57 protein-coding genes and 1 pseudogene (1 of these 58 running past the window's edge) are annotated in these 57,671 nt (G+C 47.1%); 27 read left to right on the top strand and 31 right to left on the bottom strand.

What is annotated here, in order from left to right; all coding sequences use genetic code 11:
• Positions 1-265: 265 nt before the first annotated feature.
• The 6 genes from JNN12_01330 to JNN12_01355 form a co-directional block, all read right to left on the bottom strand.
• Positions 266-871, bottom strand: a complete 606-nt coding sequence (locus JNN12_01330; protein ID MBL7976952.1) for a hypothetical protein — start codon at positions 869-871, stop codon at positions 266-268.
• Between the two features lie 3 nt (positions 872-874).
• Positions 875-1,252: a hypothetical protein gene (locus JNN12_01335; protein ID MBL7976953.1), complete on the bottom strand. Its 378-nt coding sequence runs from the start codon at positions 1,250-1,252 to the stop codon at positions 875-877.
• A 150-nt stretch (positions 1,253-1,402) separates the two neighbouring features.
• Positions 1,403-2,269: a hypothetical protein gene (locus JNN12_01340; GenBank protein ID MBL7976954.1), complete on the bottom strand. Its 867-nt coding sequence runs from the start codon at positions 2,267-2,269 to the stop codon at positions 1,403-1,405.
• Entirely contained in the window at positions 2,253-2,468 is a 216-nt protein-coding gene (locus JNN12_01345) for a hypothetical protein (protein MBL7976955.1), read from the bottom strand. Before JNN12_01345 ends, JNN12_01340 begins: the two co-directional genes overlap by 17 nt.
• Before the next feature lie 131 nt (positions 2,469-2,599).
• Positions 2,600-4,036 (bottom strand): insulinase family protein, encoded by a 1,437-nt coding sequence (locus tag JNN12_01350; protein ID MBL7976956.1) that lies wholly within the window; start codon positions 4,034-4,036, stop codon positions 2,600-2,602.
• Positions 4,037-4,103: 67 nt separating this feature from the next.
• Positions 4,104-5,453: an insulinase family protein gene (locus JNN12_01355; GenBank protein MBL7976957.1), complete on the bottom strand. Its 1,350-nt coding sequence runs from the start codon at positions 5,451-5,453 to the stop codon at positions 4,104-4,106.
• A 233-nt stretch (positions 5,454-5,686) separates the two neighbouring features.
• On the opposite strand from JNN12_01355, the gene JNN12_01360 reads away from it, so the two are divergent.
• Positions 5,687-7,522, top strand: coding sequence for a thioredoxin family protein (locus JNN12_01360; GenBank protein ID MBL7976958.1), 1,836 nt, complete (start codon positions 5,687-5,689; stop codon positions 7,520-7,522).
• Between the two features lie 135 nt (positions 7,523-7,657).
• Here JNN12_01360 and JNN12_01365 read toward each other — a convergent pair whose 3' ends face one another.
• Positions 7,658-8,482: an alpha/beta fold hydrolase gene (locus JNN12_01365; GenBank protein MBL7976959.1), complete on the bottom strand. Its 825-nt coding sequence runs from the start codon at positions 8,480-8,482 to the stop codon at positions 7,658-7,660.
• 416 nt (positions 8,483-8,898) lie between these two features.
• Between JNN12_01365 and JNN12_01370 the strand changes: the two genes are divergently transcribed.
• The 5 genes from JNN12_01370 to JNN12_01390 all read left to right on the top strand — a co-directional run bounded on the left by JNN12_01370 (position 8,899) and on the right by JNN12_01390 (position 12,184).
• Entirely contained in the window at positions 8,899-9,999 is a 1,101-nt protein-coding gene (locus tag JNN12_01370) for an SPFH domain-containing protein (GenBank protein ID MBL7976960.1), read from the top strand.
• A 288-nt stretch (positions 10,000-10,287) separates the two neighbouring features.
• Positions 10,288-10,626: a hypothetical protein gene (locus tag JNN12_01375; GenBank protein ID MBL7976961.1), complete on the top strand. Its 339-nt coding sequence runs from the start codon at positions 10,288-10,290 to the stop codon at positions 10,624-10,626.
• Between the two features lie 18 nt (positions 10,627-10,644).
• Positions 10,645-10,965 carry a hypothetical protein gene (locus JNN12_01380; GenBank protein MBL7976962.1) on the top strand — a complete coding sequence of 107 codons (321 nt, stop codon included), beginning with the start codon at positions 10,645-10,647 and terminating at the stop codon, positions 10,963-10,965.
• A 4-nt stretch (positions 10,966-10,969) separates the two neighbouring features.
• Positions 10,970-11,287 (top strand): hypothetical protein, encoded by a 318-nt coding sequence (locus JNN12_01385; GenBank protein MBL7976963.1) that lies wholly within the window; start codon positions 10,970-10,972, stop codon positions 11,285-11,287.
• 12 nt (positions 11,288-11,299) lie between these two features.
• Positions 11,300-12,184, top strand: a complete 885-nt coding sequence (locus JNN12_01390; protein MBL7976964.1) for a LytTR family transcriptional regulator — start codon at positions 11,300-11,302, stop codon at positions 12,182-12,184.
• On the opposite strand, the gene JNN12_01395 is transcribed toward JNN12_01390, so the two are convergent.
• The 6 genes from JNN12_01395 to JNN12_01420 all read right to left on the bottom strand — a co-directional run bounded on the left by JNN12_01395 (position 12,147) and on the right by JNN12_01420 (position 17,873).
• Positions 12,147-12,923, bottom strand: coding sequence for a (Fe-S)-binding protein (locus JNN12_01395; protein ID MBL7976965.1), 777 nt, complete (start codon positions 12,921-12,923; stop codon positions 12,147-12,149). The two genes, JNN12_01390 and JNN12_01395, sit on opposite strands and share 38 nt — an antisense overlap.
• 29 nt (positions 12,924-12,952) lie before the next feature.
• On the bottom strand, positions 12,953-14,308 hold the full coding sequence (locus tag JNN12_01400) for a (Fe-S)-binding protein (GenBank protein MBL7976966.1): 1,356 nt from the start codon (positions 14,306-14,308) through the stop codon (positions 12,953-12,955).
• Positions 14,309-14,319: 11 nt separating this feature from the next.
• Positions 14,320-15,279 carry an electron transfer flavoprotein subunit alpha/FixB family protein gene (locus tag JNN12_01405; protein ID MBL7976967.1) on the bottom strand — a complete coding sequence of 320 codons (960 nt, stop codon included), beginning with the start codon at positions 15,277-15,279 and terminating at the stop codon, positions 14,320-14,322.
• A gap of 27 nt (positions 15,280-15,306) precedes the next feature.
• Complete coding sequence (locus JNN12_01410; protein MBL7976968.1) at positions 15,307-16,047, bottom strand: electron transfer flavoprotein subunit beta/FixA family protein; 741 nt, start codon at positions 16,045-16,047, stop codon at positions 15,307-15,309.
• 39 nt (positions 16,048-16,086) lie between these two features.
• On the bottom strand, positions 16,087-16,563 hold the full coding sequence (locus JNN12_01415; protein MBL7976969.1) for an acyl-CoA thioesterase: 477 nt from the start codon (positions 16,561-16,563) through the stop codon (positions 16,087-16,089).
• Positions 16,564-16,715: 152 nt separating this feature from the next.
• Entirely contained in the window at positions 16,716-17,873 is a 1,158-nt protein-coding gene (locus JNN12_01420) for an acyl-CoA dehydrogenase family protein (protein MBL7976970.1), read from the bottom strand.
• 191 nt (positions 17,874-18,064) lie between these two features.
• Between JNN12_01420 and JNN12_01425 the strand changes: the two genes are divergently transcribed.
• From JNN12_01425 to JNN12_01445, 5 genes are all read left to right on the top strand, one after another.
• Positions 18,065-18,670 carry a TetR/AcrR family transcriptional regulator gene (locus tag JNN12_01425; protein MBL7976971.1) on the top strand — a complete coding sequence of 202 codons (606 nt, stop codon included), beginning with the start codon at positions 18,065-18,067 and terminating at the stop codon, positions 18,668-18,670.
• A gap of 83 nt (positions 18,671-18,753) precedes the next feature.
• Positions 18,754-21,573 (top strand): hypothetical protein, encoded by a 2,820-nt coding sequence (locus tag JNN12_01430; protein MBL7976972.1) that lies wholly within the window; start codon positions 18,754-18,756, stop codon positions 21,571-21,573.
• Positions 21,574-21,667: 94 nt separating this feature from the next.
• Positions 21,668-22,870 (top strand): aminotransferase class I/II-fold pyridoxal phosphate-dependent enzyme, encoded by a 1,203-nt coding sequence (locus JNN12_01435; protein MBL7976973.1) that lies wholly within the window; start codon positions 21,668-21,670, stop codon positions 22,868-22,870.
• An 11-nt stretch (positions 22,871-22,881) separates the two neighbouring features.
• Positions 22,882-23,229 (top strand): hypothetical protein, encoded by a 348-nt coding sequence (locus JNN12_01440; protein ID MBL7976974.1) that lies wholly within the window; start codon positions 22,882-22,884, stop codon positions 23,227-23,229.
• A gap of 28 nt (positions 23,230-23,257) precedes the next feature.
• On the top strand, positions 23,258-24,307 hold the full coding sequence (locus tag JNN12_01445) for a hypothetical protein (protein MBL7976975.1): 1,050 nt from the start codon (positions 23,258-23,260) through the stop codon (positions 24,305-24,307).
• Between the two features lie 54 nt (positions 24,308-24,361).
• Here JNN12_01445 and JNN12_01450 read toward each other — a convergent pair whose 3' ends face one another.
• From JNN12_01450 to JNN12_01460, 3 genes are read right to left on the bottom strand one after another with little or no spacing between them, the layout of a single operon-like run.
• Positions 24,362-24,847 carry a MarR family transcriptional regulator gene (locus JNN12_01450; GenBank protein MBL7976976.1) on the bottom strand — a complete coding sequence of 162 codons (486 nt, stop codon included), beginning with the start codon at positions 24,845-24,847 and terminating at the stop codon, positions 24,362-24,364.
• The gene (locus JNN12_01455) at positions 24,844-25,401 is read right to left on the bottom strand and encodes an NAD(P)H-dependent oxidoreductase (protein MBL7976977.1); all 558 of its coding nucleotides are present in this window, start codon (positions 25,399-25,401) and stop codon (positions 24,844-24,846) included. The genes JNN12_01450 and JNN12_01455 overlap by 4 nt, the downstream gene beginning before the upstream one ends.
• Positions 25,402-25,441: 40 nt before the next feature.
• On the bottom strand, positions 25,442-25,966 hold the full coding sequence (locus JNN12_01460; GenBank protein MBL7976978.1) for a MarR family transcriptional regulator: 525 nt from the start codon (positions 25,964-25,966) through the stop codon (positions 25,442-25,444).
• A 143-nt stretch (positions 25,967-26,109) separates the two neighbouring features.
• On the opposite strand from JNN12_01460, the gene JNN12_01465 reads away from it, so the two are divergent.
• Positions 26,110-26,877: an aspartate/glutamate racemase family protein gene (locus JNN12_01465; GenBank protein ID MBL7976979.1), complete on the top strand. Its 768-nt coding sequence runs from the start codon at positions 26,110-26,112 to the stop codon at positions 26,875-26,877.
• A gap of 22 nt (positions 26,878-26,899) precedes the next feature.
• Complete coding sequence (locus tag JNN12_01470; GenBank protein MBL7976980.1) at positions 26,900-27,451, top strand: HDIG domain-containing protein; 552 nt, start codon at positions 26,900-26,902, stop codon at positions 27,449-27,451.
• 85 nt (positions 27,452-27,536) lie between these two features.
• On the opposite strand, the gene JNN12_01475 is transcribed toward JNN12_01470, so the two are convergent.
• Positions 27,537-27,842 (bottom strand): PLDc N-terminal domain-containing protein, encoded by a 306-nt coding sequence (locus tag JNN12_01475; GenBank protein MBL7976981.1) that lies wholly within the window; start codon positions 27,840-27,842, stop codon positions 27,537-27,539.
• A gap of 46 nt (positions 27,843-27,888) precedes the next feature.
• Positions 27,889-28,128, bottom strand: coding sequence for a hypothetical protein (locus tag JNN12_01480; protein MBL7976982.1), 240 nt, complete (start codon positions 28,126-28,128; stop codon positions 27,889-27,891).
• A 136-nt stretch (positions 28,129-28,264) separates the two neighbouring features.
• Here JNN12_01480 and dusB point away from each other — a divergent pair, with 136 nt between their 5' ends.
• A complete protein-coding gene (gene dusB / locus JNN12_01485; GenBank protein ID MBL7976983.1) occupies positions 28,265-29,317 on the top strand; it encodes a tRNA dihydrouridine synthase DusB in 1,053 nt (350 codons plus the stop codon).
• 8 nt (positions 29,318-29,325) lie between these two features.
• On the opposite strand, the gene JNN12_01490 is transcribed toward dusB, so the two are convergent.
• The 4 genes from JNN12_01490 to JNN12_01505 all read right to left on the bottom strand — a co-directional run bounded on the left by JNN12_01490 (position 29,326) and on the right by JNN12_01505 (position 34,163).
• Entirely contained in the window at positions 29,326-30,612 is a 1,287-nt protein-coding gene (locus tag JNN12_01490) for a hypothetical protein (protein ID MBL7976984.1), read from the bottom strand.
• Positions 30,613-30,824: 212 nt separating this feature from the next.
• Positions 30,825-31,028, bottom strand: a complete 204-nt coding sequence (locus JNN12_01495; GenBank protein ID MBL7976985.1) for a hypothetical protein — start codon at positions 31,026-31,028, stop codon at positions 30,825-30,827.
• Positions 31,029-31,661: 633 nt separating this feature from the next.
• Positions 31,662-32,939, bottom strand: coding sequence for an adenosylhomocysteinase (locus JNN12_01500; GenBank protein ID MBL7976986.1), 1,278 nt, complete (start codon positions 32,937-32,939; stop codon positions 31,662-31,664).
• 54 nt (positions 32,940-32,993) lie between these two features.
• Complete coding sequence (locus JNN12_01505; GenBank protein MBL7976987.1) at positions 32,994-34,163, bottom strand: methionine adenosyltransferase; 1,170 nt, start codon at positions 34,161-34,163, stop codon at positions 32,994-32,996.
• Between the two features lie 300 nt (positions 34,164-34,463).
• On the opposite strand from JNN12_01505, the gene JNN12_01510 reads away from it, so the two are divergent.
• Positions 34,464-34,700: an acyl carrier protein gene (locus JNN12_01510; GenBank protein MBL7976988.1), complete on the top strand. Its 237-nt coding sequence runs from the start codon at positions 34,464-34,466 to the stop codon at positions 34,698-34,700.
• 100 nt (positions 34,701-34,800) lie between these two features.
• On the opposite strand, the gene JNN12_01515 is transcribed toward JNN12_01510, so the two are convergent.
• The 4 genes from JNN12_01515 to JNN12_01530 form a co-directional block, all read right to left on the bottom strand.
• Complete coding sequence (locus JNN12_01515; protein ID MBL7976989.1) at positions 34,801-36,735, bottom strand: hypothetical protein; 1,935 nt, start codon at positions 36,733-36,735, stop codon at positions 34,801-34,803.
• 12 nt (positions 36,736-36,747) lie between these two features.
• Positions 36,748-37,401 (bottom strand): deoxynucleoside kinase, encoded by a 654-nt coding sequence (locus tag JNN12_01520; protein ID MBL7976990.1) that lies wholly within the window; start codon positions 37,399-37,401, stop codon positions 36,748-36,750.
• A 149-nt stretch (positions 37,402-37,550) separates the two neighbouring features.
• Entirely contained in the window at positions 37,551-38,066 is a 516-nt protein-coding gene (locus tag JNN12_01525; GenBank protein MBL7976991.1) for a hypothetical protein, read from the bottom strand.
• On the bottom strand, positions 38,063-40,123 hold the full coding sequence (locus JNN12_01530; protein ID MBL7976992.1) for a tetratricopeptide repeat protein: 2,061 nt from the start codon (positions 40,121-40,123) through the stop codon (positions 38,063-38,065). The genes JNN12_01525 and JNN12_01530 overlap by 4 nt, the downstream gene beginning before the upstream one ends.
• Positions 40,124-40,528: 405 nt before the next feature.
• Between JNN12_01530 and JNN12_01535 the strand changes: the two genes are divergently transcribed.
• The 4 genes from JNN12_01535 (at position 40,529) to JNN12_01550 (ending at position 43,535) form a co-directional block, all read left to right on the top strand.
• Positions 40,529-41,677: a hypothetical protein gene (locus JNN12_01535; GenBank protein MBL7976993.1), complete on the top strand. Its 1,149-nt coding sequence runs from the start codon at positions 40,529-40,531 to the stop codon at positions 41,675-41,677.
• A gap of 12 nt (positions 41,678-41,689) precedes the next feature.
• On the top strand, positions 41,690-42,142 hold the full coding sequence (locus JNN12_01540; GenBank protein ID MBL7976994.1) for a hypothetical protein: 453 nt from the start codon (positions 41,690-41,692) through the stop codon (positions 42,140-42,142).
• Between the two features lie 236 nt (positions 42,143-42,378).
• Positions 42,379-42,846 carry a hypothetical protein gene (locus JNN12_01545; GenBank protein MBL7976995.1) on the top strand — a complete coding sequence of 156 codons (468 nt, stop codon included), beginning with the start codon at positions 42,379-42,381 and terminating at the stop codon, positions 42,844-42,846.
• A gap of 230 nt (positions 42,847-43,076) precedes the next feature.
• A complete protein-coding gene (locus tag JNN12_01550; protein MBL7976996.1) occupies positions 43,077-43,535 on the top strand; it encodes a hypothetical protein in 459 nt (152 codons plus the stop codon).
• A gap of 89 nt (positions 43,536-43,624) precedes the next feature.
• Here the strand turns inward: JNN12_01550 and JNN12_01555 are convergent, their stop codons facing one another.
• Complete coding sequence (locus JNN12_01555; protein ID MBL7976997.1) at positions 43,625-43,894, bottom strand: DUF5615 family PIN-like protein; 270 nt, start codon at positions 43,892-43,894, stop codon at positions 43,625-43,627.
• Between JNN12_01555 and JNN12_01560 the strand changes: the two genes are divergently transcribed.
• From JNN12_01560 to ggt, 5 genes are all read left to right on the top strand, one after another.
• Positions 43,817-44,038, top strand: a complete 222-nt coding sequence (locus tag JNN12_01560) for a hypothetical protein (GenBank protein ID MBL7976998.1) — start codon at positions 43,817-43,819, stop codon at positions 44,036-44,038. The two genes, JNN12_01555 and JNN12_01560, sit on opposite strands and share 78 nt — an antisense overlap.
• 328 nt (positions 44,039-44,366) lie before the next feature.
• Entirely contained in the window at positions 44,367-45,608 is a 1,242-nt protein-coding gene (locus tag JNN12_01565; protein ID MBL7976999.1) for an aminotransferase class V-fold PLP-dependent enzyme, read from the top strand.
• Positions 45,609-45,818: 210 nt separating this feature from the next.
• The gene (locus tag JNN12_01570; protein MBL7977000.1) at positions 45,819-47,876 is read left to right on the top strand and encodes a peptidyl-prolyl cis-trans isomerase; all 2,058 of its coding nucleotides are present in this window, start codon (positions 45,819-45,821) and stop codon (positions 47,874-47,876) included.
• Between the two features lie 165 nt (positions 47,877-48,041).
• Positions 48,042-50,960: a TonB-dependent receptor gene (locus tag JNN12_01575; GenBank protein MBL7977001.1), complete on the top strand. Its 2,919-nt coding sequence runs from the start codon at positions 48,042-48,044 to the stop codon at positions 50,958-50,960.
• 116 nt (positions 50,961-51,076) lie between these two features.
• Positions 51,077-52,873, top strand: coding sequence for a gamma-glutamyltransferase (gene ggt / locus JNN12_01580; GenBank protein ID MBL7977002.1), 1,797 nt, complete (start codon positions 51,077-51,079; stop codon positions 52,871-52,873).
• 250 nt (positions 52,874-53,123) lie between these two features.
• Here the strand turns inward: ggt and JNN12_01585 are convergent, their stop codons facing one another.
• From JNN12_01585 to JNN12_01595, 3 genes and pseudogenes are all read right to left on the bottom strand, one after another.
• The gene (locus JNN12_01585) at positions 53,124-53,582 is read right to left on the bottom strand and encodes a peptidylprolyl isomerase (protein ID MBL7977003.1); all 459 of its coding nucleotides are present in this window, start codon (positions 53,580-53,582) and stop codon (positions 53,124-53,126) included.
• 124 nt (positions 53,583-53,706) lie between these two features.
• Positions 53,707-54,102 carry a hypothetical protein gene (locus JNN12_01590; protein ID MBL7977004.1) on the bottom strand — a complete coding sequence of 132 codons (396 nt, stop codon included), beginning with the start codon at positions 54,100-54,102 and terminating at the stop codon, positions 53,707-53,709.
• 70 nt (positions 54,103-54,172) lie between these two features.
• Positions 54,173-54,394, bottom strand: a pseudogene (locus JNN12_01595) (transposase).
• Positions 54,395-55,265: 871 nt separating this feature from the next.
• Between JNN12_01595 and JNN12_01600 the strand changes: the two are divergent.
• Together JNN12_01600 and JNN12_01605 are read left to right on the top strand one after the other, a co-directional pair.
• Positions 55,266-56,192 carry a GNAT family N-acetyltransferase gene (locus JNN12_01600; protein ID MBL7977005.1) on the top strand — a complete coding sequence of 309 codons (927 nt, stop codon included), beginning with the start codon at positions 55,266-55,268 and terminating at the stop codon, positions 56,190-56,192.
• 12 nt (positions 56,193-56,204) lie between these two features.
• Positions 56,205-56,504: a Dabb family protein gene (locus JNN12_01605; protein MBL7977006.1), complete on the top strand. Its 300-nt coding sequence runs from the start codon at positions 56,205-56,207 to the stop codon at positions 56,502-56,504.
• 67 nt (positions 56,505-56,571) lie between these two features.
• Here the strand turns inward: JNN12_01605 and fabG are convergent, their stop codons facing one another.
• Complete coding sequence (gene fabG, locus JNN12_01610) at positions 56,572-57,318, bottom strand: 3-oxoacyl-ACP reductase FabG (protein ID MBL7977007.1); 747 nt, start codon at positions 57,316-57,318, stop codon at positions 56,572-56,574.
• Positions 57,319-57,443: 125 nt separating this feature from the next.
• Here fabG and JNN12_01615 point away from each other — a divergent pair, with 125 nt between their 5' ends.
• A protein-coding gene (locus JNN12_01615) for a hypothetical protein (GenBank protein MBL7977008.1) crosses the window boundary here: on the top strand, positions 57,444-57,671 show its 5' portion. The gene runs 54 nt beyond the window's last position; 228 of the gene's 282 nt are visible here — the first part of the coding sequence; its start codon is at positions 57,444-57,446; its stop codon lies beyond the right edge, outside the window.

Consider the following 57,671-nt stretch of genomic DNA (forward strand, 5'->3'; position numbering starts at 1 on the left):
ACGGAAATCTTCAATTACATAGCGTGCTACTACAACCCGAAAAGGAGGCATTCGGCACTGGGCTATCTTTGCCCCGACAACTTTGAGGAACGCTACTTTTCTAACTTAACGCTGTGTCCGTGAAAATGGGACCATGTCACCACCATCCCCAGCGGGTTATTGAGCACATAATTATACGGACTCCATGCTGGGTATTTCTCCGCCAGCGGGTCCACCCTCAAAACATTCTTCCCATTATCGCAGGTGTATTTTTATTTCATGTTTTTTAATTCTTTCGCAAAATCAAGTTATTGTTATTAATTAACTTATTTTTTCGAACTTTCCATATTTCATTATTGAAAAATATAGACTCGTTACTTTGAAGTCTTATCGTAATAGTTAATTTATTATTCTTGGGATTGGATAAAATATATTCATATTTATTTCCCAAATAACTTATCGTCAATATCTTCAAGTCATTAAATTTAATACTACCATAACCATTTTCGTCCACTGCAAATCCATTAGTACCATCTTCATTCAAGAGAACTCCTGCATAACCAAGAGGTAATCCACCCTCATCAATTAGTTTGACGCTTAATAATTCAATTGGTGAGCTATACTCTTCGACACAATCTATCACTCCCGTTTTAAGGGACTCATCACTATTTAATATTAATTTCTTATCATAAGAAATTTTCCAAGTTCCAAAACTTGAAGCATCAATCAAATCACCCTGTGCATAATAATTAAAAGATCCGTCTTGATTAATTTTTAAAACACGATTAATTATTGATTTATTATCAGAGTAATAATTTCCAACAATATGTTGAGTTGGGTTACAACCAAGCATACCCAATAAAATCATGATATTAGCAACGTACTTAATCATACACTATTTATAATTTAATCTCCAATCACGATAATACTCGGGTGTTGGCTTGTTTCCTTTAAGTGACAGGGATGTTTTTAGCCGAAGTTGATCACCCCTTGTAGGCGCTCCACTAAAAGTACCTGTTGGAGTATTAAGAGTCAACTGAGATGTTTTTGAACTAATCTCACTGTAAAGGTTTTTTAAGTCTGATAGTGAAGGATTTAATGGATAGCCAAGCATAGCCATCAACTCTAATTCCCATACGCCACCCGGTAACTGTTCGTAGGCTATATAATCTACGGTACCGGGGTTTGCTGATTGGTGGAATGTGGTGGCAAGAACCTGTTCAAATTCACCATTCCAATCAACCATTCCATCTAAATTCAAATCTTGCGACACATAGAGATTGTTTTGCCATAAAAGAGCCATATATGCTGTAATGTCGCTACCATCAATACCGGCATCAAATACTACTTTTTTGTCACTATTGGCATCTCCAGGCCAAAGTCCATAGCAAGGTTGATTTGTTTCACCGGGTATTTGGGATACTCATTTACACTTCATCCATGATTTTTGAGCGTCAACACCGTAAGCATTTTCTACCCAAGGAAGACGCGTGAAATCAATATGTATGGGTGTGTTACTAATTGAGCGGCTCGAACCAGTCATTACGCCCAGGTGATTACGATGTCGTATAGCAACATAATAATTACCCGCAGCAATATTAAACTTGACCGGAGATACTTTATCTAAGTCCACAATATCAGCATCTCGTTGTACCAAAGCCGGACGGGAATACACAACCTGTTCAGGGAAGGCCGAATTCCGCAACTCTACAATCACCCAATCAACAATGGCATCATACTGGTTGGCTGGTACAGCAAGAATATTAGGTGCCGTTGCACCATTACCACATGTTCCTACATATGGATAGTTATAATTACTCCCCGAATATGGTTCACTTGTTGGTAATAGGCCAAGTGAACGCAGATTATCTCTCATGTACCCAGTACCATTGTACCCAGAACCAACTTGCACACCTTGATCGTGTGCTCCTGTAAGCAATACTTTGGCCGTTAGTTGAATACCTGTCCCACATCCAGATGTGTTGGTTGTGGTCGTCATTGCTGCCACAGCCGATTTACTTGTGGCACTCGTTTGATGAAAACCTGCAATCAACTTCTCTAACCGTCGAATTTCTGATTGGGTTTTTTTAGGTAGTTGGTCGAAATTTTTTTGTATCTCCGTATGGATACAAGATGAAAACGCCTCTGTATTTCCTTTTTGTTTTTCGCAGTTCTTAATAGCTGGGATACTTAGCCTATACACAGGTGCATAAAGGCGGCTTAACCGTTCGGTAAGAGAGTCAGGCGCTGCTTTCATCCGGCTAAAGGTTCCATCACTCGAACTTGACATTAGAGGTGTTTGAAGTTGTGAAGACTTCGGTTCGTCCTGCGGATGCATCCACCACAGAAAACCGTCCCAACGTGCCTAAGCCAAAAGGAAATGCACTGCCAAAAGCTACACCGCCACCAGTAAAAGGGGCGGCACATGCTGCGGGCGGAGCCATGTGTAACAATTTGCCCAATCCGGAATACTGGGAGTGGCTGGGCATTTGCGATTAGGCCAATCGTTTTCACGCAACAACACCCATTTTTGCCAGTTTGATGGTGTATGAGCGTTTGTATAAAACAAAACCCGGTCAGTAAAAACCAACCGGGCATACAGAATACAATACGTTGATCCTTATTTTAGCACTGGGATGGCTCCCAGAACCTCTTCTTTTGTCAATACTTTAATGGGGCCAAGGCTGAGGGCTTCTATCCCGTCACGAATTTTGGAAAGGTCTCCCACCATCACAATCACCATATTCGCGGGATCCACATATTGTTGCGCCGCCCGCTCTATCTGGGTCTTGGTTAACCCCAAAATATTCGGTACATAGGTATTAAAATAGTTATCCGGCAGGTTGTGGGTAATTTTCTCTGATATATTGGCAGCGAGTGCGTTTACGGTCCCAAAGTTTTCCGGATAGCCGAGTGCTTCATAATTACGGGCACGGTTCATTTCATCGTCCGAGACGTTTCGGATATTGGTGAGTTCCTTCATGAATTCGTTCACGGCTTTATCAGTAACGTCCGTTTGTACGGCAGAGGATGCAATAAAGTGCCCCACCGAGCGCGGGAACGAAAATCCGGAATTGGCGCCATAAGCATAACCATGCGTTTCACGAATGTTTTGGTTGAGCCGCGACGAAAATGATCCGCCCAAAATGGTATTCATGATAGTGATCGCAAAGTAGTCCGGGGTACTGCGACGAACACCTGCACTGCCAAACCGCAGTTCCGTTTGCGCCGCACCGGGTTTGTCCACTAGATAGAGGGTGCGCCCAATCGTTTTAGCAGGATCAGAAATGGTCACCTTTTTTGCGGTTCCTCCTTTCCACAAGCCAAAACGTGCATCAAGTTTGGCCTTGATGGTTTCTTTGGCAACGTCTCCAACCACCAAAAAACTAGAATTTGCGGCGGTAATGGTTTGGCGGTAAAACCCTTGGATATCAGCAATCGAGATGTTCTTCAGCGTAGATTCGGTGGCCCGGCGTGCAAAAGGATGTGCTTTGCCATAAATCAATTGGTTGAAGGCCGTGCTGGCAATAATCCGGGCTTCGTCGTGCGCCTGTGCCAATGCAACCAAACTTTCGCGCTGGCGACGTTCCCACTCGGCAGCCTCGAAACGGGGCTTGAGCACCACATCACGCATTAAGTCTAAAGCCGCATCCAATCGAGATACCGGAGTAAAAAGGCCCACAGACATTTCGTCGGCACTGGCATAACTCTGAAGCATGATACCGAGATAATCAATCTCATCAGATAGTTGGAGTGCATTGCGGTTTCCGGCTCCGTCACGCATCAACGTTGCCGTTGCCGTTGCCAGCCCGATTTTGTCTTCCGGGTCGTTGGCCGTACCGCCATTAGACCGTATCGTGATAGAGACATGCGGTACACCTGTCTTCTGGAGGTAATATACCTTTACACCATTTTTCAGGATAAATTGCTCCACTTTTGGAACCATGAGACTTCTCGGCGCTTCCGAAACAGGAGGCTTTGTGCGATCGGCTTTTTGTGCCACCAGCGAATGCACGGTAAGCAACAGCCCCAGAAAAAAAGCAAGAATAGCTTTCATAAAAGTTTATTTTTAATCGGTTGTATAATCAATAAATATTGGCAGTTTTTTTCAGATATGCCTTATGTCATTGGATGGCCAAGTCTGTCTTGCCCTTGGGAACTACACTCAACACCACGCGCTTTTTTGGATTTAGGTATTGACGGACCGACGCCGAAATATCGGAAGGTTGAAGGGCTTTATAGCGGCTAAAGTCTTCGTTCAACCAATCAGGATTTCCGGCAAAGCGATAATACGACTGTAGCATCTCTGCCTTGGCCATCGGCGACTCCATTTGACGAAGGATGTTGGATTCATTTTGGTGGATAACCCGCTGTACTTCGCGTTCGGTTGGTGCGGTGGTCGTTAATTTTCCGATTTCCTCGTCTATGACCGCTTGTAATTGTGCCAGTTTAATGCCTGGGCGTGCAGTGGCCACCACCATAAACATGCCACCTAAAGCACTTCCATCCTGATAAACACTAACATTCTGTGCAATTTGTAATTCATAAACCAATCGTTTGTAGAGGCGCGAATTTTTACCATTGGCCAATACATCCGCAGCTACATCCATTTCCGCATCTCCGGGCGCATAACGCGCCGGGCTTTGATAGGCCAAATAAAGACGTGGTAACTGAACATTGTCCTCGATAGTCAATTTCTTTTCGTCAAGCAACCCGAAGACGGGGGCCGTTGGACGTATCACCGCTTCGCCTTGCGGAATTTCATTGAACCAGTATTTTACTTTTTCCAAAGCCTTGGCGGGCTCAATATCACCCGCAATCACGAGGACGGCATTGTTTGGGGCATAATACTTTTTAAAAAACTCTACCACGTCTTCATAGGAAGCGGCCGTCAAATCATCCATATACCCAATAACGGGCCAATTATAGGGATGGTCTTTGGGATAAAAGTTCTCTAAAATTGTCTGAAAGGCCATGCCATATGGGCGGTTTTCGTAGCTCTGGCGGCGCTCATTTTTGACCACATCCCGCTGGCCATCCACTTTTCCCGGAGACATGGCTTCCAGCAGATAACCCATTCGATCACTTTCTAAGAATAGAGCCAAGTCCAACGCATTGGCGGGCAAGGTTTCGTAATAATTGGTGCGGTCTTGGGTAGTAGAGCCATTGTTATTCCCCCCAACGGCCTCTAGTAGGTTATCAAAGTCACCTTCTTTGACGTTCCCAGAGCCTTCAAACATGATATGCTCGAAAAGGTGCGCAAATCCGGTACGCTTGGGCTTTTCATAAGAAGATCCCACATGATACCATACATTGACGGTCACCATAGGAACCGTATGGTCTTCATGAAGGATCACGGTTAGCCCATTGTCTAAGGTATGGACGGTATGGGGAATGCTTAATGCTTTTTCCTGCGCCCGTATGCCGGATATGGTAACGAGCAATAAGAACAATAAAGAAAAGAATGACTTCATATAGGTTAGATTTAAATGGAATGGGACGCAAAAAAGACGCACCGCTTTGGGGAGAAGTTACAGCATCATCGGGCTATATTGCACGGGTTTTACCCAATTGCTGGTATATTCTTTGGATTTTACGGTAGAGAGAGCCAGTATTGGTGTGCTCAGTTAGATTTATCAGGGAAGTACGGATTGACAAAAATTGTGTTGTATCTTAGGCTAAATCCCAAAAAAAAATCGTCCGTTTTATGAAACCATTGTTTTCCTTCTTCTTTCTCTTCTGGGGGGTGGCTTTTGCCCAAAACAACCCATCTTCTCCGGTCATTTTATCACCAGAGAAGCCGCTTCAAACGACACTAGTGGTCATTACCTATAACCCCGCCTCACCAAAAGCAACATTACAGAAGGTTGGCCAAATGGAACTGGTGGAAATACATAACGGAAAACCCTTTGAAGTTTATCCGATGACCCTAGAGAACGGACGCTGGCAAGTAACCCTTCCGGCTTTTCAGGACCAAGTTTATGTCGTTTTTGGATTCCGGAGTGGGGACAAAACCGATGATAATGAAGGTCACTGGTGGGATTTCCTCCTCTACGAGCCTTCCGGCAAACCACTCCGAAATGCACTGTACATGCGGGCTTTTTCCCATGCGGAGCGTAATTATGATGCCACTACCACAAACATTCTGAAAAATAAAGATTTACAGGCAGAAGTGATAGCCCATCCGGAAAATCTGATTGCCCATACCATCCGATTGAAGGAATCTCTGGCCACCGAAGGCCAAGAAAAGGTTATGACAGAAGCCCGTAGGTTGGCACAAACCATGTGGGCAACCACCCAAAACCCAATCGAAACCTTTGGAGGGCTTTCCTTTCTTTGGCGACAACTTGGCAAAACAGAAGAACTTACTGCATTAAAAAACAAAATCTTACGGGAAAACCCTAACGGAGAATTGGCCATCCGGCTAAAGTTATCCGAACTATTGGAAAGCAGAGAAACCTCCTGCGACAAAATCAATGACTTTTTACAAGCACATGGCGAACAAGTAGTCCCAAACGATTATCGGCTATATAGTGTCTTTAATCAATACAAAAATTGTAAAGACCGCCAAAAGATGTTCTACTGGGCTACCAAATATGCCGAACTCAGTCCAGAAATGGCTTCTTATGCCAATAGAACCTTGGCGAGTGCCTTTTTGGAAAGTGGCTTTGCCCCAGAGGCCGAATCCTTTATACAAAAAGCCATTACAGCAGAAAATACCGAAATTTTTCGTTCCTACATGAAACAGGATGCCAACAGGAAATGGCGCCCAACCTCCATCAATGGCGATAAACTGGCACTTGCCCGCGCCGATTTAAAGGCCAATAACCTAAAATTGGCCGGAAAAATATACCTTGCACTTTCTAAAAAGGAGACTGCTTACGAAGCCCTGAAAACAACCGGAAAAATTCTACCAGACGATAAAGAAGTGGCGATGGATTTTGCCCAGACCGCCGAAGCCCTTGGCTTGCACCAAGAAGCCTTCGATACCTACTTTGTATGGGCCAAAAAAGACCAGGACAATCAAGAAGCTTTTAAGGGGCTTGCACGAAACCATGCACAACTGAAAAATAATGTTGCCAATTGGAAAACCATACAGACCCAATTGGAAGACATTTGGAGCAAAAAACCAGCACCTCGCTTCACCGTTGCCGATTATGACCCCAAACGGGATCCCGCAAAAGACTTGGAGGCCACACTGGCACAAGCCCGTACCGAAGAAAAACAAGTGATGCTTTTTGTTGGCGGTCAATGGTGTACGTGGTGCCATGCCCTAACTCGCTACTTTAAACAGAACGAACAGGTGGCACAATTGCTCCAAGACCGATACCTGATTATGAAGGTGAACTTTAGTGAGGAAAACGAAAATACCGATTTTTTATCCAAGTATCCGCCCATTTCAGGATACCCCCATTTATACTTTCTTGCTGCGGATGGGAAGTTGTTACACACTCAAAATACGGGTGAAATAGAAATGGGTGTCGGGATGGCCTATGACGATCGAAAAGTGATGGACATGCTGGTTAAGTGGTCTGGGAAATAGCCCCATGTCCACACTGCGTCGTACCCATATAAAAAATGGGAACCAAGCGTTGTCTTGAGGACATCCACCTTTGAGAATGCTCCAAGACGCTCGGTTCCCACCACGCTTTTCTATTTCCCCCTTTGTCTAAAGGTATTAAAGGGCCACATTCTCGTGAAGCCGTTCGTTTTCAAACACTGGAAATTGTTCGTTTAACCACCCCAAGAGCGCTTCATTAAAGAGAGTCGGCTGTTCCATCATCGGTGCGTGGCCACACTGTGGGATAAAACGCAACGTGGAATGCGGTAGGTGTGCATGTAACTCCTCGGCCACATCAGGTTGTGTCAAACGGTCTTGCTCGCCCCAGAGCAATAAAGTGGGCATCCGAAGGTGCGCCAAAAACGGACAAACAGTATCACTTTTGGAAGAACGGCCCATGGCGATAAGGCGCAGGGCCTGTTCGCGGTTAGAGATTATCCCCTTCATTTCTTCCATCAACTCCGGAGTTACGTGTTTTTCAGCATTGTGGAAAGTAAATCCTGCGTGCATCCGTAGGAAATCGTCGTCGTTTCGCCGGAAAAACTCACTTTTCATCGCCAATTCCCGAATACCCGCAGAACCAGACAAGACCATTCCAGAAACTTCAAGGGGGTAACTCCGGCTATAAAACATGGCTACCTGACCACCCAGCGAATTGCCAACCAAGATCAGTTTTTTAGGCAAACCAATCGTGTTTAAGAACCCATGTACCCATTCCACCAATCCCTTAATGTGGGTTTGACGGAGTGGTAAGTGGTAACAAGGCAAAATGGGCGCAATAACCCGATAGCCTGCCTCGGTAAAGGGCAGCACATTGTCTTGCCAATTCCGAATGTCTCCCAACATCCCATGCAGAAAAAGAAGGGCTGTTGCATTCTCCGGCCCTTCATCCCAATACTCGTATGATTCTTTTTGTCTTACGATAAAACGATAAGATTGCATAAATGTGCATTTCATTGTTCATTAAACGCCTTCCAACCTATGAAGCATCTTGCTAACAAAGGTCGAAAGCACCTCCAGCGATAAGCATTGTTTGGCCACTACCGAAGATATTAAAACCTAATAGCGCATTGGGATTTTGGAAATACGGTTCACTTGCAAATCTGTGTAGGGATTTTTGATACAGTATGTAAGGTACAGCCTTGCAGGTTATTGGCCATAACTGGCGTTCTTTGACAGGGCAGAGGACACAACTGACGATCTGCAAACACCAAGAGCTAATGACTTCTTTTCAGAAATCAAAGATGTTCAACCAAAGTGGATGGAACGAAAGTTGGACAGAATGCGTTTGCGTAGTATATTTGTTCAGCCATTTTAAACAATAACTTTCCAGATCACCCCTTTTCAGGAGCGAAGCCATGTCCCTTTGGAGCCGCATCTCAGGCGAATTTATTGACATTATTGAGTGGATGGACGACACACGAGACACGATGGTGTTCCGGTTTGAACGACATCAAAACGAAATAAAATACGGAGCAAAACTAATTGTTCGCGAAGGACAAGCAGCCGTATTGATCAATGAAGGAAAACTTGCCGATGTATTCGGTCCTGGAACATACACGTTAGAGACCAAAAATCTGCCCGTCCTCTCAACCTTACAAGGGTGGAAATATGGCTTCGAAAGCCCCTTTAAGGCTGAGGTATATTTTGTGACTACCCGCCAATTCACCGAGTTAAAGTGGGGCACGCAGAACCCGGTCATGGTTCGTGACCCCGAGTTTGGTCCGGTGCGGGTAAGAGCCTTCGGCACCTATGCCATACGAATCCAAAATGTATCCCAATTTCTGACGGAAGTGGTGGGAACAGATTCAAACTTTGGAACGGAGGAGATCACCCAACAACTGCGCAATATTGTGGTCTCGCGTTTTACCAACTTAATTGGTACCGCAAAAACCCCGGTCTTGGACATGGCAGGAAATTATGATCAATTAGGAGAATTTCTCACCAAGCGGCTCGCTCCGGAGTTTGAACAATATGGGCTTACGCTCACCAAGATGTTGGTAGAGAATATTTCGCTCCCGCCGGAGGTGGAAGAAGTATTAGACAAACGGACGAGTATGGGAGTGGCGGGCAATTTAAATGCCTATATGCAATTTCAAACGGCCAATAGCATTCCGGACATGGCACAACAACCGGGTGGATTGGCTGGCGGGGCTTTTGGTGCCGGCGTGGGCTGGCAAATGGCGAATCAAATGGGGCAAGCCTTCCAACAACAGCCCGTCTCTGCGATGTCGCCGCCGCCAGTTCCCAATGTATCTTTTCATGTGGCGGTGAATGGTCAAGCGACTGGCCCTTACGACCTCCAGACCTTGCAACAACAGGTGCTTTCCGGACATCTAAAAACCGCCTCGTTGGTTTGGCGACAAGGCATGACTGGCTGGGAGCCTGCCGAGAAGGTGGCGGAATTGGCCGTGTTGTTTACGCAGTTACCCCCACCCGTCCCACCACCTGCTGTTTAAGGAATGGGGAATGCCTTTTGAAAATAGCGATAAGCGGCTCATACATTTCTATCGCGTGGATAAAAATGGCAACATATACGGAATATCCTAAGCGCGGTGTCTTGTTATGACATTACAGATGGCATGAATTAAATCATTAAATTTCTATTTGAAAGTTTGTAAATAGAAAAATAGGGTTACAGAGTCGTAAAAAACTTTTTAGGACGCTATCGCAAATTATTTCACCTTCATGCTGTAACCCACGCCCTAAAGTTCCGTAACGATCTGACTAAAACCCTCAAGCCTACCATGGAAAACTTAGCAGAATTGTTTATCGTATTGGGCACAGCTGTTGTCTTGCCCATCACCATTGTCACCATGTCCCTCCGGCACAAACGGTATAAGCTAGATTTAGAACACCGTGAACGAATGGAACTAAAAAGCAGTACGTCGGACAATTCCCTTACCTCTGCTGAATTAAAAAGCCTCATTCGTCAAACGGTGGAAGAAGCAACCCTACCTTTGCAAAATAAAGTAGCAGACTTGGAAGGAGAACTCCGGCTTCTTAAATCTACCACAGACATCCCGTCTTCGGCCACGGAAAATGACATAGAAAAATCCGTAGGGAAGGCCAAAGTTCAGGCATAACCCCAAATTTTTATCGTTATGGTACACCCCAGCATTATCATTTTTTTAATGGCCATTGCCGCCGTACCAATCACCATTGTTGGGATGGTCTTACGATTTAAGCGGATGAAGCTGGAGATGGAATACCGTCGGCAACCAAGTCTCTCTGACGATGCAGGCTTTTCTGCCAACGAATTAAAACACTTAATCGAAGAAGCCGTAGAAAAAGGTAATGCCCCCCTACGTGAGCGCCTTGCTCAGTTAGAAGTTGCGCAACAAGAATTTCTCCACCTTCAGATTCCCGGCCAAGAAACCGAGCGCTCCATCGGGAAGAACCCAACTCCCATAAAACAAGCCTAAAACTATGGATCCAAATTTCATCCCCGTTATAGCCATCATGATGGGAGCCGCCGTTGCCATTGCCTCCATTGTGGCCAAAACCAGACGATACAAATGGGACTTAGATGCCAAAATGTGGGGGCAGAAAGAAGACAACTCCATGTCTTCCTCCGAGCTAAAAGGCATGATGCAAGAAGCCGTGTCGGAGGCTACCGCACCGTTACAACAACGATTGGCAGCCTTGGAAACAGAAAATAAATGGCTGAAGTCCATGATGCCGTTACCTGCTGACTCTACACCGGACGACAAATCGCTTGGTCGGAACAAGGTCAAAACAGATTAACCTGCTCGGAGTATGCGCCCTCGCCAAGAATCCCTTCGAATCGCCTCTGGATTTGATAAAAGCAAAATCGTCTTGGTGGCATTTTTGGCCTTCGTTCCGATTGTATTGACCATTTTTCAAGATTATTTAGAAGCCCATTTCCAGAAATACCATTTTTATTTTTCCGAGTCTTTATTATTTAGTCTGATCTGGTGGTTGTTTATCCCGCTGTTATTGATTCAATATGTGTTCCTCAAGGCCGGAAAAATCACCGGATGGTGGAAAATTCCGGGGTTTGTGGTATTGCCCGCTTTGCTCCATTTTCTTTTATATCCAGCATTGGTCTGGGCGATTTCAGCAATGTGGTATGAGCATACCTTCCGTTTTGACAGAACGTTGCAATACGCCTTGGCAGAGTATCCGCTGATCGTCCTAATGGTCTATGTCGGAGGCTGGTTTGTTTCTTTACGGCCTGCCGTATGGCCCAAAACAACCATTTCTGAAAGAATCCCTATACAACAAGAAGTAGAACAAAGTACGGTTGTTTACCTACAATCTCTTGAAGTTACCGAAAATGGCCTCCAAAACAGGATCCCTACCTCCGAGCTGATTTACTTATCGGCCCAGACTCCATACGTCTGTTTGCACACGGCTTCCAAAAAGCACCTCGTTCAGAGTTCACTCCGGCGTTTGGAGCAAAAACTAAACCCGCAACACTTTGTACGGGTTCATAAAACAACGATGGTCAATATAGACTTTGTGGCCGCTTTGAAATCGCGTCTAAACGGTGACTACGACTTAACCATGCAAGATGGAACCTCGCTCCGGCTTAGCCGAAACTATGTACAGGCGTTTAAACAAGCATTTAAAACCCGATGTGCTACAGTCGTTCTGCCACCAGTTCTGCGAGATCCTTGACCAATATGTCGTCTTGTTTTTCTTTGGACTTGATCCCATCTTGTAACATAGTGATGCAGAATGGACAATTGGCGGCGATGACATGGGCATGAGTGGAGAGGGCTTCTTCGGTTCTTTCCATGTTAATTCGTTTATCACCCGGTTCGTCTTCTTTAAACATTTGCGCCCCTCCCGCTCCACAACACAACCCATTCGATTTAGACCGCTTCATTTCCACCAAATCGGCGTCCAGTTCGGCAAGAATGGCACGTGGAATTTCATACACCCCATTCACCCGCCCCAAATAACACGAGTCGTGATAGGTAATGCGCTTGCCTTTAAAGGGACCACCTTCCTTGAGTTTAAGACGGCCCTGTAAAAACAATTGCTGGATGAGTTGGGTATGGTGCAGCACCTCGTAGTTTCCACCCAATGCCGGATAATCGTTTTTAAGCGTATTAAAGCAATGAGGGCAAGCGGTTACAATTTTTTGAATGCCATACCCTTCCAGAACCTGAATATTTTGTAGGGCAGCCATTTGGAAAACGAATTCGTTCCCTGCACGCCGCGCTGCATCCCCCGTACAGTTTTCTTCGTTGCCCAGAATGGCATACGATATGCCTGCCTCGTGTAGGATTTTACAGAAGGCACGGGTTACTTTTTGGGCACGGTTGTCAAAACTTCCGGCACAGCCCACCCAGAACAAAATTTCCGGACTTTTTCCTTCTGACACAAGTTCAGCTAAAACAGGGATTTGCATATTATTAATTCTTTAAGCCGAAGAACAAATCACGCTTCTTGGGTCCAGGCATCGCGGGCAACAGGCATTTGCCAAACGGCTCCGCTGTTTTCCACACTCGTAAACATTGGAACCCACTCTTGTGGGCCAGCCGCCTCGGTCAGGATTTCATACCGCCGTAGTTCTAAGATCGGAACCACCGGATTAATCATCACCGGACAGGCTTCTACGCAGGCATTACACGTGGTACATGCGTGGATTTCCTCGCGGCTGATATAGTCGAAGAGGCTCTTGCCGTCTGCATAATTTTCTACCGTTAGCACGTCCCCCCCTTTTTCGGGGTTGATGAATGGGGTATGATTCACCTCGATGTGTTGCCCAATTTCTTCCGCTCGATCCCGAATATCCATCATAATCTTTCGCGGTGAAAGTTTCTTGCCAGTGATGTTTGCCGGACACGCCTCGGTACAGCGGCCACATTCGGTACAGGTATAGGCATCCATAACGGTCTTCCAACTTAAGTCAAACACGTCTTTGGCCCCAAATTCCGACATTTCGCCCCCCTCAGTTGCGTTCTCGGACTCTTCCACCAATCCCATCATGCTTTTCACCTCGTTCATAATCACAGGCATATTATCCATTTCTCCACGGGGTTTTAGGCGCGAGAAATAGACATTAGGAAACGCCAGCATAATGTGTAAGTGCTTGGAATAGGGTAGATAGTTCAGAAATGCCAAGACCGTGAGCAAATGCAACCACCACCCAAATCGTTCTACGGCCACCAACGTCCCCTCCGAAAGCCCCCCAAACAAGACTGGCCCCAACCAACCACTTATGGCCAGAAATCCAGTATCGGGATAATGATCTGGGCGGATTTTTTGCAAGACCACATCTGCCCCATTCATGCAAAAAATACCTGTAATGAGGATAATTTCTCCAAACAAGATGAGGTTCGCATCTAAACGCGGCCAACCATCCAGTTCTGACTTGGTAAAACGGGGAATTTTGAGCAAGTTACGACGCGCCAAGAACGTAATTGTGGCCACAAAAGCCAGTACCGATAATACTTCAATGAAACTTATCACAAATGTATAAAATCCACCCAAGTATGGCGCAAATATTCGGTGATTCCCCGTAAAACCATCTATAAAAATCTCCACCAACTCAATTTGTGTAATCACAAACGCAACGTAGATACAAAGGTGGAGTACTGCTGGCAACCACTGCTTAAACATCTTCTTTTGCCCAAAGGCGACCAATAAGACGTTTTTACGACGTATAGCAACGTCTCCGGTGATGACTTCCGGTTTGCCTAAGTGGATGTTTTGGTAAATACGGCGAAACGAGCGGAAAGCCATTAGACCAGCCACTGCCACTACTACGACAAAAAGAAGGGGTTGCAACATATTATCGCTCATTAACTGTTCTTAAAACGATTAACGGCCTCGGTGAGGCGTGGCAACACTTCAAAAGCATCGCCCACCACGCCATAATCGGCGGCTTTAAAAAACGGTGCTTCCGGGTCTTTGTTGATCACAACAATCACTTTGCTGGAATTTACGCCCGCCAAGTGCTGAATGGCCCCAGAGATGCCCGCCGCAATGTAGAGGTTCGGACGAATGGCCACACCCGTTTGACCAACATGCTCGTGATGAGGACGCCAGCCAATATCCGCCACCGGACGCGAGCAAGCCGTCGTGGCCCCCAAGGCATCCGCCAAGTCCTCTACAATCCCCCAATTTTCCGGCCCCTTGAGTCCACGGCCAGCCGAGACCACCAATTCGGCCTCTGGCAATGGTGCTTTCCCACCGGATACGGTTTTGCGTTCTAACACTTTAATCCGCGAAGACGGAACAGCAACATCTAAGGCTTGGACGGAAGCGACGTGGCCATCGGCTTTGAGTGGAATGCTATTGCCCATCACGGATAAGACCTTTACGGCACTTTGAATGGCATAATGCGCCGTAGCCTTGCCAGAAAACACCCCTTTCGCCACCACAAAACCATTTCCGGTATCCGGAACGGCTTTGGCACCCGCCACCGATCCCGCATTGAGTTTCACGGCCAAACGGCCCAGCAGGGACTTTCCGGTTGAGGTATGACTCACCACCACCACTTGCGCCCCCAGTTTTTGCGCCGCCGAGGCAATCACTGCCGAGTAAACCTGACTATCAAAATTGGAAAGATGGTCTTTTTGTACCTGATAAACGGTAGAGGCCCCAAAAAGCCCCAATTGTCCGGCATCGGCAACGTCACCCAACACCAGCGCAACACAGGAAGTGCCCATGGCTTGGGCGGTCAGATGGCCATACGCGACGGCTTCGAATGCCGCTTTTTTTAATTGCCCATTTGGGCTTTCTGCATATACAAGCACCATAATCGTAAAAAGTTATTGCGTTACGGATTAAATGACTTTGGCTTCTTCGTGAAGGAGGCGGACCAATTCGTCCATATCCTCTGGCGAAACCATTTTTACGCCTTGTTTGGCTGGGGGGAGGCTGTAGTGCATCACCTGAACGAGGTCATCTACTGCGATTGGCGATACCACTTTTAAAGGTTTGTTCTTGGCCATCATAATGCCACGCATATTCGGAATGCGCTGCTCGGCCATGCCTTTTGCAGCACTCACCACAAAAGGTGCCGTCACCTCCACCACCTCGCTCCCACCTTCCACATCGCGGGTAATGGTTGCCGTTTGGCCATTTACCTCCATATGGGTGGCATACGAAATGAATGGGACATCCAAAAACTCGGCCACCATTGCCCCCACTTCCGAGGCATTGTAATCAATGGTTTCTTTTCCACAAAAAACCACGTCGTAGCCACCATTTTGGGCCACGTCGGCAATTTGTTTGGCGGTAAAAAAGGCACTTTTGGGATCCGCATTGATGCGGATCGCATCGTCGCCACCAATAGCAAGGGCTTTCCGGATGATCTGGTCGTTCTCGGCCAAGCCTACATTAAGAACAGTTACGGTTCCGCCCTGCTTTTCTTTGAGTTCCACTGCACGCACCAATGCATACCATTCATCGTAAGGATTCAAAATATATTGTACACCGGCGCTGTTAAAAGTCGTCCCATCAGCCGAGAAACTAATCGGCGCCGTGGTGTCGGGGGTTTTACTGATGCAAACAAGTCGTTTCATGCCATTTATCGTCTGGGTTCAGAGGTAGTATTCGGTTAATTATACCGCTTGGGGTATAGAGATCAAGTATTTTTCCGGCCCTTCGAGTTCTTGAATCCGTTGTACCCAATTGGGCTTTAGGGCTGTTTTCCGGTGTTTAAGATAGTCATAGGCCACAATTTTGCTCTCGGCAAGCGCCACCACCTGCTCTCGTTCGCGGCTCACCATCTTACATTCCATCCAAAAGCGGTCTTCCTCAATCTTGGTAATGCGGATACCAATGAGTGCCGTTTCCAAATAAAAAAGCGGTGCAGTGTATTTGCAGGCTTGCCAAGCGAGAATAATCCCTACAGGATCCTCGGACTCACCCGGTAGCGCTGCCAAGCCTAATTTTTCGAAATAATATACCCGTGCATCCTCGAACCACTGCACATAGGTCACGTTATTTACATGCCGAGCGGCATCCACATGTTGCCACAAAACCTTTTGTTCATAGACCACTGGATATTCCGGGTGTAATGCTTCAACTACCGACATGGGCTTGTCACCTCAATCTTAATGATGGAATCCACCGTAAAAAAACTCTTATGATCACTTTTCGGAGTAACAGCAGCAGTTTTTCACGCTTGATCTTGGGCTGCTTCGCGGGACACACTTCGATTTAAGAGGCCGAAGCGTATTGGCGTAAATTATCCTTTGTAGGCGGATTGGTACTGGTTGCCGTCTATGATAATCTTGGCGATGATCTCGCGCATAATCTCGGATGTTCCGGCATAAATTGGGATGACACGAACGTCCTTGTACATTCGCCCAATTTCATATTCCTCCATAAATCCATATCCACCGAACATTTGGAGACATTCATCCACTACTTTTTTGAGCAACTCCGAGGTTCGCAATTTAAGCATGGAACATTCTTTTACCACTTGTTCTCCTTGACCAAAAAGCCAAGAAGTATGGTTAATAAACTGCTTATAAGCCTCCACTTCCGAGGCGATATCTGCCATACGGTGGCGCAGGGCCTGAAATTTATTGATAGACTGACCAAATGCCTGACGTTCACTCATGTATTGCAAGGTAATGCCTAAGGCACGCTCCATCAGGCCCACATTACAATGTGAAAGCGTGAGACGTTCGGTCTGGAGGCTTTCCATCATATAGTAAAAGCCTTTGCCTTCCACACCCAAAAGATTTTCAGCCGGAACCCGCACATTGTCGAAGGCAATCTCGGCAGTATCAGAAGACAACATTCCGATTTTTTGTAATTTAGACGTGGTAACACCTGGTGTATTCCGGTCTATTATCAACATCGAAATTCCCTTTTCCATCCGCACCGCAGTGACAAAGTAATCGCAATAGTGTCCGTTGGTAATAAATGTTTTGGAACCATTCACCACATACTGATCGCCTTCTAATACCGCCGTAGAACGAAGCGCCTTCAAGTCCGATCCCGCAAAAGGTTCCGTCATCGCCAATGCACCCAGCAGTTCCCCTCGAACACTCGGAGCCAAGTATTTTTCTTTTAGATGAGGTGCTGCACCTTTGATCAGATAATTCATTGCCAGGTAAGCATGGGTGGTAACCGCAGTTGCAAATCCTGTATTTCCCGCTTTTCCCAATTCGTGCAACAAAATGGCGGTGTACATAAAGTCGGTTCCAAGCCCGCCATATTCTTCGGGTGCATCTAAGGCAAAAAAGCCCATTTCACCCATTTTTTGAAAAATTCCTCGGTCAATATGCCCTGCTTCATCCCATTTTTTGAAATGCGGAATGGCTTCTTGTGCCAAAAAATCCTGAATGCTACTTCGGAATAATTCGTGTTCTTCGGTAAAGTAAGGGGATTTCATAGTTTTTTTGAATGGTTGCAAATTTCTAGGAATGGAATTACCTTAGCCGTGTCGCTGGGTAGTGACAATATAAAAAGCGCTACCAGATAAGCCAACTTAACAGTGTTAATTAAAGAGAATTTAACCGAAGTGCCTCAAATGCCCTGATTAGACAGCCATTTTTTTAATTCATCCTCAAAACCGTCCAACTGATGGCCACCACGAGAAACCGAAGTGAAACCGAAGACCGGATTTACCGGGCATTTACCAACCTTTTAGAAACAGAAGGTTTTGCCAAATTGGGCATCAATGCCATTGCCAAACAAGCAGGGGTGGACAAGAACTTAGTCTATCGCTACTTCGGCGGGTTGCAGGGCCTGTTTCTTCGATATGTGGAAGAAGGGGATTTTTTTCCATATTTAGACCAACCGGACGCCATGCCCTCGCTTGAACGCATTGCCGAGAAGGTGACAGCCTATGCCCGTGAACTGCGGGCCAAGCCGGGAACGCAGGAAATTCTCCGTTCACAAGTGACCCAGCCACATACCGATGCAACCCGCCCACTCTTTAGGTATGCCAATCACCGCTTGATTGCCTCGTTCGAGGACCTCCCTGCTGATATAGTAGATAAAACGTCTTTTGAGTATATAATTACACTAATTATTGCTGGGATTGTTTATTTATCGCTCATGAGCAAGCATCATCGCTATTTTATGAATTTCCATCTCCAAGATGAGGCAAATTGGGCTGAATTGGAGGCGCTGATCCCGCTGTTATTGAAAGGCTTAACGCCAGAGAATACCCAAAGACCAAGCTGATTTTACAACAAAAGGCTGTCTAAATTCATCAACAAAACGAGCAGAAAAAACTTAGCTTGCTTTCCCCAAATGCGATGTTCCGAATGCCTGAAGTTTCCTTAAAACCCTCGCACCAGCCAGTGCGTCAATATCTGGCCTGTCTCCAGAAAGAAGCGCCTTCGGAAGAAGAGCGTCTATTTGGCATACGCACAGCCTTTCGCCAGATTTTGGAACGCTGTTGCCGAGAGTTGGGATACAGTTGGCTGGTGGGAATGGACGATGCGCAGCAACACTTGGCTGTCCTGAATCGCTTTCGGTTACCCGTAGGAATGGTGTATGTCTGCGACAGCGAAGCCGGGCTTCACCTTATTGTAACGGATGTTTTATCGCGAGGAGAGGTGCAAAATGCGCTTTTCCAAAGTCCGGAACAGGCAATTTTGGTTCAGAATAGCCAAGTAGTGGCCCAAGAAGACCTACGCGAAGCATCTGGCCTACATGCGGTTGTGGTTGCATTCTTTGGACTGACACCCCCACTTGCTAAAAGTTGGGATGATTTGGTACTGACGTTTGCGCCGAAAATACGGAAAGCAACCCGACACTTTACAACCATCATGCGGGTACAACGGAGTCAAAGCCCTGCATTTGTACTGCGCTATAAGCAATTGATCCAAATTTGTAAGGAAGTGCTTTATGCAGGTTTTTCATACAAAGATGTGGATTTACTGCTGGTACAACACCTCTTATCGGCCCCGCTGTTTAATCTTTTATTCGGAACCGAGCGTTTTGCGGAGCGGAATGCAGTGGCCCAAGAGATGGAAGAAGTGTTGCACCTAATTCCCTCCTTTGCCCTCCAGCGCGAAAAGTGGAACGTAGAGTTAGAGGCTTTTTACCAAGCCATCACCGGAACCTATCGTGCGTTGTCCCGCAAATGGGGACATGGTTTTTTGGAAAGTGTCTATCGGAATTTTCTTTCTGGTCGTACCGATGAAACGCCTCAGCCGGCAGACACCCCCGACACCCTACAAGCTTTTGTGATCCGAAGCACCGATGAATTGCTTCAGACGTATTTTGGACACACCCTCAGCACACCTGGTGTTCAGGTGCTAAATCCGTTTATGCGGACAGGTGCCTACATGGTACAACTAATTCGCCATCTGTCTCCCGAAGTCTTAGAATACAAGTTTCGAGAAGACCTTCATGGGAACGAGCGTCGGTTATTGCCCTATTACTTGGCGGCGTTAAATATTGAGCAGGAATACCAGGAATTGGCTGAAGAAGCAGCGGCATTCCCTGGAATGTGTTTGGTAGATACGTTTGGATTGGGGACGAATCGTCAGATGGCGCTGTTTAATCCAGAAAACATTGAGCGAACCCAATTACAAAGGTCACGGCCTATGCACGTCATTTTGGGTAGCCCACCGGGGGTAGTAAAGTTCGAAGAAAATGCACGAGGCCATGCGGCACTCAAGGGCTTGCTATCACGGATAGAACAAACCTATGCACTTCCGGAAGAAGAGGCAGAAGGCTGGGTGAGGGCTTTGCGCTGGGCCTCGGACCGCTTGGATGACCAAGGGGTAATGGCTTTTTTCATGCCTGTTGCCTTCTTCCATCGGAGTCGTTATGCCACCTTGCGCCGTAAACTCATCGAGGAATTTACGGCAATCTACGTCTTTGAAATTGGTGATATGGGTTGGGACGGAGACCAAGAAATGTGTATGGCTTTCTTGGTAATGGACCGCACCAAGGAGGAAGATACACCTGCACATTTGTATTACAAAGGCTCTCCAGAACATTGGGATCAAGGGACGACCCTCCGATACTTAGAAGAATTGCCTCATTTCCGTGGGGTGGATTGGGAGGAGATCCGGCCCAGTTCTCCGGAAGTGTGGCCTACGAAAGGCATTCGTCCGGAGTATGAACTTTTTATCCCCGTGGTCCATGAAGGCGTGGATGAATCCGGTATTTTCCGGCAACGTACCATGGCACTCTCAGCAAAACGCCGTGCACTCATTTCCGGCATAGAGGCGTCGGATGTGCGGGCTGCCGTCCATGACAACCTATTGCCGGGTTCTGGGTACGACGGCATTCGACGCTACTTTCCCCGCCCCTTTGCCGAAGCGTATTGCTGGATAGGAGCACAGGCCACCTATGACATACTTCGGGCATTTCCGGATGTACCCTCCGAAACCGCAAACCGTGCGTTGGTGATTAGCAGTGGCTTGGAAGAACCCTTCACCGTTTGGCAGACCCGCAAGTTGATCGGTACTTGGGGTGAAGGGCAATATTTATTGCCATTCTATATATATGACGAAACAGGTACCCAAGAGGAAAACATTACCGACGAAGCATTGGCCCTTTTTCAGGTTTTTTATAATGATCCAGACATTCACAAGTGGGCCATTTTTCATTATGCATATGCTGTGCTCTTTCATCCAGAGTACCGAAGTCATTATGCCGTTAATTTACAATGGGATGTTCCGCGTATTCCTTTCCTCCCCGATTTTTGGGGGATGGTAGATTTGGGGAAAACCTTATCTGGCCTGCATCAGTTTTACAAAAACATACAACCCCATCGCCTTAAGTTGAATGGCCCTTTCGAGCCGATCGAGTCGGTTCGTCGCAACCGTTCTGGAAAAACCTTGGTGGTCAATAAAAACCTGCGCATAGAATCTATCCCAGATGCGGCTTATCAATTCAAAATCGGGCGCCACTCGGCCATCACGTGGGCTGTAGAAGCGTTTAATGAACGCATTAGTGCAGCAGGATACCGAGACATGTCCATCGAAATCCAAAGAACGCATTTCGAAAAATTCCTAAGTACATTGGGTCAGATCATCAATATGGCCATAGAAAGCCTCCGTTTGACCGATAAATTACCCCCTTTAGAACTGGCTTCATTTACAGAATTTGTTCAAGGCGGATAACCTCTTTTGTAACACTTTTAATCCTCAGCTCTTCCGGTAATGGTTTAGGCCGTCGTATATTGGATTTTCATTGCGCCTCTTTAACCTAAATACCATGCAAGCAACTACAATAGATTTGGAAAGCCGATTGTCTGAACGTGGCAGAAGCATTCCACCCAGTGGCATCCGACGGTTCTTCGAGATCGCTGCCACCATGAAAGATGTTATCTCGCTGGGTATCGGTGAACCCGATTTTGTCTCCCCCAAGCCTGTGATTGATGCCGCCGTAGATTCTTTGGTCAACAAAGGCATGACCAGTTATACCGCCAATTCTGGCATTATGGAACTACGCGAATTACTGGCCACCCAACTAAAAGACCTGTATAATGTGCAATACGATCCCGCGTCCGAAATCATCATGACGGTCGGCGGTAGTGAAGCGATGGTATTGGCGATGATGGCCCTACTTAATCCGGGCGATGAAATACTCATCCCAGAACCCTGCTTTGTGTCTTATGGCCCTTCTGCCGTTTTTGCAGGTGCAAAAGTGGTATATGTCCCCACCTCGGTGGAACATCAATTTCAGGTAACGGCTGCAGATTTGGAGGCAAGGCTTACCCCAAAAACCAAAGTGGTGTTCTTAGGCTATCCGAACAACCCGACGGGTGCTGTCCTGACGCAACAAAACGTGAATGAAATAGCCGAGTTTATCATCCGTAATGACTTGATACTCATCTCAGACGAAATTTATAGCCGTCTGATCTATGGCGAAACCGCTAAAACAGGTCATATTTGTATGGCTGCACAACCCGGACTTTGGGAAAGAACGGTTTTACTTGGTGGTTTTTCCAAAAATTATGCCATGACGGGTTGGCGATTGGGCTACGTTTGCGCCCCCAAGCCCATCTCGAACGCCATGTACAAAATCCATCAATACATGATTATGAGCGCGCCTACCATGGCACAAGTGGGAGCCGTTGCCGCACTCAAATACTGCGAGGATGATGTAGCACGGATGCGCACCGCCTATGATGCCCGGCGTAGGCATATTGTAGATGGTCTTCGAGCCGCCGGATTGCCAACCTTTGAGCCAGAAGGGGCTTTTTATTGTTTTCCAGACATCACCTCCACAGGACTTAGCTCCGAAGATTTTGTACAGAAATTGTTGATGGAAGAGCAAGTGGCTTGTGTACCGGGAGATGCGTTCGGCCCAAGTGGGGCCGGGTTTGTGCGGTGTTCTTATGCTACCTCTATGGAAAAAATACAAGAAGCAGTGGTACGCATTACCCGATTTGCCAAGAAATACCAACAAGCCTAACCATTACCTTTATGAAACTTACCATCACTGCCCTTGCCTCGTTGGCTGTTCACTTGTCTTTGGGCTGGATGTATGCCCCATTTGTCTCGTTGGTGGGTGGATTCTGGCAAGGACGTGGTGGTGGCCGATTGGGCGCAGCGGCAATGGCCCTTAGTTGGCTCGGTCTGATGATTTGGAATTATATGATAGCGCCCAGTGCCATGCAAAAAATGTTTTTGATGATGTCTGGTATTTTGGGGAATTTACCACCGTTCGGATTTCCAGCAATCACCTTACTCTTTGCGCTGCTTTTGGGAGCGCTGAGTGGGTATGTCGGTGCGCAAGGGGCACTCTTGTGGAAAAAAAAGCCGCGTCGGTAATCACTTTTGTCTCTTGAGGCCATTTTCCATGCGTTCATTCATTTTTGTTCTCATCCTTTTTGGCCCCATCATCGGGCACGCACAGTCGGATACCACTCATGTTGGGGATATTCCGACTGGGCTCAGCGCTTTACCTAAAGATGCGCCTACGGATTCTACCGAACAAGAGGCACCCATTCCGATCATTCCGGACTTACGAACAGCACTTTTGTCTAAAAAAACGTCATTAACCGCAGTACAGGCATGGTCTCCCGACAATACACCCCTATGGCAAAACCCTGCTTTTAGACGACGGGCGGCCCTCACAATGGGGGCAGATATTGGGATACTGGCCTTGCTTTGGCAACTATGGTATGCAGATTACCCGCTTACAGGATTTCATTGGCACAATGACTGGGGGAACTGGGCGCATATGGACAAACTGGGGCATTTCCTCACCTCGAAGTCTATTGCAACCATTATTGGAACCTATCTTGTAGAGGACCTAAACCTCCCTCGGCGAAAAGCCGGATGGGTGGCGGCATTGGCTGGGGGAATGGGGAATAGCCAGTTGGAACTTTTGGATGGGATATCGGAAGAATGGGGAGCCTCGCCTTGGGACTTGATGTTCAATTTTACGGGCGGGGCAATTGGCGGGCTTAAAATAGCCGAACCAGACAAAACTAAAGGACTGGACTTTAAAATTTCTTACCATCCTTCACCACAATACGATCCGAAATTAAGCAAATCTTTTCTTCTTCGCTATGGGGGAAATTTTCTCAAAGACTATGAGGGCGAAACGCAGTGGGTGATTATAAGACCTCAATATTGGGTTAAGCATGGCCCTGTTTCTAAACTGCCACGCTGGTTTGGGCTGGCCTTGGGGTATGGGGCAGAAAACATCCCGAAAGCAAGAAAGGAAAACCCGGACGAGCACGTTCCCGAATGGTATTTCGCCTTAGATGTGGATGTACGTCACCTGATTCCTTTAAAAACAAAGTTTGCGAAACGTTTTGCTGACATTGCCTTTGTTATCAAATTACCCACCCCAACCGTAAGACTAACCCCCAATCCCAGATTTTATTGGCTTTACAAATAAGGAACCGATCAGAGAGCCGATAACAGACCATCGGCGCAGGCTGTTTAAGTGGATTTACCTAGCACAAGGTGCGTTGTTTTCTACCCAATACAACTCCTCGCATAGCTGCGAAAGTTTTGCACATCCACTTACCCCGATGGCATTCATCACTTCAAGCTCAATCAAAGCAATGTCTTCTTCCAACAAGTCCAATACCTTCAATGACTTCTCGGTAGCATAAGCCAACGATACCCGACGATCCTCTTCGGCAGTTTTGCGTTGCACTAGCCCATCTGCCTCCAATCGGTCTAAGATGCGGGTAACATCTGCTGCTGGCTCCAGCATACGTTCCATGATCTCATTTCGGGCATAGCCATTTGGATATTGCCCCCGTAGAATGCGTAGAATATTGTACTGCCGAAAGGTAATTCCAAACTTTCCGCACTGCTGATCGAATCGCCGCCGTAAATGAGAGGCAGTCACAAAGATATTTATGATAGATTCATGTGCGGGGGTTCGAAAATGGCGTTGTTTAATGCGCCGGGCTAAAATTTCACTCATACGACAGAGACCGGGTTCAGGCGGGTGGCCCATGCGCCCAATGCACTCACTTGCTTTTCAATCAATGAACGGGTTTGTTCATTAATCAGGCGGCCTCCCACATCAAAATGTTGTTTGGCAAAGGAAAGTTGGATGACCGGACGAGGTAGCGGATGCGCGCCCACATGCACTAATATTTGGTTGAGGTGCGCTTGTGCGCGAGCCGTTCCTGCAAATCCGCCGGATGTTCCCATCACTGCTACTGGCTTACCATCCAAATTATTGCCTTTTCGGGTAGCCCATTCGATGGCATTTTTCAGGGCTGCCGAAATACTATGGTTGTATTCAGGAGTTGCAATCAGCAGCGCATCCGCCCGCTCGAACTGTGCCTTATACCGCAATACCGACTCCGGAAGCCCTGTAGCCTCCAAATCTTCGCTATAAAGGGGCAACCCACCAAGATCACACCAATCTAAGGACCAGCCTTGATGCAGCACCACTTCCTCGGCATACCGGAGCAATGAACGGTTAAAACTGTGGGCACGAAGGCTACCACAAATAGCTAAAAAATGCATATTTCATATTCAAATTAAGGGCGTTAGGCAGTCGAAAAAACTATTCGTCTAACAAAACGCGCACGTTAGGGGGAACAAAATCGTTGTTGGAAGGTGTGTCCAGCATCCATCCGTATATTTTTTCACAGAGTCCTGAAAACTGAAGACATTCTTCTTTGGTGAGCAATTGTGCAATATACTGATCCGTCGCATCCATCAACGGGTCCAGTTCGGCAAGCAATTTTAGTCCGGCACTGGTGATGACGGCAAGCGAGAAGCGCTTATCGTCTTTAGAGGATTTTCGTCGTACCAATCCGGCTTTCACCAATCGGTCTATCAAACGGGTCACATCTGGGGCTGGTTCCAACATCCGTTCGATGATGTCGCACCGAGGATATCCATTTGGATGAGCACCACGTAAAATCCGCAAGACATTATACTGACCATGCGTCAAACCATAACGGGCATAGATTTTGTCTAATAATGCCCGGAGATGCCCAGAAGCAACTAATAGATTCAGCAGGGCCTCTTGTTCGGGCGAACTGAATTTTTGTTGTTTTATCCGTTTGGCTAAAATATCGCCCATGTTTTTTTTCTTACCTTAGCATCCAAAAAGAAACGCCTTTACCACGCCTCAGATAATCCTGTGTTGCAACACATAATAATATTTCACTTGATCGTCGGACGGCTCCTTCACCCAAAAAAAATAAATATCTTTTTTCAGCTTCCATGAACGAACAAAAAATCATCGGTATCCTTGGTGGGCTTGGACCTGCTGCTGGAGCAGATTTATTCAATAAGATCATCGAAGAAACGGTTGCAACCTGCGACCAAGACCACCCGTCTGTGGCTTTGCTCTCGTATTCAGATCGAATCCCCGACCGCGCCACCTACATCCGTGACCAGACCATGCCGAATCCGGTACAGCCTATGTGGGAGGTTTTGATGCACCTGCAAGAAGTGGGTGCATCGGTGGCGGCTATCCCTTGCATTACCGCACATGTTCCGGTCATTTTTGGGGTTTTAAGAAATCGGCTCTCCGAAGAAGGCCATGCGCTGCAACTGCTGAGCATCATCGAGGAAACCATCCGCTTTATCCAAACCCAGTTTCCGGAGATTCAATACGTTGGGGCCATTTCCACTTGGGCCACCAAACGCAATAAACTTTTTGAACAGGCCCTCGCTGGCGCCGGACTTACGTTCATTCCGCCAGACGATGCCATTCAGGACGGTGTGGAAGCAGCCATTTATGATCCCCACTTTGGGATTAAGGCGGTTTCTAATCCGGTTCATCCGCAGGCACGGGAAAATTTGGTGGTTTCCCTTCGTCATTTGCGTCAAAAAGGAGCCGAGGCCGTCATTCTGGGCTGCACCGAATTGCCCATTGGTATTCCGGAGCGCGAACTGGAAGGCGTAAAAACCATAGACCCCACCCGTGCACTGGGACGTGCCTTGGTGGCGGCTGTGGCGCCAGACAAACTCCGATCTTTCTCCTAAACAACCCTTTAATCTAAATACAATGCCAACCTACGAAGATGCCCTTACCCTTTTTCATACCTGGACTACAGGCGAGAGCCTCCGAAAACATGCCTATGCCGTAGAGGCTGCCGTGGGATATTATGCCCGCCTATTCGGAGAAGATGAAAACCTATGGCGCATCACCGCACTCCTTCACGACATGGATTACGAACGCCATAAATCCCAGGAAGAACATCCATTTGTGGGGGTAAAGGTATTAGAAGAATTGGGGTATCCCAACGAAGTGCGCGAGGCTATTCTGGGACATGCCACCTACTCGGGCGTTCCGCGTACTTCGCACTTGGCCCAAACCCTCTTTGCCTGCGACGAATTGGCCGGGTTCATAACAGCCATAGCCTACATGCGCCCAGATAAACTGAACGGGATGGAGGTCAAATCGGTCAAAAAAAAGCTAAAAGACAAGGCATTTGCCGCCGCCGTTAGCCGCGAAGACATTCGGTTGGGGGCATTGGAACTTGGAATTGAACTGGAACAACACATTGCCAACGTCATTACGGGCATGCAGGCCGAGGCGGGAAGACTGGGGTTCTAATCCATAAAAAAACCGGATGAATGATAGCCCAATCACGCATCCGGTTTATCAGGAGGAGGTTAATTTCGTCGCTTTACTACAAACGTTATGCCTTTTTAGGCGTAGGTTCGTGTGCAAAAAAGTAGTAGGCCAATGCACCCACCACAGGCAAGAACCAGAGAACCACAAACCACAGAATTTTGGACCCCATACCCCGGTTGCTCTCAAAGATTTTGACCATAAAATAGATGTTTATCACCAAAACCAAGATGGCAAGTGGACTAAAAGACTTGGCGTTGTACCAAACATCTCCTAAGTTTCCACCAATAGCACATCCGGTAAGGGTAAGCATGGTAAAGGTAGCCAAAAGCGGGGTGGCCCAATATTGCCACGTAAAAGAACGATTTTTCATAAGGATGAAGTTTAAACGGTTAGATGTCTCAATTTATTGTGGATGTTTAACTATTCTGTGCCACTTTTTTGCGGCCCCAGATCCAATACACCAAAACGCCAACAATTGGAACCGCGACCAACGCCGTCATGGCAATTTTAAAGCCTGTTAATAGATAGCTTTTCCAAATGGTGATGGTCGCAATCATTGCCAAGATGCCGTTGATAATGGCGAGAATACCCATTAAGACTTCTTTAGCAAGCCCAAAAAGACTTTGTCCGTCTGCCAGAAGAACCAGAATTTCCATTTTAATCGGGGTTTAAGGTCAGCAATTTGCATGTGAAAGACACTTACGCAGGCGCCGGAGGGACGGTTGCAATGGTGCGAAAATAATTTACGGAACCGAACGGCATATAAACCCGTTAGGGCAACAAAAAATACGCATGAAAATAGGAAACATAGACTTAGGCGAACGCCCAATTATGCTCGCGCCGATGGAAGATGTAAGTGATCCGCCTTTTCGGGTCATTTGCAAACGATATGGGGCCGATCTGGTCTATACCGAGTTCATTTCTTCGGGCGGTTTGGTCTATGATGCCAAGAGTTCCGTTCAGAAATTGGCGTTTCACGAGCAAGAAAGGCCCGTGGGAATCCAACTTTTCGGAGGCGACCCGAAACAAGTGCGTGAAGCTGCAAAAATGGTGGATGACGCCGCACCTGATTTGATTGACATCAATTACGGCTGTCCGGTCAAAAAAGTGGTGTGTCACGACGGTGGGGCGGGCATTCTGCGGAATATCCCCAAAATGCGGGAGATTACAGAGCAAGTTTTGGCTGCTGCCACCCGGCCTGTAACGGTCAAGACACGCCTCGGCTGGAATGATGAAAGCATCAACGTCTTGGAGGTCGTACAGATGCTGGAATCGCTGGGGGTGCAGGCCATTGCGATCCATGCGCGTACTCGTGCCCAACTGTACACCGGAACCGCCCGATGGGAATGGTTAAAACGCATCAAAGAAGAAAGTGGGATGCGGATTCCGCTTATCGGAAATGGTGATGCCACAACGCCCGAACGCATCCAACAGATGTTTGAGGAAACGGGTGTGGATGGCGTGATGGTAGGGCGCGGTGCAATCGGAAACCCATGGATTTTTCGTGATGCCAAGCATTATCTGGCTACCGGAACCCTACCCCCTCCGCCTTCTTGGGACGAGCGCCTCTCGGTGATTCAAGAGCACTTGCAACTTAAGGCCGAATGGCTGGGAGAGCCGAAAGGCGTATTAGAAATGCGCCGCATGTATGGCGGATATTTTAAAGGCTTCCGTAATGCAAGCTTTTGCCGGCAACGCATGATGCAGGAAAAAATGCTGGCAGGCGCATTAGAGGCGCTGGAGTCTTTTCGTAGCCTTGACCCCGACGAACCCGCAGAACCGAAAGGATTGGTGGTGGTTGCTGCCTTGCCAGAAGCCTTTGAAACACCCATTATGGTAGATTGAGAAGCGCCTTAGCGCACCAACCGATCCCGTACCCAACGCCCAGATGCTAATTTGCGGCCAAACTTATCGTAGAGGGTTCCTACTCCCTGACGTAGATTGTGTTCAAAATAGCCTACATATGAGGTGCTATCGGCATAGCGATAAGTTCCATAGCCATGTCGTTTGCCATTTTTCCATTCTCCGTCATACTCCGACCCATTTTTAAGTTTCTTTGTGCCACGACCTTCTATAATCCCTTGACGGTATTCGCCCATAAAAACCTCTCCAGTTCCCCAACGATATGTGGCTTTTCCATGAATCGAATCATCTAAAAAATTGCCCTCTACCACATCACCAGATGCCTTCCATGTTCGTTTGCCTTGTCCGTTGAATTTGTTGTTCTTATGGTATCCGGTATAGGTGTCACCGTTTTTCCAATAATACGTCCCATAGCCCCCGCGAAGGTCGTCTTGATAGGCTCCTTCGTACCGATCTCCGTTTCGATACAAGACCCGTGCCTGCCCCACCCTTTGCCCTGCCACAAATTCACCTTCATACGTTAACATCCAACCATTCTCATAGCTTGCTTTTCCGTGCCCATGTGGTTTTCCATTTTTCAAGGGGCCGATATAATGATAATTTTCCCCAATTCCGCTACGAAATTTATATTGGGTTTCAGGATTCTTCACTTCCGGGACACCTTGTGGGCTATCCGAACGGGGGAACTTCCGTGCAGCATCGAAGAATCCTTCTCTGATGGCTTGGAGGCGTTGGCTTCGGGGTGGATGTGTATTTGATCCTTGCTCACTTGCAATGTAGCTTATGGCTTCCTGTGCTTCCTCCAATTGGGCGCCTAATTTATATAAGATAAAACCCGAAAAACGATCCGCATCCAATTCTTTGTCTGGCCGACTCCCCAAAAAGTCTAAGGTGTGACCACTCAGGTGATGCCCTATTTCGTGGGCAAAAATACTCATCGCCGCCCATCCACCCCGTGTTCCTGCTTCGACATCCAACATAAAACCTTCATTATAACCAATAAGTCGTTTGTGGCTGTTCGTATCAATTAAGGCATAGGCATTGTCGGCTGTGTTATCGGCGAAGATTTCAAAATTTTGTTGTAATCCACTTGCGTTAAGAATGCGTGTTACCAAACTTATCGCACGCTGGTTTACGCCCTTGGCCATTCTAAACCGTCCTTCCAAGACCTCTGCCCGCACCTCGTGGCCATAATAGTTGCATACATGGTAGCGTTTGGATTGCCCCCACGCCATAAACGGCGCCAAAAACCATATGCATAATAAAAAGTGTGTCATGATTTTATGTCTATAAGTCTATGTTTGTTATCTAACAAGCACACGGACGAAATTAATTTTTATTATGGTTGAAGAAGTTGATGGTCAGCTCAGACCCAACAGCGGCGAGTGCTGACCAAACGGCAAAGAACAGGCGTTCGGTTTGTGCATAGTCTGTTGGCCTTAGCCACCGCGCTTTCAGTTATTTCCAAAGCCGCTCTATAATATTAAGATTAGGTGAACATGACAACATATGCGCACGTGTCAAAAAACAGCCGATTGTCGCGCGAGAGCAAGCCCCAGATTTCGAGCGACTTGCCTTTCTGTGTCGGAACTTCTACCTTGTTCATCTTTAAAAACCCCGCCATATGGTACATAACCAGACGTTGCAACTTGGCTCTCATCGCCGTAGAAGAGATCAATTTGGTCGGTTTCACTTTGGTTCTTCCAATAATTCGAGCATTTCGCGGCGTACTTCGTACACCTCTTCGTCTGATTTTCCTTTCGGCCTCGTTCGGATGCGCTTGAATCGGCACGCAAGTTTTTTAAAAACGTTTAAGCGTTTTAAGACTGAATGTTCGGTTCAAATCCGTCTCCAAAAGTTCTTTGGCTTTAGAAAGCCGCTGGCGATCTCTGTAACCCTACGCCATACATCCTGCACGACGATTTATTAAAACTTCGGAATTATTTGATTGTGCCTCAAGACTTAGTGGGATGAAAATACAAAAAAGGATGGTAGATTTGATATGAGATAAAATTCTTTTCCTCATGACGATAGCTTTAATACAGTTAATGAAGGTATAGAGATTACTTTGAAAGAAGTGGTAGGGGGTAATACGATGTTTTTTCCAACAAATACCACTGTATAATTCAATGTTAAGGATTCTTTAGGATGGGATCAAGGCTTTTCGATATGGAATTCAGTACATATTTGTGATCACCTGTTATTCACAAACGGCAATCAATATCCGAACTTAGACCATGTACTTTTTGAGGTGCTATTCCCGAAAATAAAAAAAGCCACCCCGTATGATAGAGGTGGCTTCAGGAAATCGTTGCTCTTGCTTTACTCAGGTTCCGGCAGCATAATCGGTGGCATAAGCCACTTGCTCTTCTGTTAGGCTATCAATTTCGAGGCCCATCGTTTCGAGTTTAATCCGGGCTATTTCCTGATCCAACTCTTCGGGTAAGTCAATAACACGGGGGCTAAGGTCACCGCCATTTTCATGGGCCTGAATCAGGTTCAGGTGGGCCATAAATTGGTTGGCAAAACTCATGTCCATAACCTCGGAAGGATGTCCTTCGGCAGCGGCCAAGTTAACGAGACGACCATCGGCAAGTACATAGACTTTTCGGCCATTTTCGAGTGTGTATTCAACATTATTGTCCCGAATGGTACGGGCATCTACGGTCAGTTCGCGTAATTCCACCAAGTTTAATTCCACGTCATAGTGCCCCGTATTAGACACAATAGCCCCTTCTTTCATCGAGAGAAAGTGTTCGCCACGAATGATGTCTCGCATACCCGTTGCCGTAACAAAAATATCCCCAATTTTGGCGGCCTCTTCCATGGTCATTACCCGATGGCCTTCCAAGATGGCTTTTAAGGCCGCTGTTGGCTTCACTTCTGTCACAATCACATTCGCCCCCATTCCTTTTGCACGCATGGCTACGCCACGTCCACAATGACCGTATCCGGCAACGACAAAGTTTTTACCAGCCAGCATCACACTCGAAGCACGCAGGATCCCATCTAAGGTAGATTGTCCGGTTCCATACACGTTATCAAAGTCCCACTTGGTTTCGGCATCATTCACGGCATAAACGGGATAGAGTAACTTTCCGTCTTCCGCCATAGCACGCAGACGGTGTACACCCGTTGTGGTTTCTTCAGACCCGCCAATGATGTGGTCTGCAAGGTGCGGGTATTTGTGGTGAACCGTAAAAATCAGGTCTGCCCCATCGTCTAATGTGGTGTGGGGTGGTTTATCTATGGAGCGTTCGATGCACCAATAAAACTCCTCGGTATCCATCCCATGCCAAGCATAAATTTCAATACCAGCTTCTGCAAGGGCTGCAGCCACTTCGTCATTGGTCGAGAGTGGATTACATCCGCTCCAAGCGACCTCGGCCCCACACGCCGCAAGGGTTTCGATCAGAACTGCCGTTTCTTTGGTAACGTGCAAACATCCGGTAATTTTATATCCGGCAAAGGGTTTGAGTTTGGCATATTTCTCGCGCAAGCTCATAAGGACGGGCATACGGCTTTCGGCCCATTCAATGCGCAACCGTCCCTGAGGGGCTAAACTCAGGTCGCGGACTTTGTAGGCGCCTTCTTTGTGATCCATGTCGTTGTGATAATTATATTTAGGTAAAGAATGTTACAATTAATTTCAGGAGGTTTAGGCGCGTTTTGCGGCGGCATTTTTTAACGCATCCACATAATTTAGTTGTTCCCATGAAAACATTTCTCGGCCAAAATGTCCGTATGCAGCCGTTTGTTGGTATCCCGGCTTTAACAAATCCAACCGTTGGATGATTGCACTTGGTCGTAGGTCAAATACCTCGGCCACTAACTCACCCAATACCACATCCGAATATGTACTTGTTCCATATGCATTTACATTCACCGAAACGGGGTCTGCGACACCAATCGCATAGGCCACTTGCACCAAAGCCTGCTCTGCCAAGCCAGCCGCAACCAAATTTTTGGCCACGTGTCGAGCGGCATAGGCTGCGGAGCGATCCACTTTAGAAGGGTCTTTTCCAGAGAATGCGCCGCCACCGTGTGCCCCCCATCCGCCATAAGTATCTACAATAATCTTTCGGCCAGTCAACCCTGTATCACCATGCGGACCTCCAATCACAAACCGTCCGGTAGGATTTACATGCAGAACGAGTTGGTCGTCTAACATCTCCGCCGGAATGACCGCCGGAATCACATATTTGCGAACGTCTGCGGTAATCTGTTCTTGTGATACCTCTTCGTCGTGCTGGGTGGATAATACGATGGTATGTACCCGCAGCGGTTTGGTACGGTCGTCGGTATATTCAATGGTTACCTGACTTTTTGCATCTGGCCGCAAATAGGGCATCCAGTGAGTTTGCTTGCGGATTCGGGCCAGTTCCTGTACCAGACGATGAGAGAACTGGATAGACATGGGCATATATTCTGGCGTCTCGGTACAAGCAAAGCCAAACATCATGCCTTGGTCGCCAGCACCTTGCTCCTCATGCAAGCCGACACCTTCGTCCACGCCTTGCGCGATGTCGGGGCTTTGGGCGTGAATTGAAGAAATGACCCCACAAGACTCGGCATCAAAACGGAGTAAAGGATCCGTGTATCCAATTTCCCGAATAACCTGACGGGCAATTTCTTGAACATCCACATAGGCATTGGTGGTTACTTCGCCCGACAATACTACCAAGCCGGTTGTCACCAAGGTTTCTACTGCCACACGACTTTTGGGGTCTTGCTCCAAAAGGGCATCCAAAATAGCATCCGAGATTTGATCAGCCACCTTGTCCGGATGACCTTCCGAAACCGACTCCGAGGTAAAAAGATACGCCATAAAAACTTGTCAAGAATATTTGGTTGGTTGCAAGAGCAGCAAAAAGGCCGCTAAAAAGTAAAGTTAGGAAAAAAAGCCCCAAATTTTGACTGCATTCTCCATGAATTAGATATGGCAAACGCACCACTTTTTCTTATGATGCTGATAAAACATGAATTTAGTTCCATTTTTTTTACCAGAAGCGGTTTCGTCTGGCTGCTTAACAGTGTCAAGATTTGACTCTTCATGATCTGTATCTTAACTTAACAGATCTACAAACCTTTTACAACACAGCAAAAAACCTTATCGGAGGTTGTATCCATGGATATCGAAGCCAAAGTTAAATCCATTATTGTTGAAAAATTGGGCGTTGACGAAGATAGCATTGAACTGACGCACTCTTTCACAAACGATCTGGGCGCGGACTCTCTCGACACCGTTGAATTGATCATGGAGTTTGAAAAAGAATTCAATCTCACCATCACGGACGAAGATGCCGAAAGCATTGCCACCGTAGGTGCAGCGATTGATTACCTACAATCCAAAGTAGGCGCATAAGCCCTCCTTTGCTACAGTTCCTATCCCGATATTTTTTATGTCGGGATTTTTTTTATGTCTCCATCAAGCCCGTTTTAGCCAACCGACCATTGAGGAGCGTTTAGTCCAATGGCCAAAAGACAGAAAACCGTAATGCTCGTGCGGGTAGTGGAAAGGTGGGCACACGATAGGTTCCGGGAAAAAAAGAAAAACCCGCGAGCAAATTTTCGGCAGCAAGGTGTAGGGTAGCTGCTCGGACTTGTGCTTCGGCGGCCACATCCACCAGAATAGCAGCGGGCACAGTAGGATAGTCCTCTGGTACCACACCCCAAAGATCCAACCGATTGGACCATCCAAGGCCCTCATGTGCTGTATAATAACGGACTTGTAGATAGGTTTTGGCAATTAGGTCTTGTTCAAATCCCAAAAACCGCAAACCATAACGAACCAAACCGGATAATAATGGGGCAGCCTGATTTGAGGTGGAGGTTTGTACCTGCGCTTGCATTTGGCCAAACCAGCCTTGTGTTGCCCGTTCTCGCCAGCCCAACGTAAAAGCTCCCCCCAACGTCTGTCGGTTTTCTGCAAGGAAGGAAATACGTAAGTCGGAGTCTAAGCGCGTATTTTCCCCATAATACCCCATAAACCCCAAGGCTTCCACCCGCCAATGCGGTCGTACCTGCTTCCAGCCTGCCTGTAGCCACACAAATGAAATGTGAGGTGCCAAACCACCGGTGGCCAATAGTAAATGATTAATGCCAACGGAGGCAAAAGGGGAACGGGATGTTAATCCTGCGCCTGCCGAACTCCAAAGCCGTCCCTTCGCCATACGAAAGGTGGCATTGGGCAAAAAGCCCGCATTCGTCCAGCGAATATCGGAATGCCATGTTAACCGGAAGCCGCCTTTAGACAAAGAATCCCGAATTCCCAATTTTACTTCTGGCCACCACCACTGTGTGGCGGGAATCACGGTGGTTGGTTTTATCTGTAGTGCAGACCACTCGGTGACCCAAGTCCGGCCTTTTGAAGTAGGTTGCTCTAACCTAAAGCCATAGCGATGTAACCGAACTTCTTGGGTATCGGCCAAGGTTTGGGTATAAGAACGAAACTGTTCGTATTGCCAAAAGGCCGTCGTACTCAAGGGCTCGGTCCAACGTTGCACATATTTTTTTCGATGAACGATGGCAAAATCGTTCCACTTGGTTTGCCGATTTCTTCCGGCATCGCGCACCAGGCCAATTCGGGTGTCATAAATGGTATCAAAGTCGCTACCGGAAGGCAATATACCCGCATGAGCCTCGCCTCGGCGGCGGGTATGCAGGTTTCGGACCTCAAAGGCATTGTTGGGGCGTTCGTATCGAATCCTGAGTAAAAGTGCAGATCCCACCGATTTGGCGTTGGTAAAGGCATTTTCGGCCTTATCGGAGGCCACCCCCATCAAAAATTGTGTGCGGGCGGTTCTTTTGAACCACTGAACCACCCGATTTTGGGCATGTAATACCGAGGCCGATTGTAGGCCGTCACCGCCCGTATTGTAACGCATTTCGGTGGGTGTGGCCTTTTCGGTGAATGACCGAAAACGAGACGAGACCCCCGGAAGCCCTCTATTTTCTTCGGGGGAGAAATGGAGGGGCGACAACCAAGCAAGCGGTATAAGGTCGAACCGAGGAGCGCCACTTAATAAATCTCGAAAAGAAGTGCCTTCCACCTGAAGGCCAGTGTGTTGCGGCAAGAACCCAAATACAGACCATCCATGTGGCCAGCCATCCGCACCCAAGTCATAAGTATAGCCACCGGGCATTTCGGTAAGCAAACGGATGGTTTGGTGGTGTGATGTTCGGGCTGGAATTTCGTTCCCCAGAACAACGCCATACACGGGCATCCGAAATCCAAATCGCAGGCTATCCACAGAAGCACGTCGGGTGGAGTCGGCGGGCGTCTGACTTAAAACAAAGGGGGCCATCAGAACCCATGCCCCCAAAAAAACAACGAGGCATCCAAATCGGGTCTTCGTATGGTGGTTCCAAGACCAATAAGGATTGGATGACTGCATCATGGGTATGGGGCGCTATTCGGCAAACAGTCCATAAAGCCGCCCTTCAATCTGAGAAATGATTTCTGCGCGTCCTTCTTCATGGTTAACAAAATCCAAATCATCCACATTGATAATCAACTTAGGCCCCACATGATAACGCTCCACCCAGTCTTCATACAATTCATTTAATCGCTTCAGATAGTCTATACTGATATTGCTCTCAAACTCCCTGCCGCGAGACTGGATGTGCTCCACCAACGTGGGAACCGAGGCCCGCAAATAGACCAACAAATCCGGCGGTGTTAGGTATGAGGTCATGATTTGAAATAACTCGGTATAGTTCTCATAATCGCGTTGCGACATCAGGGCCATTTCGTAGAGGTTGCGGGCAAAAATTTCGGCATCTTCGTATATGGAACGATCTTGTACCACCGAGTGGGGCAAGTTCTCAATTTCCTGTTGCTGGTTAAAGCGGCTGGACAAGAAAAATACTTGCAAATTAAAAGACCAACGCCGCATATCGGCATAAAAATCAGCTAAGTACGGATTGTCTTCGACTCGCTCGAAATAAGCTTCCCATTTAAAATGGTTACTCAAAAGGCGGGTGAGGGAACTTTTACCGGCGCCAATATTGCCAGCGATGGCCACGTATTTTTTTCCGGCAGAGGTTTTTGCAGCTTTTGGCATGGATGTTTAAACAAGTAAAAACCCTCCAGCGGCCACCGCGCCGGAAGGATGAACAAGGCATAATGGATGGTGTACACGGGGAAGATAATAGATTTTCGGGGTGTGGATTGTGGATATTTTTAGGGAAGATTCAGAACGAGTCCCGTATTTCAAAGGGTGGTTTTATTGCGTTTTAGACGAAAACTGGATATGAGGTACAGGAAAATCACGCCTAAAGCCCCAAATTTAAAGGCCGCACTCCACCAAGCACCCACCACCCAACCTTCTATATTGCCCTGCATCACTTGCAGAAGGGCCATGTTCTCTGTTACATCCAGAGCCACTGCCCCAATCACCAAACCTTTCATCCACCAAGTGAGGGTTTGCGGAATCCGTTTATTCCGGCGTGCTACGCCTCTTACCAAAAGTACCAATGTCCCGCCATACGCCAGCATAAACAGAAAATCCCACCACAGGCTTTGGTAAGCCGCTGCTTGTCCAGAACTGCCCCAAGCGCGTAGGATGTGGAGGGCATGCTCCGGCGTTCCTGCAAACTCAAAAGCCACAATGCCGTAGCCTTTGACCACAAGGTGCGCATCTAAGGTGCGCATCACCACAAACAGGGCCAGTGCAAGCGCAGAAACGAAGAAGGTGAGCGAGGTTTCTTTGGATTTTTTTGGGTTCATTGGCGGGAAGATTCATTTTTCACGTTCTCGGCCTGGGATTTTTCGGCGATTCTACGGGCGTCGTCTAAGCGTCCGGACTTATGCAAGGCTTCAATCAAATATTCCCGTAATACCGCATTCATGGGCGTGGCTTCGTGTCGAGCCATCCACTTATCCGCGAGTTCGGAAAGTTGTCCCTGAGACCGATATAAGTCTATCAATGCCCGATATGCTGGCGCATATGCTGGTTTTATGGCCACAATCCGTTCGTAAGATAAAATGGCCAACGGAATGTTACCCTCTGCCTGTAGCAACGCTCCTAATGCTTCTTGGTTTTCCGTGAGTTGCGGAGAAAAATTGGCCGCTTCATTAAAATAAATCCGTGCCCGGTCTATTTCGCCCAATCGCCGATAGTGGGTTCCCACATAATAAAACAATTTGCCAGAACCTTGATAGGTTTGAAGCAAATCGGAAATCACACTTTCCACCGAAGGCCGCGGACAAGTGGCGGTAAAAAACTGAAAAGCCCTTCCGCCTAATGCGTCATATTCTTCTAAGGCGTCTTTGGTACTTTGTCGGTTCTCTGATTCTTCCACACTTCGGTTTTGCACCTGCGAGACCTGTTGTTCTTGTAGGGCCTTTACGCCCCGTAATGCTTTTCGCAAACCTGTTTCGGCCCATTCACATTGTTTAGGATCATCTTTTGGGGTCAATTCTGCCAAGCCAATATAGGGCAAAGGGTGTTGAGTAAGGCGTTGAATGGCTTTTCCGTATCCCGATTTTGCGGCATTCCGGTCGCCGAGATGTGCCTGCATTTCTCCCCAGCGCATCCAAGCCGTTGTTGCTTGGGTAGAATCGGCGGTGAGCGCGAAATAGGTTGTTGCGGCTTCTGTCCAGCGCTTCATGCGGCGTTGCAAAGCACCAAGCGCGTTTAAGACCTCGCGGTCTTTGGGCGTAGTCTCGCGTAAGGCTTCCAACTTTCCAAGAGCCACCGTCAAACTGTCTTGTTGTTCATAGGTACGAGCAATGGCCAGTTTAACCTTTCCTGCCTCGCCGGTCATAACAGCAAGTGTGTCGTAATACGCACGGGATTTGTCCCACTCCTGCGTCACCTCGTGGGTTTGTGCCAGTTTTTTGACGATGGCTGCATCTTGAGGCAGGAATTTTCGTTGTCGCCGGAGGAGTTCCACAACAGCGGTATAATTAAAATTCTGCTCGTTAATTTGCACTAATGCGTCGTAGAGACGCTTTTCTTTGGGATTTTCGCGCAAGAGTTTATCAAAAACCGTTTGCGCCTCATTGTTTTTTTGGTTGGCCAGTAAAATTTGCCCATACATCAGCCCCACATCCAAGTCGCGAGAATTGCGGTCATAAACCACTTTCCACGTTTCTTCTAACTCCTTAAAACGCCTAAGTTCTAACAAGCACTTGCCCTTCATTTGTAATAATTGGGCGTTGTTCGGCCATTTCCGCAAGGCTTCCTCGGCCACATTCAAGGCTTCCTCCCACGCTTCTTCTTCCAGATGCAAAACAATTAGATTGTGCCGTGCCGAGAGCGAATCTGGCAAATACTGCACAGCCCGTTTAAATTGGTTCAGGGCTTCGTCCTTTTTTTGGGCTTGATACGCCAAACCGCCAAACCGTTGGGCAATCGCGCCGAGTTGTGCCCGAATTTGCGCCCGACCAAAGCCCTCCACCCGCGCTCCTTTCTCCATTGCGGTGTCTATTTCCTCTAAAACCGTCTTGGCATCCATCAATCTACCAGACTGTAGCCAAATATCTGCTTGCATAGATTTTAGCCTCAGATCATTCGGAAATACTTGTAACCCTCTTTTGATGGTGGCTTCTGCTCGAATGCTGTTCTTGGTCTGGAGGTAACAAAAAGCCAATGCCCGGTACGCTTCGTTGTTTTTGGGGTTTTGCCGAAGCGCTTCCTCAAACTTAACAGCCGCTTGCCCAAATTGGCCTTTTTGGAACAACCGAATACCATCATTATACGGGCCTGTTTGTGCATGAACCACGACCGTCATGCACAAAAGTAAACCGACTAACAAACCCCAAAATTGCCTATGACCCATGATCTACCTGAATAGTGAAAAGCAACAAACGTCTCTCTGCCTGAAAATACGATGGATTCCCCCGCAACGGATCGCTCAGGCGTAAAACTTATTCGCATTGGTTCGCAGTCCTCATCACTGCACTAAGGTCATACTCAAAACGATGTCTATAACACCATAAGTAATCAGATCATAAGTATCTGTTTTTTATGAATAAAAGTAAATTCAACTATGACAAAAGTGATTAAAAAATGATTTCTCTATAATAATATTTTTATCTGCTTGACAAAAACAATCTTTTTATTTAATTTATTCAAACCTCTTCTTTACAACCAAAATACTTATACCTATGCACAAATCTCCCCCCCCTGTAGTTTAGGCAGAAAAAGATCTTTATCCGAGTATGGTCGTATGATTCTCGTTTGTATGATCTTGTTTATTTTGCCCGCTTGCGACTCAGCTTCGGTAGTACCTGAAACACAGCAAGAAAAAGAAAAACCACATCTCGTTATACGGCAATATTCTCCTATTTCTTTCTATATTGCCCATCGCGAGTTCGTGAACATGAACCCCACATTGAAAGAAGGTGCGGAATTTGAAGAAAAAGCAATGGCATATATTGAAAATCGCCTGCTTGAGATGGAGCCAGAAAAAAAGGGATATACGGGGATGCTTAAAGCATTTGACAACCAACAAAAAGAAAGTATATCCGCTTATAAGCTCCGATTGGCACTCTCTGGGCTTTCTAAAACTGAATCCGATGATGCGCCTGAACCCGATTTTCCGGGCTTTGTGACGACTATAGAACAAGAACTGGCCTTCCTCAAACCCGCCGAAGCCGAACGAAACGACTTGTTGGCCTTGGAAGCTGTGGTAAAGCAAAAAACCAATCTGGGGAAAACGTTCTCCGCAGAAGCCTATCAGGGGCAAATACGGGAACTAAAGAAGACGCTGGCCACCACTTGGTTGAATGACGAGGAAACTTGGGAGGTGTTTACAACACCATTGGAGGAAGTCATGGAAATAGATGGTACAGCGGATATCAGTTATCCAGATCCAGGCCGAGAGCGTCTTTTTGCTGTGTTTGCTGCCTTGAGGCTTGCTTCCCACTTCCTTGTGGTTACACGTACACTCTTGGCAAGAAAATATGCAACCGACGAGCAAAAACGCTTATATCCAAACAGTGGTGGTGGTGATGAAGGCGATGCCTTCCGACATGTTTACGTCAATGTTTTAATGAGGAGGTGGCTGGGAAAAAATCTGGCACGCGATATAGGGACATTGTATGAAATCATAAGGCCAAATGAACCGCGCCACCGTGCAATGGACTTACACAACAACTATGTAGGCTATGATAGTCAATACGACGCACTCCGAGGGCATTGGTTATTAGATGTGCTTGACTGGTCGGAAATGAGCCAACGTACTGCTGCCTTCATTGAAAACAGCAACAACGGGCATTATATCGCAGCGTGGCGGGATGGTAATGAACAATCACACCCATCGAATTATGATGATGCCTATCTTGTTGCAAATAGTATAGATGGGAGCAAGTACATTTATATTAACCCTTAAACCAAGTATGCCATGATTAAACATACACTGCTCCTTTGCACACTCCTTTTAGGGCTTAGTGGCTGCGACAGCGTTCGAGATTTTGTCTTCTACGGAGATAGGGTATATCCAGGCAAAGTTTTGGAAAGCAACTTGGTTGAGGAAACCTTGGTCTTGCGGGATACCTTAGATACACCTTCAAAAACCTCTTCTTACCTTTTTGAACGGCTGGGCTTTGCGGAAGGAGTGCAGAAAGACGACGTGAACCGGATTTTACTTGCTTCTTTTTTCTTAATTCCAGCAGAATATGACCCTAAAAAGATGATACATAGTAAAAAATACCGCGTTAGTGCAAAGTTTATACGAACCACACATTCATCACAGTATATTTTTTGCAAGGTCGAAAACTATCGCCCCTGTTTAGAAAAATATGACCTTGCACCCGTTGGTTTTTTCCACATCACCTCTATCGAGCCGCTCCCATAATATGTGCGGGGTGTGGCTACCACTACACCCCGTTTTTTTGGGGTAAGAGATGAGTGTAATACCAAAGCCTTCATTGAGAACAGCAACAACGGGCATTATATCGCAGCTTGGCGGGATGATGATCCGCCTACTCCTGGTCCTACAATTGTGCATCCAACTTCCCATAGTTCAGCTATGGATATTGCCAGTCTTGTTGCAAGCGAGAAATATATCTTTATCAATCCATAGGAGGTTTTATGAAAACAAAAATTTTTGTGATAATTACTTTCCTGTTTTTGTCAGTTATAAGCGGATGTGATCTCTTTACATCTGGCTTTTCCGAAACGTATTACAAAGTAGCCACTCCAGAAAAAGTGGACATCGTACAAGAGAGGATGATTTTAAGAGGGGTTATTGATGTGGTTCCTAATGACGGGGTTGTTTCGCTGCTTTTTGAACGGTTGCAATATACCGAAAAAAGCCTACTTCAGGACGTAAATCGTGTAATCGCAGCTAATAACGCGCTTGTTACACAGGTAATACCTGAAAAAAGTTACAAGATAGGAAGTACCTATGAGGCAAGTGCAAGATTTGATCAAGTAGCTTGGTCACAAGATTGCAAAGCAATTGTTCCCGATCACATTTTTTGCACTACTAGAAAACGGTCGTGGGATTATTTCCCCATGGCAATGTTTAGTTTAACAGAGGTTAAAGAAGTACCATAAGTTTAAGAAGACCGTAGCCTTTGCTGCGCCATTTTTTTTGTAGCGGGAAATGAGTCGACGTACTGCTGCCTTCATTGGAAATAGCAACAACGGGTATTATATCACGGCGTGGCGGGATGACCCCAACGGATTGTATCCTTCGACTCATCACCAAGCACAAACTGTTGCTCAAACCGTAAATACCAAATTGTATATTTTCTTTAATTAGTAATTATTTGGTTTATTAAATAATGAAAACACATTATTACTATGCGATTAGTATTTGCCTATTGTGGCTTGCTGGTTGTGACACCCTTGATTTTGACGGCTATAAGTCGTATAAAGAAGACATTCAATGGGAGAATCTGGTTGGAGAACAAGTTGTATTAATGCAACTTCCAGAGCCATCAAGTTCGGAAGAATGGCCATTGCCTATGCATATTCGCTATATGTTGTTCGAACGACTTCAAAAAGAAGATCGTAACCGACTTGTATATGCAAATTTTGCCGAAATACCTGCGTTGCTTGATACCACAAATTTAGGAATCGGACAAAAATATAAAATCAATGCAAGGATCGTCGGGGAAACCGCTGGCTTGGCTTTAAGACCCTTGTGTGAACTCGCTCCATCCTACCTTCCTTGCGGGAAGGGCTACGACTCAATCAGGATTGCAAAATATCAGCTTGTTTCCATCGAACTGCTCCCCTAAGGTGTACGGGGTGTGGTCGCGGTTGCACCCCGTTTTTATGGTCGCAAAACAACATATCTTCATCAAACCACAGGAGGTTTTATGATTCCTTATCGTAGATTTTGTCTTTTCAGTTTATTAGGGTTGCTGGTATTTATCTGACATTCCCCACCCTTCAGATTCGGAAATAGTATTTTTTTGCCTGCTCGCCCATCTTTCGAAATTACAATGCGCAACTCTTGAACAGATAGAGCACATATTTCATGGTCTTTGGTACGTTCTTTATTGGGTAAATTGTCCGTATGCACACAATCGTAGCCTTTTTCTTGAATGAACAAAGCCAATTTGTAGGGAAGCTGGGCATCTACGATAAATTTCATGCTGCCAGCTTAGAAATGGATTTTACTTTTGACAAACGCGCAGCATACATCAAACGTTTTGCGGCTTGGCGCAGTGGCGGATTTAGCTTCGCTGATTTTCAATTCGGAGCACAAAACAGTCAACCAGCACAAATGTTGATTTGAAAAACTACTGTTCAATTTACCACGTCCCCCGCCATTACGCCAAACTACTGTTATCGGCTGCCCTTCTTTTCTTCTGTCACTGTTCTTCGGTCTGTTCTTCTCCTCTGTCAATTTTATATTCTTTGGAATCACCCTGAATTACAATTTTGTCAGAGTCCCAAGTTAGCTTTATTGAACTGAGCTTCGCTACCAACAAAACATTCGGTCCTGCGGACGCGAAAGGGTTGCTAATCTTCTCCCAAAACAGGTGTTTTGTGATTATTTTACCATACGAGTCATGCTCCTTTTCGTGGACCAATTGCGCCATAACAAACCAGAACCGCAACAGATGAACCCATTTCTTTCCCTCAAACATCATTATGCAGTACCGGACTACCCAGCCATTGAACTACGCGCCTTTACGCATGGCCTAATGCCTCGAAGCGTTCCGGCGATGATGCAACGTTTTACAGAAGATTGGCAACAACAAGGGGTGGATGCTTGGAACCACATCCCAAACCATTGGAAACCCGACTCCGACGAAAAAGTGGGTTGGTGGAACTTGCCGGAATACTTGGCGGATACCTTTATTGCGCCCATGCTCGGTGCGCCTGCCGGATCGTGTATTTTGCTTCCCAATGTCCACGCCGCCATCACGGGTCTGATGTCGTGCAGCCAATTGTTTTTACATAAAAAAACAGTGGTTGTACCTGCCGATGCCTTCCCTTCCGTGTTGTACCCTGTTCATCAATGGCAACAACTGTATGGACTCCGGCTGCACATAGTACCGCCAGATGTCTACGGATTTTGTAACCGAAAGGCCATTTTAGACGCCATTGACACAGACACCGCCCTGGTTTTTTTAAGCCATGTCGGATTCACTTCCGGAGAAGTCTTGACAGACGATTTTGTGACCTCCGTAGCAGCAAAAGTACACCTTGCTGGTGGCTTATTGGTGGTAGATGGCTATCATGCCACGGGATCGGTACCCACGGCTGTACAAGAAACCAAAGCCGACGTTTATGTGGGTGGGTTACTCAAAGAGGCCTCTGGTTCAGCAGGAAACGGCTACCTTTATATACGTCCGGGCTTAGACTTGCGGCCCACCACCGCAGGATGGTTTGCAGATGCGGCACCCTTTGCCTTTAACCTCAAGCCCACATGGCATCCGGAGGTAAGACGGCGTTTTTTGGGCGGAACCACGGCTGTCGCGCCCTTATATCATGCCGTTGAAGGGTTAAAAATCTTACTGGAAGCAGGCATTGACCGTGTTCGGGCCCACACCCTCGCTCTCACGGCCCACGCAATAGACCACATACAAGCCCTCCCGATTACGCTCCGGTCACCCGTGACGCCAGAAAAACGGGGCCCCATGTTGATACTCGAAATGCCCCATGCAGACTATATGTGCCACCATCTGAAAGCACATCATATTTTCACCGATAGCCGCAAAGGAAACCTCCTGCGCTTGGCCCCCTTTGTCTGGAATAGCCAAACAGAAATTGACCAGACCTTTCGCCTTATCGGAGATGCTTTAAAATCAAATAGTTACCTTCATACTTCATTTACGTCAGAAGGGCCTGTCACCTAAGTCAAGACGATTTTCAAAACAAGATTTTGGAAATATTCGAGCGAAACATGGTTGTTACTTGGTGTTTTTGGTTTGATTGTTGTATATTTTAAAACTGTACCGATCCGGCGAAGTCCTAACACGCCGGATTTTTTAGCGTTTTTGCAAACTAAACAGACCCCCCTTTATTTTAGGCTAAGTTGAGGTTTTTCTATGGGTGTCATGAACAAAATGCGGGAAAGCACCGCAGCCATTCTTTGGATATTGGTCATTGCTTTTGGTGGAATCTGGGTATTCACAGACTCTGGTGCGATGGATGTCATTGGCCGGAGCAATGCCCTGAACGTTGCAACCGTTGACGGTGAACCTATCGAACGGGAGCAATTTCAGAATTTGCTCAACAACTACATCCAGCAGGCCCAACAAAACGGCCAAGAAGTTACGCAGGCGATGCGAGATCAATATAGTGATCTCGTGTTTAATGCCCTGATTGAGCGCAAATTGCGCGAACGTGAAATGAAAAAACTGGGCATTCAGGTGACGGATCAAGAGGTGATTGACATGGTTTTTGGGGCCAGTCCCGATCCCATCATCCTCCAGTCTTTCAGCGATGGCAAAGGTGGTATTAACCGTACTGCGTTGAAAAATTTCTGGGAAAACGCCGAACGTCGTCCGCAGGTATTGCAAATCCAAGACTATCTCCGCGAGAAACGTGCGCAAGAGAAGCTGGATAAACTCCTCGAAGCAACCGTTCGGATTTCCGATGCCGACGTGGTGGACGAGTATCTAAGGCGTAATCAGACCTATTCCGCAGAATACATAGCGCTACGATATGCCGACATTCAGGACAAATCGGTTACGATAAGCGATGCCGAACTCCGGTCGTACTATAACGAAAACAAAGAAGAGTTTAAGCGCAAGAAGTCCTATTCGTTCCTCTTTGCCAGTAAGCAAACTACGGCTACCTCTGCCGATAGTGCCCGCGTGCGGAATGAACTTGGTACCCTGCGCGAGTCCTTCGCCAATGCAAAAGACTATCGTAGTTTCTTTACGCAAAACAACTCAATGGCGCCCTTAGACTCTACCTATCGCGATAAAAGCCAATTTGGCCCCGTTTTGGCCAATATGCTTTTTGCGAACCCAACCGTTGGTACCGTTGTGGGGCCCGTTGCCGATGCAGGGGCATTTCACTTGGTCAAGATTCTGGGTGTAAAGTCTGATCCGGCTTATACAGCCCGTGCGAGCCATATCCTTGTTGAGCAAGAAGCAAAGGCGAAGGAATTGATGACACAATTACAAGCAGGAGGTGACTTTGCCACCCTTGCAAAAGCCAATTCCAAAGACCCCGGTTCAGGACAGAATGGGGGAGACTTGGGCGAAGCCCCTACCGCCAATTACGTGCCTGAGTTTAGAAAGGCCGTAGAAACCGCTCCGTTAAACCAATTAGTAGGGCCTGTCAAAACCCAATTTGGCTACCATATCATTAAGGTTGCTACACGGACGGCTACTACCTCTTCTAAGATACAAGTGGCCAACTTTATGCGCCCAATTGATGTAGGTGCAGAAGCCGTAGATCGGATCCGCAAGAGCATGGAGGATTTTCAATATTTTGCAACCGAGGCCAATGACTTCCGTACCGAGGCCAAAAAACAAAAACTTCAGGTGCAAAACACCTCGGTGGAAGAAGGCGCCAACACCATTCCCCTTTTGGGTCCAAGCCGCGCCATCATGAACTTTTTGGCCAAGGCCAAACCGAACCAGATCAGTGATGTGGTGGAGTTAGACGACAAAATGGTGGTGGTTCAGTTGCTTGAAAGCAAACCAGAAGGATACAAATCCGTCGAAGAGTTAAAGACCGTATTGGAACCACGCGCTCGAAACGAAAAGAAAAAAAATATCCTCGAAGAGCGATTCCGGACAGCGATGACCAAAAATGGTTTTGGCAATGGTCTTGCACAAGCACTCAAAACCAATGTTAATACCGCAACCGATCTTACGTACAACAATGCGCTGATCCAGACATTGGGCCGCGAAGCGAAGTTTGTAGGCGCCCTGAGCGCCCTGAAGCCGGGACAATCGAGCGGTATTATTGTTGGTGAAAACGGTGTTTATGTGGTGAAGTTAACGAGCAAAGGCAACTTCAATGCTTCTACCATGAAACCAGATGAAAAGGCCGAAATTGTACAAACGCTCCGCCAACAAGGTCTTCAGCAAGTAAAAACCCGTTGGATGGAACAACTGCGCGAAAAAGCAGAGATCGAAGACTTTAGAAGTAATTTCAACCTCTAAGTTTTTAAATGCTCTCGTTATTGAAAACTCCGGCCTTTCCGCCGGAGTTTTTTTATGATATATGCCAAACTGTTATATCAATATAGTTTTCCTTTCCTAAATTAAGTAGTATATTTATTGATCCCACCTAATAAACCTTCACTCCAAACCCAAAACCCAAGCCGTATGATTCCCTTTAAAACCAGCGCCCTCCGAAGGAGTATCCCTGCTGTATTTTTAGCCCTCTTTTTATTAACCCCGTTTGCCTGGGCGCAAACCACCCTTACTGGTAAGGTAACCGATGCGGGATCGGGGCAGCCCCTTCCCGGTGTTACCCTGCTCGTCGTTGGCAAACAGATCGGTGCAGTCTCAGGCACAGATGGAAATTATCGCTTGTCTATCGCCGCAGGTTCGTATCAAATCCGGGCCAGTTTTGTGGGTTATAAAACCCAAGTTGTAACCACCACCATCAGACCTGGGCGGAATGTATTGGATGTCGCCCTTCAGGAAGACCTTATCGGTAGCGATGAAGTGGTGGTACTAGGCACCCGTCGTGAAGACCGCGTTGTGACAGATTCTCCGGTACCGATTGACGTCATCACCCCGCGCGAGCTTCAGTCCACGGGCGCAACCGAGACCATGCAGGTGCTTCAAGCGATGGTTCCTTCCTATAATGCGCCGCAATCCTCGATCACGGATGGAACCGACCACATCAAAGTGGCCACGTTGCGTGGTTTGGCTCCCGACCAAATGTTGGTGCTTATCAATGGTAAACGCCAACATACCAGCGCACTTGTGAACGTGAATGGTTCTGTCGGACGTGGCTCTACAGGTATAGACATGAACGCTATTCCCTCCGGAATCATTGAGCGCGTAGAAGTCCTGCGAGACGGTGCTGCTGCCCAATATGGTTCCGATGCCATTGCTGGGGTCATCAATTTGGTTCTCAAGCAGAAAAAAGGGTTAGATGTACGGGTGAATGCTGGACAATACGTTTCTAACGAATTAAGAGGCTATACCGAAAGCGAAGGAAACCGCTTAGCCTTGGATGGTAGCTTAGCAAAAGATGCCAGTGGAAATGTCTTGGATGCCGCCGGAACCTATAACTGGGACGGCGCCAACGAAGCAGGGACCAAGCGACTGGGCGGCTCACCACAAGAAACCATTTCTCGCCTTGATGGGCAGTCTATCGACCTAAACCTTGGATATGGCTTGGGCTTGGGCGAAAACGGCTCCCTCTACCTCGCTGCTAACTTTGTGGATAAAGCCCATGCAAGCCGCGCCGGATTAGACCCACGCCGCAACTACTTTGGGATCAATGCCGATGGCACGCTTAACACCAGCCAAACCGCAGGAACCGATGATCCTCGTGAAGCCACCTTCGATCGTAACAACTTCTGGTATGGTAATGGAGAACAAACTGGTCTTAGCCTGTTCTTCAATGGTAATATCCCTTTAGGCGATAGTGGCGCCAACCTTTATGCCTTTGGTGGGTATAGCAACCGAGAAGGGCTTACAGGCTGTTTCTTCCGTCCGGCCAGCGATAACCGCACGATCCGTAGCCTTTATCCCGATGGTTTCTTGCCGAAGATCAATGGTCTTGTAACCGACTATACCCTTACCGGTGGATTTAAAGGTACGCTCGGCGATTGGAGCTATGACCTGAGCGAAAAATATGGTTCCAATACCTTGCGCTTCAATATGAAAGATGTGGCCAATGTGACCTATGGCGCCACATCTCCTACCAAAATTGACTCGGGTGCATTGTCTTTTGGCCAAGCCACAACCAACTTAGACCTCTTCCGTCAACTCGACGTCGGAATGGCATCCCCACTTTCGGTGGCACTGGGCGGCGAATTCCGTTGGGAAAACTATAAAATCCTTCAAGGAGAAGAGGTTTCGTACAAAGATGGCGGACAAAAAGTATTGGATGGTCCCAATAAAGGTGCTGCAGCAGCCGTGGGTTGCCAATGCTTCCCCGGTTTTGCGCCCAACAGCCTTTCGGATGCCAAACGGACCAGTTTCGGCGCTTATGCAGACTTGGAGAACAACATAACGAACAATATTCTCTTGAGTCTTGCTGGTCGTTTTGAAAACTACAGCGATTTTGGTTCTAACTTCTCGGGGAAATTTGCCACCAAAATTGACCTCACCGAAAGCCTTGGCTTGCGTGGCGCCATCAGCACTGGATTCCGTGCGCCATCCTTGCAACAGCAATACTTCACCACCATCTCCACCAACTTCATCAATGGTGTACCGTTTGAAGTGGGTACGTTTACGGTTGATTCTCCTGTTGCCAAAGCCTTGGGCGCTACCGCGTTAAAACCAGAAACCTCTTTTAACCTGAGTGCAGGGATTACATTTAATGCTGGTAATTTTGCGGCTACGATTGATGCTTATCAGATTGAAATCAAAGACCGGATCACCTTTACCGAAAACTTTACTGGAACGACTGTACAGAATTTCTTGGCTACCAAAGGCATCAATGCAAACGGTGGACGCTTCTTCACCAATGCCATAGATACCCGCACACAAGGCTTGGATCTGACGGCCCGTTATGCAACCCAAGTAGGCCCAGGGAAACTCCGAGCCTCGGTAGCGCTAAACCTCAATAAAACCGAGATTACGAATGCCGCAGCAGATAAGAAAAACTCGTTCCTTCGCTACATCCCTGCAACCCCTGGCCTCGAGGCATTAGGCTTTACGGCCTTGATCGGTCGTCAGCGCTTGAATGATTTTGAAGGCGCGCAACCTACCGACAAAGAAACCCTCACCTTGCAATACGACATCAACAACATCGGCATTACCTTACGTGCCATCCGATACGGTGAAGTAACTTCGCTGGCTGCTGATGCCCCAGACAGTACCACCGGATTTAATCCCCGCGACCAGGTCTTCTCTGCAAAAACCTTGTTTGATGCCGAAGTGAACTACAAATTCCGTCGTGGTGCGCAACTTTCCATTGGCTCCAACAATATTTTGGATGTTTATCCAGACAAAGTTTGGAAGGTGGACAGCAACAACGGAATTCTACCCTATAGCGCATTTTCGCCCTTTGGCTTTATGGGTCGCTATGTTTATACCCGCCTGAGCTACTCACTCTAAGCGGAATCTATGGTTGAAAAAGAGGGGTTTAGCACACGTTAAACCCCTCTTCTATTTTGCGTTTTGTCCTTTTCGATTGTAGATTCCGATTCCTTCCAAAACAAAATCCCCTTTCTATGAGACGCTTCCCTGCCTTTTATGTATTGCCCTTGTTATTAAGCCTGTTATTTGTTTCCGGCGGCACCCTTTTTAAACCAACCGAGCAAGCCCTGTATGCCGTCCCCGATCCCGTTCGTGGCGAGAAAGGTATGGTGGTATCCGCACATCCCGAAGCAACAAAAGCCGGACTTGAAATCCTCAAAAAGGGCGGCAATGCCGTGGATGCAGCCGTTGCAACAGGATTTGCCCTTGCAGTAGTGTATCCGGTGGCTGGAAACATTGGTGGTGGAGGCTTTATGCTCATCCGAGACCAAGACGGAAAAGCCACTTCTTTTGATTATCGCGAGAAAGCACCCGAAGCAGCCACCCGCGACATGTTCTTGGATGAAAAGGGAAATTTTGTTTCTACCCGCAGTACAAAAGGATATTTGGCCAATGGCGTACCTGGAGCCGTAGCGGGTATGCTGAAAGCCCATGCAGCCAAAGGGAAACTCCCACTTTCGTTGGTAATGGCTCCTGCAATTCGGCTGGCTTCGCTTGGCTGGCGGCTCACTGATCAAGACGCCGATATGTTTAATCACTTTTATAAAGATTTCACCGAATTCAAGTCAACCGCTAAGTATTTCACGAAAGGCAGTCCAGACAAAACCTATTTGGCTGGGGAATTATTCATCCAAAAAGACCTTGCTGCCACTCTCCGCCGCATCCAACTAAAGGGCCATGACGGGTTTTATAAAGGCCCAACAGCTGATTTGATTGTCGCTGAAATGAAGCGTGGCGGTGGGCTTATTACCCATAAAGATTTGGCCGCCTATCAATCCAAAGAACGTTCCGTGGTCACCGGAACCTATCGCGGGTACAAAATTTTCTCTATGCCGCCCCCTTCTTCCGGAGGGATTGCACTGATGCAATTGTTGAATGCCGTAGAGCCTTATAACCTCAAAGAGATGGGCTTCCGTTCGAGCGAACTCATCCATTTGGAGGCCGAAGCCATGCGGCGGGTGTATGCTGATAGGGCCGAATGGCTGGGGGACCCCGATTTCTTCTCGGTTCCACAAGACCAAATGATACAAAAACGCTATGCTGCCGAACGGATGAAGTCTTTTAATCCCCAAAAAACAACACCGAGCGAAACCATCAAACACGGAAACCCGCTGGCCGTAGAGTCCACAGAGACCACCCACTATTCAATAGTGGACAAAGACGGAAATGCAGTAGCCGTCACCACAACCATCAATGGGGCTTTCGGGAACTTTGTTGTGGTGGATGGCGCAGGCTTTTTTCTGAACAATGAAATGGACGATTTTTCCGCTAAACCAGGTACGCCGAACATGTTTGGCGTGATCGGTGGGGAAGCCAATGCCATCCAGCCTCATAAACGCATGTTGTCTTCCATGACCCCCACCATTGTGGACGATCCTCAAGGCCGATTATTTATGGTGGCAGGCTCACCGGGTGGCTCTACCATTATTACGACGGTGTATCAAGTTATTACCAATGTCATTGATCATGGCATGAACATCGCGGAGGCCGTTTCGGTACCACGCATTCACCATCAATGGCTACCCGAAGTGCTGTTTCACGAAAAATGGGCCTTTCCCTTGGATGTTGCGCGGAACTTGGAAACCAAAGGATGGAAACTCTCGCAACGCGCCGGAACCAGTGGGATGGCAGATTGTATCCTGATCTCCCACGAAACCGTTTCTACCAAAACCGATCCTAGTGGCCTAAACACCAATCAGGCCAAGGCCATAAAACGGGTTTATTGGGGTGGGGCAGATCCTCGTGGGCAGAGCCTTGCCTTGGGTTATTGAACCCGTGCTTCTTTCGATTTTTTCACCAGACAGTTTGTTTTTCTCGACAAGCTGTCTTTTTGTTGTCTGGGTGCAAAAAACGACCTTTTCGAGCACCTCTATGAATCCAAGAAGTGCTTCTTTTTCTTAAACGGTTGTTTAGAAACCCCAACCATCCACTTTAGGCTACAATAAAAAAAGAGGCTACCCCCACCAAAAGGAGATGCCTCTTTTAAAAAAGTCCGGATCATCGTTCACCCGAAGCGCAAGATCATGCTTGCTCCCGAATCGTTACGGCAACAATTTGGTCTCCTTGCTCAATTTCATCCACCACTTCCACTTTCCCCTCAGTTACTTTTCCAAAGACCGTGTGTTTTCCATTCAGCCAAGGGGTTTGGATATGCGTAATGAAAAACTGACTCCCGTTTGTCCGTGGGCCTGCATTTGCCATTGAAATAACACCCGGTTCATGCACCAAGGGGTTTCCGGCAAATTCATCCTCAAAACGATAGCCCGGCCCCCCACGGCCAGTACCCGTGGGATCACCGCCCTGTACCATAAAGTCTGGAATCACGCGATGAAAAACTGTCCCATTATAAAACCCTTGTCTTGCCAGAAAGACAAAATTATTCACGGTTTTGGGGGCATAAGCCGGATAAAGTTCCAATTCGATATTACCCTTAGAGGTTTCGATGGTAGCGATGTACGTTTTTTCCGTATCAATTTCCATCTCCGGAGCCGTATTCCACTGCGGAAAGTCCTTTTTTCCAAAAAGATTAAACATGTAGCTTGATTTTTATGAACGATTCTGACCTCGCAGAGGCCTGTATGTACCGAAAATACATCAAATGTAGCTACTCAACAAGTTCTACACGCAAGGTCAACAGAGCAATAGGCGTGGTATTGGCTTCAAATTCGGGCATTAATTTTTGAAAAGAAATTCGGTAGCCCTGCACCACCACTGATTTATGGAAGGTCGTTCCTGTATCGGTGGAAAAGAGCGAAACCCGCTGCGATTGTCTGTTGGACCACAGGCTTAGCTCCACTTCGGCCACCCCTTCCCAGAAACATTGCATACCGGGCATACATCTGGAATCAGAAACCACCCGTTCAAAACGGAGTTGTATATCGGAACCAGGTAACGTGGTAGATTCCTGTTGTTTTAGGTTAAACTCATCACCTTTTTGAGAATTGAATGTGCTACATCCACCCATCAGAGTAAGAAGCAATACAAGGCTTATGTTTTTCATAGACTGTTTGGCGGCTGTGCTTTTTGTTTGTCCATTATGGCTCTATGCCTAAAATGACATGGTCCCATTTTCATGGACACAGCGTTAAGTTAGAAAAGTAGCGTTCCTCAAACTTGTCCGGGCCAAGATACCCCAGTGCCGAATGTCTCCTTTTCGGGTTGTAGGAGCAGGCGATGTAATTGAACATTTCCGTGTAGGCATCCTCAAAGGTATCAAAAATCTCGTCCTGCAAAAGTTCGCCCTTGAGCCTACTGGAAAAGGACTCTGCGAAGGCGTTATCATAGCTTGCGTGACATGTTCTGCCAGTAGCCCCGCTTTGCTAAGTGCTTTCTGAACGTTGCACTGTCGTACAGGCTGCCTTGGTCGGAATGTACGATCGCACCTGCTACTAGGCTGTATGGCACTCAGTCCTTCTTCCGGTAGCACATTTCCTTGGCAAGGCTATACAAGTCAACCAAAATAGACAAATAAACATAGTCAAATTAATGTAAACTAAAAAGGTTTTTACGCTAACCTAAACGCCTTCTTAATATGAACACGATTCTGGATTGCCCCGATTGCCATAGCCATAAAGTAAAGAAAAATGGACAAACACACAATCAAAAACAGAACCATAAATGCAATTGTTGTGCAAGACAATGTATCTTAAATCCAACAAAAAAGTCAGTATCCGACCAAGAAAAACAAATTGTAAGAGGATTACTTGGTGAACGAATTTCACTTCGCGGTATCTGCCGAGCCATGAAGAGAAGTTTGTCGTAGCTTATGGGCTATCTGCAAGAAGTATATACCAACATTCCAGAAGATTTAAATGTGGTTCAAGAACCTGCAAGTGAGCGTATTTTAGTTCAACTATATGATTGTGAGTGCGATGAAGCATAGAGTTTTGTTCAAAATAAGGGAAATCAGCGTTGGATTTGGGTTGCATTGGATCGAGAGCGTCGTCAAGCCATCTCCTATCATATTGATGGACGAACCGATGTGGATGCAAAACGTTCTTGGAAAAAAAATCCGAAAAATTATCGTTTACAGTGTACATTTTACATGGATTGTTGGTCAAGTTATTTTGTGGTCTTTCCTAATGTTACACTGCCCGCGCAACCACATGGGGTGTTTTTTTTGTACTTTATCCGCAAAGTACTGCTTATTAGACCTCCACGACAATGCAAACCAATCGGAACTTAGCCATTCGACCCATAACAGCGACAATTCAAGAAAACGCTGCACTATTAGAAATGTGGAATGCCTCGGCAGATTATGACCCGCTTACGCCGGATCTTTGGCAGGAATTTGTTTACCAAGACCCAGATTTTGTACCGCAGCACGCATTAGCCGTGTTTGCGGGAACCCAACCAGTTGCTTTTGCGATGGGTGTTGTGCGTTCGAGCGGTATTGGGTACATTAAGATGATGCTGGTTTCTAAGACCTATCGCAAGCAAAACGTGGGAAAGATGCTCTTACTTCGTATGGAAACGGCACTTTCCGATTTGGGCGCACATACCATTCGGGTGGGCGAGGCCCCGCCTGCCTACTTCATCCCCGGCATAGACCCGCGTTACACGTCCACCATCGCCTTTTTTCAAAAAAACGGTTACGAAAAATTTAATGAAGGCTACCACATGCACTGCAATCTTTTGGCCGATGATTGGGATACCAGCGAAGCAGAAGCACGTTTATTATCACGCGGTCTGGAAGTACGTCGTGCCAACTTGCAAGATTTTGAACCGCTAATGGCTTTTTTGGCCCAATATTTTAGCGCATGGCAGTTTGAGGTGGCCGCTTCGTTTCGCAAAAACCCTGTGGCCATACACCTTGGCCTACGGAATGGACAACTCCTCGGATTTGCTGCATATGATGGGACACATGTCGGCCTCCCGTGGTTTGGGCCAATGGGTACAGACCCCACTGAGCGCAAATTGGGGATTGGGGCGGTTTTGCTCAGACGTTGTTTGCGGGATCAGAAGGCTGATGGCCATACATTTAGTGTCATCCCTTGGGTAGGACCCTATACTTTTTATGCACAACACGCTGGTGCCGAGATTTCGCACGTTTTTTGGCGCTTTCAGAAAACAATTTCTCCTGTTTCTTAAACAAAAACCAAGATGATCAGACACATCGTCCTATGGTCATTGCCTGCCAATGATCCAGAAAAAGCAGTTCACGCCCAAGAGATTAAAGACCTACTCGAGGGACTTATAGGCCAGATTCCTTCCATTCGTCACCTTGAAGTGGGGATTAATCTGCCCGAAACACCAGAGACAAATTGGGATGTGGCGCTGTTTTCTGAATTTGAAGACCGAGCTGGTCTGGAAGCGTATCAAAGCCATCCAGCACATCAAGCAGGTATCCCACGTATAAAGAGCTTGGTCTCCGGACGTACCTGCGTAGATTATGAGGTGTAACACAAGGGCCTTCCTCCCAAACCCCTTGTGTTTGATGCCTTGGTCTTGTTAGAGGGCCTTGGTCTTGTTAGAGGGTAAGCCCGCCATCCACACTCAAGGTGACACCAGTAATAAAAGAAGCCTCTTCGCTGGCGAGAAACAGATAGGCATTGGCAATATCTAAGGCTTCGCCCAGCCGCAGAACGGGTGTTTTTTCGCGAAACATGTCTAACACCTTGTCTGGAATGGTGCTGACCATGTCGGTCGCAATAAATCCTGGCGCAACCGCATTAACTGTGATCCCTCGGCGACCCAGTTCCCTGGCCCAAGTTTTGGTCATGCCAATTACACCAGCTTTCGTAGCCACATAATTGGTTTGGCCAAAATTCCCATAAAGTGCCACCACCGAAGCGGCGTTCAGTACACGGCCATAACCGCCCTCAATCATATAAGGGACGGTAGATTGTGTGCTATTGAACACGCCTTTCAGGTTTACGGCAATTACCCGATCAAATGCTTCCTCCGTCATTTTGACGAGGGTGCTGTCTTTAGTAATGCCGGCATTGTTTACCAAAATATCCACCTGCCCAAAGGTTTTGTGGGCGAATGCCGCCATCGCGTCGGTTTCGGTTTTTTTCGTCACATCAACTTTAATAAACGCGGCCTGATAGCCCTGCTCCTTTAGTTCGGCAACAAACGCTTCTCCTTTTTCTACGTTTACATCGGCCACAACCACACGTGCGCCTTCCTGCACAAAACGTTCGGCCGTTGCCCGGCCAATCCCTTGACTGCCACCCGTGATGATGGCCACCTTGTCTGCGAGTCTCTGTTGCATACGTTGTTTTTGTTGGTTAATTGTTAGGATAATAGCAGTTGGGGATACTTTTGTGGCAGGAACATTTCAAAATAGGGTTTTCTTTCGCCAAGAGAGATCCTGTCTGTAAAAGCAAACATGAACTTATGGCAAAAGGTAACCTTGGCAAAAAGAAACATTCTTTATGTTTGAAAACTTTCAAACGAAATAAAGATACTAATCTTGTGTCTGCAAAACAAGCCCCTCCGCTTTTGTATGTACCGAAGGAGCTATTTTTTTTAGCATTCCCAACCTTGGTCAAAAAAATCTATGGGACGGGTCAAGAGAATTTCGCGGGATTCCAGACAAAAAACGGAGAAACACCCTTTATGAAA

The organism is Bacteroidetes Order II. bacterium, from assembly GCA_016788705.1.
Lineage (GTDB): Bacteria > Bacteroidota > Rhodothermia > Rhodothermales > UBA2364 > UBA2364.

What these genes read in the sequence shown, in the direction of transcription:
- JNN12_01330 (MBL7976952.1), bottom strand. Translation starts at nt 871, where the DNA reads ATGATTAAGTACGTTGCTAATATCATGATTTTATTGGGTATGCTTGGT.
- JNN12_01340 (MBL7976954.1), bottom strand. Translation starts at nt 2,269, where the DNA reads ATGTCAAGTTCGAGTGATGGAACCTTTAGCCGGATGAAAGCAGCGCCT.
- JNN12_01345 (MBL7976955.1), bottom strand. Translation starts at nt 2,468, where the DNA reads ATGCCCAGCCACTCCCAGTATTCCGGATTGGGCAAATTGTTACACATG.
- JNN12_01350 (MBL7976956.1), bottom strand. Translation starts at nt 4,036, where the DNA reads ATGAAAGCTATTCTTGCTTTTTTTCTGGGGCTGTTGCTTACCGTGCAT.
- JNN12_01355 (MBL7976957.1), bottom strand. Translation starts at nt 5,453, where the DNA reads ATGAAGTCATTCTTTTCTTTATTGTTCTTATTGCTCGTTACCATATCC.
- JNN12_01360 (MBL7976958.1), top strand. Translation starts at nt 5,687, where the DNA reads ATGAAACCATTGTTTTCCTTCTTCTTTCTCTTCTGGGGGGTGGCTTTT.
- JNN12_01365 (MBL7976959.1), bottom strand. Translation starts at nt 8,482, where the DNA reads ATGCAATCTTATCGTTTTATCGTAAGACAAAAAGAATCATACGAGTAT.
- JNN12_01370 (MBL7976960.1), top strand. Translation starts at nt 8,899, where the DNA reads ATGTCCCTTTGGAGCCGCATCTCAGGCGAATTTATTGACATTATTGAG.
- JNN12_01375 (MBL7976961.1), top strand. Translation starts at nt 10,288, where the DNA reads ATGGAAAACTTAGCAGAATTGTTTATCGTATTGGGCACAGCTGTTGTC.
- JNN12_01380 (MBL7976962.1), top strand. Translation starts at nt 10,645, where the DNA reads ATGGTACACCCCAGCATTATCATTTTTTTAATGGCCATTGCCGCCGTA.
- JNN12_01385 (MBL7976963.1), top strand. Translation starts at nt 10,970, where the DNA reads ATGGATCCAAATTTCATCCCCGTTATAGCCATCATGATGGGAGCCGCC.
- JNN12_01390 (MBL7976964.1), top strand. Translation starts at nt 11,300, where the DNA reads ATGCGCCCTCGCCAAGAATCCCTTCGAATCGCCTCTGGATTTGATAAA.
- JNN12_01395 (MBL7976965.1), bottom strand. Translation starts at nt 12,923, where the DNA reads ATGCAAATCCCTGTTTTAGCTGAACTTGTGTCAGAAGGAAAAAGTCCG.
- JNN12_01400 (MBL7976966.1), bottom strand. Translation starts at nt 14,308, where the DNA reads ATGTTGCAACCCCTTCTTTTTGTCGTAGTAGTGGCAGTGGCTGGTCTA.
- JNN12_01405 (MBL7976967.1), bottom strand. Translation starts at nt 15,279, where the DNA reads ATGGTGCTTGTATATGCAGAAAGCCCAAATGGGCAATTAAAAAAAGCG.
- JNN12_01410 (MBL7976968.1), bottom strand. Translation starts at nt 16,047, where the DNA reads ATGAAACGACTTGTTTGCATCAGTAAAACCCCCGACACCACGGCGCCG.
- JNN12_01415 (MBL7976969.1), bottom strand. Translation starts at nt 16,563, where the DNA reads ATGTCGGTAGTTGAAGCATTACACCCGGAATATCCAGTGGTCTATGAA.
- JNN12_01420 (MBL7976970.1), bottom strand. Translation starts at nt 17,873, where the DNA reads ATGAAATCCCCTTACTTTACCGAAGAACACGAATTATTCCGAAGTAGC.
- JNN12_01425 (MBL7976971.1), top strand. Translation starts at nt 18,065, where the DNA reads ATGGCCACCACGAGAAACCGAAGTGAAACCGAAGACCGGATTTACCGG.
- JNN12_01430 (MBL7976972.1), top strand. Translation starts at nt 18,754, where the DNA reads ATGCCTGAAGTTTCCTTAAAACCCTCGCACCAGCCAGTGCGTCAATAT.
- JNN12_01435 (MBL7976973.1), top strand. Translation starts at nt 21,668, where the DNA reads ATGCAAGCAACTACAATAGATTTGGAAAGCCGATTGTCTGAACGTGGC.
- JNN12_01440 (MBL7976974.1), top strand. Translation starts at nt 22,882, where the DNA reads ATGAAACTTACCATCACTGCCCTTGCCTCGTTGGCTGTTCACTTGTCT.
- JNN12_01445 (MBL7976975.1), top strand. Translation starts at nt 23,258, where the DNA reads ATGCGTTCATTCATTTTTGTTCTCATCCTTTTTGGCCCCATCATCGGG.
- JNN12_01450 (MBL7976976.1), bottom strand. Translation starts at nt 24,847, where the DNA reads ATGAGTGAAATTTTAGCCCGGCGCATTAAACAACGCCATTTTCGAACC.
- JNN12_01455 (MBL7976977.1), bottom strand. Translation starts at nt 25,401, where the DNA reads ATGCATTTTTTAGCTATTTGTGGTAGCCTTCGTGCCCACAGTTTTAAC.
- JNN12_01460 (MBL7976978.1), bottom strand. Translation starts at nt 25,966, where the DNA reads ATGGGCGATATTTTAGCCAAACGGATAAAACAACAAAAATTCAGTTCG.
- JNN12_01465 (MBL7976979.1), top strand. Translation starts at nt 26,110, where the DNA reads ATGAACGAACAAAAAATCATCGGTATCCTTGGTGGGCTTGGACCTGCT.
- JNN12_01470 (MBL7976980.1), top strand. Translation starts at nt 26,900, where the DNA reads ATGCCAACCTACGAAGATGCCCTTACCCTTTTTCATACCTGGACTACA.
- JNN12_01475 (MBL7976981.1), bottom strand. Translation starts at nt 27,842, where the DNA reads ATGAAAAATCGTTCTTTTACGTGGCAATATTGGGCCACCCCGCTTTTG.
- JNN12_01480 (MBL7976982.1), bottom strand. Translation starts at nt 28,128, where the DNA reads ATGGAAATTCTGGTTCTTCTGGCAGACGGACAAAGTCTTTTTGGGCTT.
- dusB (MBL7976983.1), top strand. Translation starts at nt 28,265, where the DNA reads ATGAAAATAGGAAACATAGACTTAGGCGAACGCCCAATTATGCTCGCG.
- JNN12_01490 (MBL7976984.1), bottom strand. Translation starts at nt 30,612, where the DNA reads ATGACACACTTTTTATTATGCATATGGTTTTTGGCGCCGTTTATGGCG.
- JNN12_01500 (MBL7976986.1), bottom strand. Translation starts at nt 32,939, where the DNA reads ATGGATCACAAAGAAGGCGCCTACAAAGTCCGCGACCTGAGTTTAGCC.
- JNN12_01505 (MBL7976987.1), bottom strand. Translation starts at nt 34,163, where the DNA reads ATGGCGTATCTTTTTACCTCGGAGTCGGTTTCGGAAGGTCATCCGGAC.
- JNN12_01510 (MBL7976988.1), top strand. Translation starts at nt 34,464, where the DNA reads ATGGATATCGAAGCCAAAGTTAAATCCATTATTGTTGAAAAATTGGGC.
- JNN12_01515 (MBL7976989.1), bottom strand. Translation starts at nt 36,735, where the DNA reads ATGATGCAGTCATCCAATCCTTATTGGTCTTGGAACCACCATACGAAG.
- JNN12_01520 (MBL7976990.1), bottom strand. Translation starts at nt 37,401, where the DNA reads ATGCCAAAAGCTGCAAAAACCTCTGCCGGAAAAAAATACGTGGCCATC.
- JNN12_01525 (MBL7976991.1), bottom strand. Translation starts at nt 38,066, where the DNA reads ATGAACCCAAAAAAATCCAAAGAAACCTCGCTCACCTTCTTCGTTTCT.
- JNN12_01530 (MBL7976992.1), bottom strand. Translation starts at nt 40,123, where the DNA reads ATGGGTCATAGGCAATTTTGGGGTTTGTTAGTCGGTTTACTTTTGTGC.
- JNN12_01535 (MBL7976993.1), top strand. Translation starts at nt 40,529, where the DNA reads ATGATCTTGTTTATTTTGCCCGCTTGCGACTCAGCTTCGGTAGTACCT.
- JNN12_01540 (MBL7976994.1), top strand. Translation starts at nt 41,690, where the DNA reads ATGATTAAACATACACTGCTCCTTTGCACACTCCTTTTAGGGCTTAGT.
- JNN12_01545 (MBL7976995.1), top strand. Translation starts at nt 42,379, where the DNA reads ATGAAAACAAAAATTTTTGTGATAATTACTTTCCTGTTTTTGTCAGTT.
- JNN12_01550 (MBL7976996.1), top strand. Translation starts at nt 43,077, where the DNA reads ATGAAAACACATTATTACTATGCGATTAGTATTTGCCTATTGTGGCTT.
- JNN12_01560 (MBL7976998.1), top strand. Translation starts at nt 43,817, where the DNA reads ATGCACACAATCGTAGCCTTTTTCTTGAATGAACAAAGCCAATTTGTA.
- JNN12_01555 (MBL7976997.1), bottom strand. Translation starts at nt 43,894, where the DNA reads ATGAAATTTATCGTAGATGCCCAGCTTCCCTACAAATTGGCTTTGTTC.
- JNN12_01565 (MBL7976999.1), top strand. Translation starts at nt 44,367, where the DNA reads ATGAACCCATTTCTTTCCCTCAAACATCATTATGCAGTACCGGACTAC.
- JNN12_01570 (MBL7977000.1), top strand. Translation starts at nt 45,819, where the DNA reads ATGCGGGAAAGCACCGCAGCCATTCTTTGGATATTGGTCATTGCTTTT.
- JNN12_01575 (MBL7977001.1), top strand. Translation starts at nt 48,042, where the DNA reads ATGATTCCCTTTAAAACCAGCGCCCTCCGAAGGAGTATCCCTGCTGTA.
- ggt (MBL7977002.1), top strand. Translation starts at nt 51,077, where the DNA reads ATGAGACGCTTCCCTGCCTTTTATGTATTGCCCTTGTTATTAAGCCTG.
- JNN12_01585 (MBL7977003.1), bottom strand. Translation starts at nt 53,582, where the DNA reads ATGGAAATTGATACGGAAAAAACGTACATCGCTACCATCGAAACCTCT.
- JNN12_01590 (MBL7977004.1), bottom strand. Translation starts at nt 54,102, where the DNA reads ATGAAAAACATAAGCCTTGTATTGCTTCTTACTCTGATGGGTGGATGT.
- JNN12_01600 (MBL7977005.1), top strand. Translation starts at nt 55,266, where the DNA reads ATGCAAACCAATCGGAACTTAGCCATTCGACCCATAACAGCGACAATT.
- JNN12_01605 (MBL7977006.1), top strand. Translation starts at nt 56,205, where the DNA reads ATGATCAGACACATCGTCCTATGGTCATTGCCTGCCAATGATCCAGAA.
- fabG (MBL7977007.1), bottom strand. Translation starts at nt 57,318, where the DNA reads ATGCAACAGAGACTCGCAGACAAGGTGGCCATCATCACGGGTGGCAGT.